The sequence below is a fragment of the Shewanella sp. MF05956 genome (assembly GCF_059758055.1).
Map to the genome: position 1 here is coordinate 57,672 of NZ_JCAYNV010000004.1, position 57,671 is coordinate 115,342.

Annotated in this window: 55 protein-coding genes and 1 pseudogene (2 of these 56 cut by a window edge); 35 read left to right on the forward strand and 21 right to left on the reverse strand. The window is 40.1% G+C overall.

Features of this window, described 5'->3' with window-relative positions; all coding sequences use genetic code 11:
- Positions 1-692 carry the 5' portion of a polysaccharide lyase 6 family protein gene (locus AC19MX_RS05615; RefSeq protein WP_498296921.1) on the reverse strand. 1,597 nt of this gene lie to the left of the window's left edge, so 692 of the gene's 2,289 nt are visible here — the first part of the coding sequence; the start codon lies at positions 690-692; the stop codon falls past the left edge of the window.
- 571 nt (positions 693-1,263) lie between these two features.
- Here AC19MX_RS05615 and AC19MX_RS05620 point away from each other — a divergent pair.
- Positions 1,264-2,004 (forward strand): FadR/GntR family transcriptional regulator, encoded by a 741-nt coding sequence (locus tag AC19MX_RS05620; RefSeq protein WP_432399441.1) that lies wholly within the window; start codon positions 1,264-1,266, stop codon positions 2,002-2,004.
- Positions 2,005-2,440: 436 nt separating this feature from the next.
- On the opposite strand, the gene AC19MX_RS05625 is transcribed toward AC19MX_RS05620, so the two are convergent.
- Entirely contained in the window at positions 2,441-3,586 is a 1,146-nt protein-coding gene (locus tag AC19MX_RS05625; protein WP_498296923.1) for a methyltransferase, read from the reverse strand.
- A gap of 196 nt (positions 3,587-3,782) precedes the next feature.
- On the opposite strand from AC19MX_RS05625, the gene AC19MX_RS05630 reads away from it, so the two are divergent.
- The gene (locus AC19MX_RS05630) at positions 3,783-4,193 is read left to right on the forward strand and encodes a hypothetical protein (protein WP_432399510.1); all 411 of its coding nucleotides are present in this window, start codon (positions 3,783-3,785) and stop codon (positions 4,191-4,193) included.
- A 12-nt stretch (positions 4,194-4,205) separates the two neighbouring features.
- Here AC19MX_RS05630 and AC19MX_RS05635 read toward each other — a convergent pair whose 3' ends face one another.
- A complete protein-coding gene (locus tag AC19MX_RS05635; protein WP_498296925.1) occupies positions 4,206-4,676 on the reverse strand; it encodes a type II secretion system protein in 471 nt (156 codons plus the stop codon).
- A 204-nt stretch (positions 4,677-4,880) separates the two neighbouring features.
- Between AC19MX_RS05635 and AC19MX_RS05640 the strand changes: the two genes are divergently transcribed.
- Entirely contained in the window at positions 4,881-6,638 is a 1,758-nt protein-coding gene (locus AC19MX_RS05640) for an ABC transporter transmembrane domain-containing protein (protein WP_498297249.1), read from the forward strand.
- Positions 6,639-6,712: 74 nt separating this feature from the next.
- Here the strand turns inward: AC19MX_RS05640 and AC19MX_RS05645 are convergent, their stop codons facing one another.
- Positions 6,713-8,311, reverse strand: coding sequence for an AMP-binding protein (locus AC19MX_RS05645; RefSeq protein WP_498296927.1), 1,599 nt, complete (start codon positions 8,309-8,311; stop codon positions 6,713-6,715).
- Positions 8,312-8,774: 463 nt separating this feature from the next.
- On the opposite strand from AC19MX_RS05645, the gene AC19MX_RS05650 reads away from it, so the two are divergent.
- Entirely contained in the window at positions 8,775-11,342 is a 2,568-nt protein-coding gene (locus tag AC19MX_RS05650; RefSeq protein WP_498296929.1) for a TonB-dependent receptor plug domain-containing protein, read from the forward strand.
- A 94-nt stretch (positions 11,343-11,436) separates the two neighbouring features.
- Here AC19MX_RS05650 and AC19MX_RS05655 read toward each other — a convergent pair whose 3' ends face one another.
- A complete protein-coding gene (locus tag AC19MX_RS05655; RefSeq protein ID WP_498296931.1) occupies positions 11,437-11,958 on the reverse strand; it encodes a thioredoxin family protein in 522 nt (173 codons plus the stop codon).
- Positions 11,959-12,067: 109 nt separating this feature from the next.
- Here AC19MX_RS05655 and AC19MX_RS05660 point away from each other — a divergent pair, with 109 nt between their 5' ends.
- Complete coding sequence (locus AC19MX_RS05660; protein WP_498296933.1) at positions 12,068-12,685, forward strand: LysE family translocator; 618 nt, start codon at positions 12,068-12,070, stop codon at positions 12,683-12,685.
- A 42-nt stretch (positions 12,686-12,727) separates the two neighbouring features.
- Here AC19MX_RS05660 and AC19MX_RS05665 read toward each other — a convergent pair whose 3' ends face one another.
- The gene (locus AC19MX_RS05665) at positions 12,728-13,045 is read right to left on the reverse strand and encodes a DUF3144 domain-containing protein (protein WP_498296934.1); all 318 of its coding nucleotides are present in this window, start codon (positions 13,043-13,045) and stop codon (positions 12,728-12,730) included.
- Between the two features lie 255 nt (positions 13,046-13,300).
- On the opposite strand from AC19MX_RS05665, the gene ung reads away from it, so the two are divergent.
- Positions 13,301-13,960, forward strand: coding sequence for a uracil-DNA glycosylase (gene ung, locus AC19MX_RS05670; RefSeq protein WP_498297251.1), 660 nt, complete (start codon positions 13,301-13,303; stop codon positions 13,958-13,960).
- A 124-nt stretch (positions 13,961-14,084) separates the two neighbouring features.
- Here ung and ispB read toward each other — a convergent pair whose 3' ends face one another.
- Positions 14,085-15,056: an octaprenyl diphosphate synthase gene (ispB, locus tag AC19MX_RS05675; RefSeq protein WP_498296936.1), complete on the reverse strand. Its 972-nt coding sequence runs from the start codon at positions 15,054-15,056 to the stop codon at positions 14,085-14,087.
- Positions 15,057-15,507: 451 nt separating this feature from the next.
- Here ispB and rplU point away from each other — a divergent pair, with 451 nt between their 5' ends.
- From rplU to AC19MX_RS05710, 7 genes are all read left to right on the forward strand, one after another.
- Complete coding sequence (gene rplU, locus AC19MX_RS05680) at positions 15,508-15,819, forward strand: 50S ribosomal protein L21 (RefSeq protein ID WP_432399430.1); 312 nt, start codon at positions 15,508-15,510, stop codon at positions 15,817-15,819.
- Between the two features lie 16 nt (positions 15,820-15,835).
- Entirely contained in the window at positions 15,836-16,090 is a 255-nt protein-coding gene (gene rpmA / locus AC19MX_RS05685) for a 50S ribosomal protein L27 (protein WP_160054094.1), read from the forward strand.
- 201 nt (positions 16,091-16,291) lie between these two features.
- Positions 16,292-17,458, forward strand: a complete 1,167-nt coding sequence (gene cgtA / locus AC19MX_RS05690) for an Obg family GTPase CgtA (protein ID WP_432399429.1) — start codon at positions 16,292-16,294, stop codon at positions 17,456-17,458.
- A gap of 20 nt (positions 17,459-17,478) precedes the next feature.
- Positions 17,479-18,237, forward strand: a complete 759-nt coding sequence (locus AC19MX_RS05695; RefSeq protein ID WP_432399428.1) for a threonine/serine exporter family protein — start codon at positions 17,479-17,481, stop codon at positions 18,235-18,237.
- The gene (locus AC19MX_RS05700) at positions 18,237-18,707 is read left to right on the forward strand and encodes a threonine/serine exporter family protein (RefSeq protein WP_432399427.1); all 471 of its coding nucleotides are present in this window, start codon (positions 18,237-18,239) and stop codon (positions 18,705-18,707) included. The genes AC19MX_RS05695 and AC19MX_RS05700 overlap by 1 nt, the downstream gene beginning before the upstream one ends.
- A 179-nt stretch (positions 18,708-18,886) precedes the next feature.
- Positions 18,887-19,369 (forward strand): type 3 dihydrofolate reductase, encoded by a 483-nt coding sequence (gene folA, locus AC19MX_RS05705; RefSeq protein ID WP_498296939.1) that lies wholly within the window; start codon positions 18,887-18,889, stop codon positions 19,367-19,369.
- A gap of 97 nt (positions 19,370-19,466) precedes the next feature.
- Positions 19,467-19,871, forward strand: coding sequence for a DUF3718 domain-containing protein (locus AC19MX_RS05710; RefSeq protein WP_498296941.1), 405 nt, complete (start codon positions 19,467-19,469; stop codon positions 19,869-19,871).
- 366 nt (positions 19,872-20,237) lie between these two features.
- Here the strand turns inward: AC19MX_RS05710 and AC19MX_RS05715 are convergent, their stop codons facing one another.
- The 7 genes from AC19MX_RS05715 to lptD all read right to left on the reverse strand — a co-directional run bounded on the left by AC19MX_RS05715 (position 20,238) and on the right by lptD (position 29,360).
- Positions 20,238-22,259, reverse strand: coding sequence for a methyl-accepting chemotaxis protein (locus AC19MX_RS05715; protein WP_498296943.1), 2,022 nt, complete (start codon positions 22,257-22,259; stop codon positions 20,238-20,240).
- Between the two features lie 285 nt (positions 22,260-22,544).
- Positions 22,545-23,363, reverse strand: coding sequence for a symmetrical bis(5'-nucleosyl)-tetraphosphatase (locus tag AC19MX_RS05720; protein WP_498296945.1), 819 nt, complete (start codon positions 23,361-23,363; stop codon positions 22,545-22,547).
- A 3-nt stretch (positions 23,364-23,366) separates the two neighbouring features.
- Positions 23,367-23,747 (reverse strand): Co2+/Mg2+ efflux facilitator ApaG/CorD, encoded by a 381-nt coding sequence (gene apaG, locus AC19MX_RS05725; protein WP_432399422.1) that lies wholly within the window; start codon positions 23,745-23,747, stop codon positions 23,367-23,369.
- 55 nt (positions 23,748-23,802) lie between these two features.
- Complete coding sequence (gene rsmA, locus AC19MX_RS05730) at positions 23,803-24,609, reverse strand: 16S rRNA (adenine(1518)-N(6)/adenine(1519)-N(6))-dimethyltransferase RsmA (RefSeq protein WP_432399421.1); 807 nt, start codon at positions 24,607-24,609, stop codon at positions 23,803-23,805.
- A gap of 9 nt (positions 24,610-24,618) precedes the next feature.
- Positions 24,619-25,602: a 4-hydroxythreonine-4-phosphate dehydrogenase PdxA gene (pdxA, locus tag AC19MX_RS05735; RefSeq protein ID WP_432399420.1), complete on the reverse strand. Its 984-nt coding sequence runs from the start codon at positions 25,600-25,602 to the stop codon at positions 24,619-24,621.
- Positions 25,603-25,611: 9 nt separating this feature from the next.
- Positions 25,612-26,916 carry a peptidylprolyl isomerase SurA gene (gene surA, locus AC19MX_RS05740; protein ID WP_498296947.1) on the reverse strand — a complete coding sequence of 435 codons (1,305 nt, stop codon included), beginning with the start codon at positions 26,914-26,916 and terminating at the stop codon, positions 25,612-25,614.
- Between the two features lie 143 nt (positions 26,917-27,059).
- A complete protein-coding gene (gene lptD, locus AC19MX_RS05745) occupies positions 27,060-29,360 on the reverse strand; it encodes an LPS assembly protein LptD (protein ID WP_498296949.1) in 2,301 nt (766 codons plus the stop codon).
- Positions 29,361-29,503: 143 nt separating this feature from the next.
- Here lptD and AC19MX_RS05750 point away from each other — a divergent pair, with 143 nt between their 5' ends.
- The 4 genes from AC19MX_RS05750 to AC19MX_RS05765 all read left to right on the forward strand — a co-directional run bounded on the left by AC19MX_RS05750 (position 29,504) and on the right by AC19MX_RS05765 (position 33,044).
- Positions 29,504-30,544: an aminoglycoside phosphotransferase family protein gene (locus AC19MX_RS05750; protein ID WP_498296950.1), complete on the forward strand. Its 1,041-nt coding sequence runs from the start codon at positions 29,504-29,506 to the stop codon at positions 30,542-30,544.
- On the forward strand, positions 30,541-31,221 hold the full coding sequence (gene murU / locus AC19MX_RS05755; RefSeq protein WP_498296952.1) for an N-acetylmuramate alpha-1-phosphate uridylyltransferase MurU: 681 nt from the start codon (positions 30,541-30,543) through the stop codon (positions 31,219-31,221). Before AC19MX_RS05750 ends, murU begins: the two co-directional genes overlap by 4 nt.
- 67 nt (positions 31,222-31,288) lie before the next feature.
- Positions 31,289-32,062: a co-chaperone DjlA gene (gene djlA, locus AC19MX_RS05760; RefSeq protein WP_432399414.1), complete on the forward strand. Its 774-nt coding sequence runs from the start codon at positions 31,289-31,291 to the stop codon at positions 32,060-32,062.
- A gap of 28 nt (positions 32,063-32,090) precedes the next feature.
- The gene (locus AC19MX_RS05765; RefSeq protein ID WP_498296954.1) at positions 32,091-33,044 is read left to right on the forward strand and encodes a D-2-hydroxyacid dehydrogenase; all 954 of its coding nucleotides are present in this window, start codon (positions 32,091-32,093) and stop codon (positions 33,042-33,044) included.
- Positions 33,045-33,215: 171 nt separating this feature from the next.
- Here AC19MX_RS05765 and purT read toward each other — a convergent pair whose 3' ends face one another.
- The 3 genes from purT to AC19MX_RS05780 form a co-directional block, all read right to left on the reverse strand.
- Positions 33,216-34,406 carry a formate-dependent phosphoribosylglycinamide formyltransferase gene (gene purT, locus AC19MX_RS05770; protein ID WP_498296956.1) on the reverse strand — a complete coding sequence of 397 codons (1,191 nt, stop codon included), beginning with the start codon at positions 34,404-34,406 and terminating at the stop codon, positions 33,216-33,218.
- A gap of 257 nt (positions 34,407-34,663) precedes the next feature.
- Entirely contained in the window at positions 34,664-35,296 is a 633-nt protein-coding gene (locus tag AC19MX_RS05775) for a peroxiredoxin-like family protein (protein WP_498296958.1), read from the reverse strand.
- Between the two features lie 177 nt (positions 35,297-35,473).
- On the reverse strand, positions 35,474-36,775 hold the full coding sequence (locus tag AC19MX_RS05780) for a DEAD/DEAH box helicase (protein ID WP_432399410.1): 1,302 nt from the start codon (positions 36,773-36,775) through the stop codon (positions 35,474-35,476).
- Between the two features lie 863 nt (positions 36,776-37,638).
- On the opposite strand from AC19MX_RS05780, the gene focA reads away from it, so the two are divergent.
- Complete coding sequence (gene focA / locus AC19MX_RS05785) at positions 37,639-39,264, forward strand: formate transporter FocA (protein ID WP_498296959.1); 1,626 nt, start codon at positions 37,639-37,641, stop codon at positions 39,262-39,264.
- Positions 39,265-39,682: 418 nt separating this feature from the next.
- Positions 39,683-40,513, forward strand: coding sequence for a hypothetical protein (locus AC19MX_RS05790; protein WP_498296961.1), 831 nt, complete (start codon positions 39,683-39,685; stop codon positions 40,511-40,513).
- A gap of 140 nt (positions 40,514-40,653) precedes the next feature.
- On the opposite strand, the gene AC19MX_RS05795 is transcribed toward AC19MX_RS05790, so the two are convergent.
- The gene (locus AC19MX_RS05795; RefSeq protein ID WP_498296962.1) at positions 40,654-42,441 is read right to left on the reverse strand and encodes an aminopeptidase P family protein; all 1,788 of its coding nucleotides are present in this window, start codon (positions 42,439-42,441) and stop codon (positions 40,654-40,656) included.
- Positions 42,442-42,672: 231 nt separating this feature from the next.
- On the opposite strand from AC19MX_RS05795, the gene AC19MX_RS05800 reads away from it, so the two are divergent.
- Positions 42,673-43,887 carry a M24 family metallopeptidase gene (locus tag AC19MX_RS05800; protein WP_498296964.1) on the forward strand — a complete coding sequence of 405 codons (1,215 nt, stop codon included), beginning with the start codon at positions 42,673-42,675 and terminating at the stop codon, positions 43,885-43,887.
- A gap of 73 nt (positions 43,888-43,960) precedes the next feature.
- Here AC19MX_RS05800 and AC19MX_RS05805 read toward each other — a convergent pair whose 3' ends face one another.
- From AC19MX_RS05805 to bamJ, 3 genes and pseudogenes are all read right to left on the reverse strand, one after another.
- Positions 43,961-44,989: a DUF4062 domain-containing protein gene (locus tag AC19MX_RS05805; protein WP_498296966.1), complete on the reverse strand. Its 1,029-nt coding sequence runs from the start codon at positions 44,987-44,989 to the stop codon at positions 43,961-43,963.
- 180 nt (positions 44,990-45,169) lie between these two features.
- A pseudogene (locus AC19MX_RS05810) lies at positions 45,170-45,412 on the reverse strand (FKBP-type peptidyl-prolyl cis-trans isomerase); the annotation flags it as partial.
- Between the two features lie 29 nt (positions 45,413-45,441).
- Positions 45,442-45,912, reverse strand: a complete 471-nt coding sequence (gene bamJ / locus AC19MX_RS05815; protein ID WP_498296968.1) for a BamJ family beta-barrel-assembly machinery protein — start codon at positions 45,910-45,912, stop codon at positions 45,442-45,444.
- 262 nt (positions 45,913-46,174) lie between these two features.
- Between bamJ and AC19MX_RS05820 the strand changes: the two genes are divergently transcribed.
- The 15 genes from AC19MX_RS05820 to AC19MX_RS05890 all read left to right on the forward strand — a co-directional run.
- Complete coding sequence (locus AC19MX_RS05820; protein WP_498296970.1) at positions 46,175-46,693, forward strand: glycoside hydrolase family protein; 519 nt, start codon at positions 46,175-46,177, stop codon at positions 46,691-46,693.
- A gap of 26 nt (positions 46,694-46,719) precedes the next feature.
- Positions 46,720-46,905: a hypothetical protein gene (locus tag AC19MX_RS05825; RefSeq protein ID WP_498296972.1), complete on the forward strand. Its 186-nt coding sequence runs from the start codon at positions 46,720-46,722 to the stop codon at positions 46,903-46,905.
- Between the two features lie 117 nt (positions 46,906-47,022).
- Positions 47,023-48,288, forward strand: coding sequence for a hypothetical protein (locus tag AC19MX_RS05830; RefSeq protein ID WP_498296974.1), 1,266 nt, complete (start codon positions 47,023-47,025; stop codon positions 48,286-48,288).
- A gap of 98 nt (positions 48,289-48,386) precedes the next feature.
- Positions 48,387-48,662 carry a hypothetical protein gene (locus tag AC19MX_RS05835; RefSeq protein WP_498296976.1) on the forward strand — a complete coding sequence of 92 codons (276 nt, stop codon included), beginning with the start codon at positions 48,387-48,389 and terminating at the stop codon, positions 48,660-48,662.
- 18 nt (positions 48,663-48,680) lie between these two features.
- Positions 48,681-48,902: a hypothetical protein gene (locus AC19MX_RS05840; RefSeq protein WP_498296978.1), complete on the forward strand. Its 222-nt coding sequence runs from the start codon at positions 48,681-48,683 to the stop codon at positions 48,900-48,902.
- A complete protein-coding gene (locus AC19MX_RS05845) occupies positions 48,877-50,664 on the forward strand; it encodes a hypothetical protein (RefSeq protein WP_498296980.1) in 1,788 nt (595 codons plus the stop codon). The genes AC19MX_RS05840 and AC19MX_RS05845 overlap by 26 nt, the downstream gene beginning before the upstream one ends.
- A 131-nt stretch (positions 50,665-50,795) precedes the next feature.
- Positions 50,796-51,773: a hypothetical protein gene (locus AC19MX_RS05850; RefSeq protein WP_498296981.1), complete on the forward strand. Its 978-nt coding sequence runs from the start codon at positions 50,796-50,798 to the stop codon at positions 51,771-51,773.
- 707 nt (positions 51,774-52,480) lie between these two features.
- Positions 52,481-52,966 carry a hypothetical protein gene (locus AC19MX_RS05855; protein ID WP_498296983.1) on the forward strand — a complete coding sequence of 162 codons (486 nt, stop codon included), beginning with the start codon at positions 52,481-52,483 and terminating at the stop codon, positions 52,964-52,966.
- 9 nt (positions 52,967-52,975) lie between these two features.
- A complete protein-coding gene (locus tag AC19MX_RS05860; protein ID WP_498296985.1) occupies positions 52,976-53,233 on the forward strand; it encodes a hypothetical protein in 258 nt (85 codons plus the stop codon).
- Positions 53,234-54,384: 1,151 nt separating this feature from the next.
- Positions 54,385-54,864, forward strand: a complete 480-nt coding sequence (locus AC19MX_RS05865) for a GIY-YIG nuclease family protein (RefSeq protein WP_498296986.1) — start codon at positions 54,385-54,387, stop codon at positions 54,862-54,864.
- A gap of 565 nt (positions 54,865-55,429) precedes the next feature.
- The gene (locus tag AC19MX_RS05870) at positions 55,430-55,780 is read left to right on the forward strand and encodes a hypothetical protein (protein ID WP_498296988.1); all 351 of its coding nucleotides are present in this window, start codon (positions 55,430-55,432) and stop codon (positions 55,778-55,780) included.
- A 109-nt stretch (positions 55,781-55,889) separates the two neighbouring features.
- On the forward strand, positions 55,890-56,423 hold the full coding sequence (locus AC19MX_RS05875; protein WP_498296990.1) for a GIY-YIG nuclease family protein: 534 nt from the start codon (positions 55,890-55,892) through the stop codon (positions 56,421-56,423).
- 47 nt (positions 56,424-56,470) lie between these two features.
- Positions 56,471-56,920 (forward strand): hypothetical protein, encoded by a 450-nt coding sequence (locus tag AC19MX_RS05880; protein WP_498296992.1) that lies wholly within the window; start codon positions 56,471-56,473, stop codon positions 56,918-56,920.
- Positions 56,921-57,237: 317 nt separating this feature from the next.
- A complete protein-coding gene (locus AC19MX_RS05885) occupies positions 57,238-57,369 on the forward strand; it encodes a hypothetical protein (protein ID WP_498296994.1) in 132 nt (43 codons plus the stop codon).
- A 213-nt stretch (positions 57,370-57,582) separates the two neighbouring features.
- Positions 57,583-57,671, forward strand: the 5' end (the start) of a protein-coding gene (locus AC19MX_RS05890; RefSeq protein ID WP_498296996.1) for a hypothetical protein. The gene runs 199 nt beyond the window's last position; 89 of the gene's 288 nt are visible here — the first part of the coding sequence; it begins with the start codon at positions 57,583-57,585; its stop codon lies off the right edge, out of view.

Sequence of the window (57,671 nt, forward strand, 5' to 3'; positions counted from 1 at the left end):
AATGAATTGGTCAGTGAGTGATGGCTAGTGCCAATTCTAATGGTTTCACCGCCGTTAGAGCCCAAAATAGGTCGTGGGCCAAAATAGTTGTGATCGATTCGATGATGATTTTGTTGATTTTGCTCACCTTCAAGGCGAACTGCTAATGTGACTCCAGCATTACGTTTACCAACAAAATGACTATGATCGAGGCGATTGTGCTGGCCGTACATGCCAATCCAATTATCTGACATTTGACGGTCTGGGTTGTTGTAATTGTCGATAACGACTTCGGTGATACGCGAATGATTGGCAAGCTCGGTATCGCTCTTCTTAAAGGCAATAACTTCATTAGTTGGAGTGAAGCCATCTTTAAATACTAGGCCCGAAACCTGCAGATATTCGCCAGCGAGTTGAAGGTTAGATTGGCCAGACAAGATAACGCTGCCTTTGGTTTGGGCAGTTAATGTCACAGGGTGTTTAGCAGTGCCTTTAGCTGTAAATACGATTTCAAAGTCTTGCCAGGTGCCATTTTGTAAAATGATGCTATCGCCTGGTTGCAGCTGCTTTAATACTTGCTGATATTGCGCTTGCGATGTCACCAAGTGTTCTTGTGCATTCACCTGAGCCGTCAAGGGTATAAGCAGTGATAACACCAATAGTTGTCTGAGTAACCCATACGTAAATGGTGTGTGGGAGTTGAATGGGTTCATGTTGTCTCTCTAGTCGAGCCTAATTAATTTTCTACCAATGAATCTATGTAAATAGGTAGAGCTGATAACCTTCACTATGAAAAACACGTTTAGCGTTTGAGTGTCACAATTTGTCATTGTGTTAGCGTGTCTGCATCAAAGGGGGTTTAAGGAATGATTTAAGGCTTAAAGGTGATGAAATGAGGTACACAACATGATTGCATTAGGTTGTTTGTTCGCTTCGAGCCTGTTTGCAATACTATTTATTTTGTTAAATTTCACGTTAATCTCCCCAGATTTGTGTATTCGTTCTGTCAGCGGAACATGCCGCTATTAAGGCATGTTGAACATAACTTTGCGCCTGAATAGAAACTAACCAACAATTAACATTGTGTCAACCAATTTGCTTTACCAATTGACGTGTTTTTATTGCTAATTGTTATTACCAATGCTTTTAAAGCCCGGACAATGTGCTATTATTTTTATTATGTGAGTGGCATGTCATGTTATTAGTTGTTTGCTGTCACGGTTTTAACCGATAATATGTCAGTATTAAACCACTAAATTGGTTTTACTTTTCGAAGGAAGGTATATGAAAAACCGTCGTTTATTTTGGCGAATAGTCGATACGATTGAAGCCTCCATCGCCTGTGGCGAGTATCCGGTAGGCAGTCGTTTACCCCCAGAGCGAGAGCTTGCAGAGAAGTTTGAAGTCAGCAGGCCGACCATTCGTGAAGCGATTATTGCGTTAGAAGTACGTGAAAAAGTGGAAGTGAAAACCGGCTCTGGTGTTTATGTTGTCAATAATCAAAAGCAAAGCGTTAGTGTAAACAGTGTAAACGCTTTTGAGTTGACTCAAGCTCGTGCGCTTGTAGAAGGTGAAATCGCCGCATTAGCCGCTAAGACCATCACAGCAGAAGAGCTTGAAAAGCTCCACGGTACCTTAGTGATGATGAAAGACATGCAAAATGTCGAAGAAGCAGATGAACTGTTTCATCAAATTATCGCGTACTCCACTCGCAATGGTGCGCTAATTAATTTGTTTGAAAATATGTGGTCATTGCGTTCATCAAGTAACGAAATCATTGAAGATTATAATATTGTCTGCAGTACCGATAATAATAAAACCTTGGCCGAGCATACGGCGATTTATGAAGCGTTATCTGCCCATGATGCTGCTGAAGCACGACTCGCAATGCATAAGCATTTTAATAGATTAATCAATGTTTTATTTGATAAATTAGAACAGCAAGCTTTGGAAGAAGTGCGCCGTAAAAATAGTGCGAACCGGGATTTATACTCGATTGAGAATTTAGTTAAAATCAAAGGCTAAATGGCTTTACAATATTACATTGATGATCAAACGCGCTAGCATTTTTGTTAGCGCGTTTTTTTATGTTCCATCATAAAAAAAGACCCCAAAGATAACTAAGGGGCCGACTAGTGGTATGAGACAGAGGAGCTCAACCTTAAAATAAGCGACGTCCATGTCGAGTGTTGTCATATGTTGATGGGGTAAACCTAAACGTAAACCTGAATTTGGGCCACTATCGACTACATAATTTGGTTAAAGCTAAGTTGGTAATACGATTTTAGTCTTTGGTTATGATTCGTGTCAACCAATTTAGTTTATTGGTAAGTCCAATTGAGTTGTCGCAATTATAATTGGGGAGTGTAAATGGACGTAATGCAGTAATGAAAATGAATTGTTGGCGGTAAATCATCCGATACCCAAGCTCTCGAGCCTAGGTATCGGTTATCTTGTCGGATTATTTTTTAGCTTGTAATATGACGAATTTCCCGTTGGCGGCAATTGTTGTGCAGTTATTAAAAATACGTTTTATTTTAACGTGATAGGCTAAGTGCCGGTTGCCGACAACATGTAAAATACCGCCTGTTTTTAAGCGCTTGTACGCATCAACAAACATTTGCCATGCAATATGATCGGTAATGGCTTCACCCTGATGAAAAGGGGGATTACACAGTACCAAATCTGGGCTGATCTGTTCGGGTAAATTAGTTAAGCAATCATCCCAATAAAAATGTCCGTGTGGCGCGTTATCAGAAGACTCTAATGCATTGTGCTGCCAATTATGCTTTGCCGATGCGATGGCCATATCAGAGTCGTCAACAAAGTGAATTTGCGCTTGTGGGTAACATTGTTTTGCATGAAGCCCCAAAATGCCATTACCACACCCTAAATCAACAACATGTGTAAAGTCTCCCTTAGGCATGTTATCGAGCATTATTCTCGCGCCTATATCTAATTTATTTGCTGCAAACACATTTGCTAAGTTGCTGATCGTCAGTCCTAACTCGTTCACCTTCCAATTAACTGGTGCTGCGATAGTACGGGCATTACCATCACTGATACAGCTAATCACTCGGGTGTTTTTCCAGGCTAAGCTGGCACTTGATTGACCTAAATTTTTGTCAATAAGGCTGAGTAAGGCTGCATTTATCGACTTGGCTTTAGCTGAAATTAATACCGCTGTTCCCGCAGGGAGAATGGTTGATAATCGGGCAAGCTGTTGGCCAAAATAATGGAGGTTTTTAGGTAACTTCATTAACACCAGTTGAGTATTGCGCGGCAGAGACTCACGGCTATTAATGATTTGCAAAGACTCAGGCGTTAAATGATTGTGCTGTAAATTATACTGGCAACCGAGCAAACTGGTTTTTGCATCGGTTTCGAGGGTGATTGGCCACTGATTGTTAACGGCGGTTAACGCACAGGTTAATGCGCCAAAACTGTCATTCAGTATGGCTGTTGGCACTACAGGCTGCTGACTATCGATTAAGTGTTTAATCAAATGTTCATCAGCGGCGTCCCATGCTTGTAAGTTTGAGGCTTGTTGAGTGGGGTAACGATAGAGCTCAAGTTCAATGCCTGCGCAAGCAAATTGGGTGGTCATGGGTGTATTACCTAAATAAAAAATTGTGATGAATTGCCAAGGAGGTGTTTATTGCGCTCAATGCGGCTCAATAAACACTTGGTCATTATCTCAGATATCGCCTAGCAGCGCGAGAAATTGCGATGTCGACAAAGATTGCTATTCGCTAAGCGGTTGAGTAAATTGTCATTATCATAAAGTATTTCAAGGGATAATGATGAAAGGTGCTGGTGGAACAAGCGGCGGTATAGGGCAATTTTTTATTGGCTTAGCCATGATGTGTGGCGGTTTTTACATGTTACTCAATGCCATCAAAGTGACCAGTTCATTTGGCTTTGGCAGTCATTTGTATCAATTTGGTGGTTTTGGATTAACGAGTGGCATGGTCATGATCCCATTTATGTTTGGGGTCGGGTTAATGTTTTATAACGGTAAAAACCCTCTGGGTTGGCTGCTTACCTTTGGGTCGTTAGTCGCTCTTATATTTGGCGTGATCAGTGCGATTAACTTTCGGTTTTCGTACATGAGCGCATTCGATTTAATTGTCATTTTAGTATTGAGTATTGGTGGCTTAGGGTTATTTTTGCGTTCATTAAAAAACATTGAAGCTCGTTATCCTGACGCTTAACGATAGTCGCAGTTAGCAACCGCTGGTTTCAACATTAATGATTGGCCGTGCAGTGGTTGATGTCGCTTGCCTATAGCGTAAATAACATTGGGCAACGCCAGCATCTTCTGCAATATCCCCATGCCAATAAATCCAAGCGCCAGAGTAAACACTTGCGCGTTTTTGCCAGTCGTCTGCAGGGATATTCATCAATAAATCTATACCCGCAGCAGTGCCGTTGGGGTAACCATAAGCTAACACCACGTCTACACCATCAATGTTGAGCGTGGTTGATGCAAGCCTTTCAACTCCCGCGATAGCGGCTTTAGAGTAGGTTAATGTGGCGGCAGATTGCATTGCTGCTTCCATTCCCACCATGGTGGCGACAATGGCTTCTTTACGTAAACTGATGAATTTACTGCTCGCAACGATGGCAAGTATTGCCAAAATGACAATCACAATAACGAGTTCGATTAAGGTGAACCCTTTAGGTTTGTTTAACATGTTTTGCATAGCCTATTTATTATTATTTGTTTTTTGTACCTATAGATTTTGGTTTGCCTAGTTTATTGGGTGTATAAGGCATCTACAATCTCACATTTTGTTGTTACTATCATTTTATCTTAGTTTTATTTGTTGGTTAATACTGTGACGAACTCACCGACACCGCCATCTGATGTTACTGCTACTTCAGACTCGGCCTCAATTGTGACTACACCATACCGCGTCTTGCCCTGGATTTTGCATTTTTTATCTCCTTATAAATTAAAGGTCGTTGCTGCCATCATCTTTTTGTTCATCGGTTCGCTTGCGTGGTTATCACTTGGGCAGGGCGTAAAAATGATGGTTGATGAAGGGTTTATTGCCGACAATGCCGCCAGATTAAATGAGATCATGTTGATTATTGTTGGGATTACCGCAATTAGTGGTACGGCAGTTTTTTGTCGATTTTATTTAATGACATGGCTGGGCGAGCGGGCAAGCGCAGACATCCGCTTGCAGGTTTATCAGCATCTGTTGTCGTTATCGCCAGGCTTTTTTGCTACTCAACGTACCGGTGAAGTCATTTCTCGATTTACTGCTGACAGTACGTTAATTCAAAGTGTGGTGGGGTCGAGCTTATCAATGGCATTGAGATCGGGCGTAACAGTATTAGGCGGTATTGTTATGATGGGCTTTACCAGTGTAAAGCTGACTTTGCTGGTGCTGTTAGCGGTACCTTTAGTGCTGGGGCCTGTGAGTTATTTTGGCCGTAAAGTGAGAGTGTTGTCGCGTAAAAGCCAAGATCGTGTCGGTGATTTAGGCGCATATATTGATGAAACCTTACATGAAATCCATACCGTTCAGGCTTATACCCATGAAGCAAAAGATCGCCAACTATTTTCCGATCGCGTAGAGGCGGTAATGGATGTGGCAAAAGGGCGTATTAAGTATCGTGCTTTATTGATTTCTACTGTGATGTTTTTAAGTATTGGTGCCATTGCATTTGTGACCTGGGTCGGCGCAAAAGATGTGATGAGCGGTAACATTAGTGCCGGAGAGCTATCAGCATTTATGTTTTATGCCGTCATGGTGGCCGGCGCAGTCGCGACAATTAGCGAAGTATTTAGTGAAATTCAACGCGCATCTGGTGCGGCAGAACGCTTAATGGAACTGGTTTATACCCCCGTTGATATTCCGCAGCAAGCTGTACCCAATCAATTGAGTTTGCCGGTAAAAGGGTTGCTGCATTTCAATAATGTGGTGTTCGCATACCCCTCTGACAGCGGCCAAGATGTCATCCGGCAATTGTCGTTAACCATTCAGCCTGGAGAGCGTGTCGCGCTTGTTGGACCCAGTGGTGCAGGTAAAAGTACTCTGTTTGAGTTAATGATGCGTTTTTACCAACCCAAAGCCGGGCAAATCTTATTAGATGATGTTGATATTGCAGCCTTGTCTTTAACTGATTTACGTCAGCAGTATGCATTAGTCCCGCAAGAGTCGGTCATTTTTGCAATGAATGTGCTTGAAAATGTGCGTTACGGTCGTTTATCTGCAACTGACGATGAGGTCATTCAGGCATGTACTGCGGCTAAAGCAGATGAGTTTATCCGCGAATTTACTGATGGCTACGCAACGTATCTTGGTGAGCGCGGCGTGAGATTATCGGGTGGCCAAAAGCAACGAATTGCTATTGCCAGAGCCATTTTAGCCGACAGACCATTGTTGTTACTTGATGAGGCGACCAGTGCCTTAGATGCGGTGAGTGAAGTTAAAGTGAAGCAAGCCCTTGATTCATTAATGGCAAAACGCACCACGGTGATTATTGCTCACCGATTAGCGACGGTGATTAATGTTGATCGTATTTTTGTGATGGATAAAGGTCAGTTAGTTGCGAGCGGCACCCATAATGAATTGATGACTAGCAATGCGTTATATCGGGAATTTGCCAGTCTGCAATTGCTGATGGACAGCGAACCCGCTTAGTGAGTATGGTTTTTAATAAAAAAAGATGCCTCGGCATCTTTTTTATTGTGCGAACAATTAAAGATATTGTGAGCTTATTTGCGAAGTTCCCGGCGTAAAATTTTACCTACGGTACTTTTTGGTAGTTGCTCTGTAAATTCAATAATCCGCGGTACCTTGTAGGCCGTTAATTGGCTGCGACAATAGTCATTAATAATTTGCTTCGTTACTTCTAGGTCGGCAGAAGGTTGTTTTAATACAATAACGGCTTTTACGGCTTCGCCAGTACGTTCATCATCGACACCCACAACCGCACACTCAAGCACGAGTTCATTGGTTGAAAGTACGTCTTCAACTTCATTTGGGTAAACATTAAAGCCTGAAACGATAATCATGTCTTTTTTACGATCGACAATGGTGTGGTAACCATCTTCGCTAGCAATGCCAATATCACCCGTTTTAAAGAAACCATCTCGGGTCATGACTTTGGCTGTTTCTTCAGGTTTGTTCCAATATCCTTGCATCACTTGCGGTCCACGAACAGCTAACTCACCGGCTTGGCCAGTGGCGACTTCATTGTCATCCATATCCAGCACTTTAACCTCGGTGCCCAATACCGGTTTACCAATTGTGCCAAGGCGTTGATAGCCTGGTGAGTTCAAACTGACAACCGGTGATGTTTCTGACAGACCATATCCTTCAGAAATCATGCAACCAGTGGTTTGTTGCCATAAATTTGCCGCGGCACTGGTTAAGGCGGTACCGCCTGAAATAGTGATGGTCATTTTACTGAAATCTAAGGCTTTAAATTCTGGTTGATGGCATAAGCCCACAAACAAAGTGTTTAACCCCGCAAACCCGGTAAAAGGGTAGGTTTTCATTGTATTGATTAACCCTGCGATATCGCGTGGGTTAGGGATCAACACCGAGCAACTACCCGATTCAAAATACAACACTAAATTCACCATAAACGCATAAATATGATAAATCGGTAGCGGCGCAACAAATACATCATGACCTTGATTCATAGTGCTTGCGACACGTGATTTTACTTGAGCAGAGTTGGCTAAAAGGTTGCCATGATTGAGCATCGCACCCTTTGATAAACCCGTTGTTCCACCAGTATATTGCAAGGCAATTAAGTCATCATGATTGGGCGTTACTGCTTGATATTGCTGTTTTGCCCCTTCTGCTAGCACGTCTAAAAACGTCATTGTCGCAAACGGCGCTTCTGGTTGCGGCTGTGCCTCAATCAAGTCCATTGCGTGAGTTGATATGACCAACTCAACCGGAGTGTTATTGACCACATTGGTTAATGTGGGTAATAAATCGGATAGCACGACTAAGGCTTTGGCTCCAGAGTCATTAAACTGGTGGGTTAGTTCCCGTTCGGTATACATAGGGTTGGTATTGACTAACACCATACCTGCGCGAATTATGCCATATGCGGCTATAACAAATTGAGTAATATTAGGCAGTTGAAGTGCAACCCTATCGCCTGGTTGTAAATTGGTGCAATGTTGTAGGTAAGCTGCAAAATGGCGTGAATCACGTTCTATTTCACTGAATGTGGTGTCTTTTCCTAAACAGGCATATGCCGTGTTATCAGCAAACTTGTGACAAGATTTCTCAATGAGATCGACGATAGATGTGTATTGCTGTAAATCGAGTGTTGAATCAGCATCATAAGCCATGCTTACCCCCAGTAAATTTTGAGTTGTTATTGTTTTTAAATCAAACGTCCGTTTAGATTATTCCTCTAAGCTACACGGGTCGCGTTTAATTGGCAAAGGTTGTATCAGGATTGCCATTTTTTGTTATCTCCCTTCGAACGCTGTCGAAAAAAGCGTTTATACCTGTGTAAATTTTTGTATACAATCGTGTTTTGTGGTTGTTTTGTCTGCAATGTGCATATTATTGAGAAAAATCATAATGTGATATATGTCACTTAAAATCATATGTTTACTGTTTTAAAAGCCGATTTATTATTTAGATTCTGCTTATTAATCTCAGAAAGTGTTAGCAATTGTGTTTTAGTTGTTATAAAAATGTAGCTGAAATAGGGAGTATTTCGCATTTTAGACAAACTGGTTTTAGGCATGAATCACCTACGACTTAGTTGAAACACAACAATAATAAGCAGTTGGGAAGATAATAATGATGCAATCAAAAAAAACTAAATTTGGCTTCAGCTCGTTAAGCTTGGCCATCTCTTTTGCTCTTGCCGGAACAGTTGTCAGCTCACAAGCTTTCGCTGCAGACGAAGAAGTGGCAAAAAAAGAAAACGTTGAAAAAATTGCTGTCGTGGGTTCTCGCGCAGCACCTCGCTCAATTGGCGACTCGCCTGTCCCTGTTGATATTATTAGCAGTGATGATCTCAAGAAAAATGGTTCAACTGACATGATTGATATGTTGGTAACCTCGGTACCTTCATTTAACTCACGTGCGCAACCCATTAGTGATGCTGCAACGCTTGTTCGTCCTGTTAACCTTCGTGGCCTGCCATCAGACAGCACACTTATTTTAGTTAATGGTAAACGTCGTCACCGTGCTTCAGTTATTGCATTCCAGGGTGGTGGCATTAACGATGGTGCTCAAGGTCCTGATATTTCAGTTATCCCTGGTGTTGCGCTAAAGCAAGTAGAAGTGCTGCGTGATGGCGCAGCCGCTCAGTATGGTTCTGATGCGATTGCTGGTGTGATGAACTTTGTTTTAAAAGATGCCTCTGAAGGTGGTTCAATCACTGTTAGCCAGGGCGAGTATTACGAAGGTGACGGCGCTGCAACGACCATTGACGGTAACATCGGTTTACCTTTAACAGACGATGGCTTTGTTAACATCAGTGCACAATATAAAACTGCAGATGCCACCAGTCGCAGTGTGCAACGTCCTGATGCTGCTGCCATTGCTGCTGGTGGCAATACCTCAATTCTTAATCCAGCGCAAACCTGGGGCAACCCAGAGATCAATGATGATTTTACCGTATTTGTAAACTCTGGTTTTGATATCAACGATAACACTCACTTGTATGCATTTGGTAACGTGTCATCACGTGAAGCAACAGGTGGTTTCTATTATCGTAACCCGCAAGATCGTGATTTAGTTTATTCAAAAGTGAATCCTGATACAGGTGAAAAGGAATTGTTGGTTGGTGCTATAAATGGTGATCAGTCAACTTGTAGTGCTGTACCCGCTAACGTTCCAAACGTGCTAAATACACCTGAATATTTAGCAATGGTTGCCGATCCTAACTGTTTCTCAATGAACCAAATCCGTCCAGGCGGGTATACCCCTCAATTTACCGGTAAAATTGAAGATATGTCTTTCTTTGCGGGTATTAAAGGGACGTCTGGCGAATGGAATTATGATGTCAGTGCTGGCACCGGTAGTAATAAATCCACTTTTGGTTTAAAAAATTCACTTAACCCATCTATGGGTTTAGAGACACCAACTGACTTTGATACTGGCTCATACGAGCAAATTGAAACCACCTTTAACGCTGATATGAATCGTTTTGTGACCATTGGTGGTTTAGAAGATATTAGCTTTGCTACTGGTTTTGAATGGCGCGAAGAGTCATTTGAGATTGGTCAAGGTGAAGAGGCATCGTGGATTGCCGGCCCTTATGCAGACCAAGGCTTTAACATCGGTTCGCACGGTTTTAAAGGTTTTGGACCAGAATCGGCAGGTAAGAACAAGCGTAACAACATCGGTGTTTATACCGACGTTGAAGCGTACCTAACAGATGACTTCTTGCTTGGTCTTGCACTACGTTATGAGAACTTCTCTACCTTTGGCGACACGTTAAACTATAAGTTAACTGCTCAGTATATCGCTACTGATGAGTTGTCGTTCCGTGCATCTCACAGTACTGGTTTCCGTGCTCCAACGGTGGGTCAAGAAAACGTAGTAAATACCCAAACATCAATTGTTAATGGCGAATTAATTCAGACCTTTATTGCACCGCCTACAAATCCACTAGCCGCATTTTATGGTGGTGAAACGTTAAAGCCGGAAGAGTCTGTCAGTTATGCAGTTGGTTTTGTGTATGAATATGAAAATTTATTCTTAACCGTTGATTACTACAATATTGAAGTGACAGGTCGTATTGCACAATCGAGTCAGATTGATGTGGAAGCTAGTGATTACGATGCGTTAAGAGCGGCTGGGGTTGAGTTCCCGGAGCTAATTTCAGCAGTAACCTACTATTCCAATGACTTTGATACCACCACTCAAGGTGTTGATATTGTAGGCTCTTACAGTATGGACATGTTTTCTGGTGATGCTAAGTTTAGCCTAGCGTATGGCTGGACAGACACCTCAGTTGATAAGTTTGACGAAGCCACAACAGACTTAGGTAAAGTGCGCCGTTTAGAAGATGGTATTCCTGCACACCGTGCTACATTAACGTGGGGCCAGAGCTGGGATGATCTAAGTACGTCTGTTCGTGCGAACTACTTTGGTGAGTACTACGCGACACATGCTGATGATACGTCTGATTGGGGGTCTGAAACCGCTGATGCCGCTGTGACAATTGATGTTGAAGTGAGCTACGCTGTGATGGATAACCTGACTGTTTCAGTCGGCGCGAACAACATATTCGACCAAGAAGCGCAAAAGCTTAAAGATGGCACATTAGGCGCATTAGGTGCGGTGTACTACGAAAGTGGTCCATTTGATTACAACGGTGGCTACTACTACGGCCGTGTAAACTATCGCTTCTAAGCACTGATACAACGCTAATAACACTCACAATAGTGAGCGCTATGAATAAAAAAGACTGCTTCGGCAGTCTTTTTTTATGGTGTTTAGTGGGCGTTTAATGTGCGACTAAAGATAAAGCTTTAGCTATATCGTCGATAATTAACACTTTAGGTAGCTCAATACCGTCCGGATAGGCAGCGCCATATATTTTATTAAATGGTGTACCCGCAACACCTTGTTGCCCCATGTATTGCTCGATAACCGCATCAGCTTCTGTCCAGTTACCTTGCATAAGCACAATGTGTGGTTGGTTTAATTGATTAACCACTTGTTCTCGATGTAACACATTTGCTTTGTTTGTTTGGCAGGGGACGCACCAATCAGCAGTAATATCAACAAACACAGTGTTACCTTGAGACACATACTCTGCGATTTTATCTGGTTCTAGCGGTTGCCAACGCAAAGCCTGGTAAGCTAAATAATCTTCACCTTTATTGACAAATGCAATGACCCCTGCAAAACATATTCCCATAAATACCAACATCATAATCACAAGTGTTGGGATTGCTTTACCATTGATTTTAGCCCAAATGAGCCCCGCCACGGCAGTAAAAATGACTGCCAGTAATATCATCATTAAAATCGTCATAGGGCCTGTTATTTGTTTATGTAAATGTAAAGTAAGGTAACATTAGCAGGGCACGCTTAACTGGTAGTTAAAATAGTGAATAGAAAATAGAGGTGTTATGACGTTTAGTACTTGGCTGGGGTTGTTAGCCATTTGTTGTTTAGGGGCGATGTCGCCAGGACCGAGTTTAGCCATGGTTGTTCGGCACACATTAAGCGGTGGTCGTTTACATGGCGTAGTTTGCGCATGGGCTCATTCGATTGGAATCGGTATTTATGCGTTAGTGACGTTGCTGGGATTAGCTGTAGTGCTTAAGGCTTCGCCAATAATTTTTAACGCGATAGCCATAATCGGGGCGCTTTATTTAGCCTGGATAGGCATACAATCATTGCAGTCAAAGGGCGGTATGCAACAAAAGTTAGCGGCTGGAAAACCGAGTAGCTTATGGGAAGCTGCACGCGATGGTTTAGCCATTTCATTATTCAACCCTAAGATTTTATTGTTTTTTTTGGCATTGTTCAGTCAGTTTGTTCTTGCGGCTCAAACACCCGTTGGTCAAGGCTTGATTGTGCTGACTCCGCTAGTCATTGATGGGCTGTGGTATACCATTATCGCGTTTGTATTATCGCATTCTGCCGTATTACCGAAGTTGCGTGAAAAGTCGCAATTGATTGATAGGTTGTCTGGTGTAGTATTAATTTTATTGGCAATTAGAGTGATTTATTCACTTGTTTAACTGATTAAGCCATCGAGTATGATGGCTTAATCATATTAACGTTTAATCTGCTTTAAACATTTTGACTGCATCATCAACCGGTTGCTGTGCAGGAACTGGTGGGTTAGCAATATGGTCGTCTAGGTTTTCGTTTAACATAGCCTTGAATTCGTTTGAAAACCACTCTAAAGCATTGTCTTTTTCAGCAGCTAAATTAGTAGATTTAATGGCGGCTTCGAAAGCGTTAAAACGTGCAGAAGCAAATCTCATTGCGGTTCCAACTTTGCCAATATCATTTTCTTGTTGGCTTAATTGATTGGCTAGCGCGATAAATTGATCGGCAATTTGGTACATGGTGAGTTCAGTTTTTTGTTCAGACATCAGATCCACTTTGTCGGTGAGTAAGTTTCAATCGAGTGTAACGATTTCTATATAAAATATCAGGTAAAAATTGTCTATTGAGATCTTTATCTACGATTTTATTGTTGTTATTCAGCAGTCATGTTTGCCTGAGAACGTTTTTCAGTGCAACTGTTATTAATGAGAATGATTGATTTTTAGGTGTTGGCTCTTGATTAATGGTTTGTCATGCCATCATATTTTTAGGTACGTATTTTGATAAAAGGAAACATCATGATGGCCAGCTGGGAAACATTTTTAGCGCAGCAATCGTCTCAATTATATTATCAGCAACTGCAACAATTTATTGCTAAGCAGCGATCGCAAGGAAAAGTGATATACCCGCCAGACGACGAAGTGTTTACAGCATTTGATTTAACGCCTCTAAATCAGGTTAGAGTAGTGGTATTAGGGCAAGATCCTTATCATGGCCCTAATCAAGCGCATGGGCTGTCTTTTTCAGTTAAAAAGGGGGTTAAGACGCCACCTTCGTTAGCCAATATGTACAAGGAGCTGAAAAATGATATTGAGGGCTTTAATGTCCCTGTGCATGGTGAGTTGTCTGCATGGGCTAAGCAGGGCGTATTACTATTAAATACTGTGCTCACTGTCGAGCAAGGTGCTGCTCATTCTCATGCAAAATCAGGATGGGAAATATTTACAGATAATGTATTAATCGAGCTGAACCAACAGAATGCTCCCATAATATTTGTTTTTTGGGGAAACCATGCCATTAAGAAAGGTCGCTTGATTACAGCATCACAACATAAGGTGTTAACCGGCCCGCACCCATCGCCCTTGTCTGCTTATCGTGGATTTTTTGGATGTCAGCACTTTTCGAAGATTAATCAAATGTTGGTCGCGCAAGGTGATAAACCAATCGATTGGCAAGTGTAAATGTTGAAAAAGCAGGGCGCATTTAGTTAATGATAAATGCGCCATTGTAGAAAACTATTTTAGATACTCGTTGTTACTGCTGTCGTTACTCTCTGTTGTTAATAACAGTGGTTAATGACTGTGATTAATTGTTGCGGTTCACAGAGAGGTGAGCCAGTGAAATTAAAGCTTGCTTATAGTCACTTTCAGGTAAAATACTTAAGGCATCAATTGCTTTTTGAGCTTCAACCTGAGCTTTCTCCTGGGTATACAATAATGCGCCAGACTCATGCAGCGCAGTTAAAATCTCATCAATGGCTTTAGTGCCATCGCTTTGTTCAATGGCTTCACGAATGAGCTTTTTAGCTGCATCTGAACCATTTTCCATGGCATAGATTAGCGGAAGCGTTGGTTTACCTTCAGCCAAGTCATCACCAATGTTTTTACCTAACTCATCGGCATTGGCGGTGTAATCGAGTAGGTCATCGGTTAGTTGGAATGCGGTGCCTAAAAATTTACCATAATCACCTAGGGCTTGTTCTTGCTCTGGGCTCACATTGGCTAATACACCGGCTAATTGGGTTGCGGCTTCGAATAACTTTGCCGTTTTGCAATAAATCACCCGCATGTAGTTTTCTTCGCTGGTATTGGCGTCGTTACAGTTCATTAACTGTAATACTTCGCCTTCAGCAAGCACATTCGTTGTATGCGCTAGGACTTTCAGCACTTTCATGCTGTCTAGTTCAGTCATCATTTGAAATGAGCGGGTGTAGAGAAAGTCGCCAACCAATACGCTAGCACTATTGCCGAACAGTGCATTTGCCGTTTCACGACCACGACGCAGTGTAGACTCATCAACAACGTCGTCGTGCAGTAACGATGCGGTGTGGATAAACTCGATAATGGCAGCCAGCTTGAGGTGTTGCTCACCTTTATAATCAACCGCTTTAGCCGCTAATATTGATAATAACGGACGTAAACGCTTACCACCGCCATTGATAATGTAATAACCAAGCTGGTTAATTAGGGCTACATCAGATTCAAGTTGTTTGTATATCAGCTGATTGACTGCTTGCATATCAGTGTCAGCCAGTTGACGAATGGCGTTTAAATCCATAATAGTCTCTGGTTGTTGGGCGACAGGGTTCGCACCCTTTAATTAGTCATATCGAATTTGAGCGCATATCTTACAGGATATCAACGCTGTTTTTCAAAGTAAGTATTGTATCAAATATGTGTTACATAATGCTGTTCTAGTATAACTTTACTTGTTTACTGCCCATTTAGTTCAAAAAGACGCTATTTAATGACAGCATGTCAGTGTTTTATCGCTTAATAGAGAACATTGTTCTCGAAGGATAATATGTTAGCTAATTTTTATCACTCGCACATTAGCTAATGATGAATAGTGTGCAGTTATGTGCCCTTTTTTATTTGAATGTGAATTAGGGCTTGCCTGATGATAATTCTTCGCGTAGAATCCGCGCCCATTGTCATTAAAAGTTTTTTAGCACCTAGTCTCGTCAATTATATGAGTTAGTGTGTTAGTCATTTGGAGTGAAATAGCTATGTACGCTGTTTTTCAAAGTGGCGGAAAGCAACACCGTGTTGCTGAAGGTCATACAGTTCGTTTAGAGAAATTAGAAGTTGCTACTGGTGAAACCATTGAATTCGATCAAGTTTTATTGATCGCTGATGGCGAAACAGTGCATGTTGGTGCTCCTTTAGTTGCTGGCGGTAAAGTCGTAGCTGAAGTAGTTGGCCACGGTCGCGGCGAAAAGGTAACTATCGTTAAGTTCCGTCGTCGTAAGCATCACGACAAGAAGATGGGCCACCGTCAGTGGTTCACTGAAGTTAAAATCACTGCGATTAACGCATAATTTAGGAGTCTAACTCATGGCACATAAAAAAGCTGGCGGTTCTACTCGTAACGGCCGCGATTCAGAAAGTAAACGTCTTGGTGTTAAGCGCTTTGGCGGTGAATCAGTTCTAGCTGGTAACATTATCGTTCGTCAACGTGGTACTAAATTCCACGCTGGTATTAATGTAGGTGTTGGTCGTGACCACACACTATTTGCATTAACAGACGGTAAAGTAAAGTTTGAAGTTAAAGGTCCTAATAACCGTAAGTTTATTAGCATCGAAGCTTAATTCTCTACTAAGCTAGATCTCGAAAGCCCTGCCTATGGTGGGGCTTTTGTGTTTTTTATATCATTAAACTTCGTTTGATAGTTTAATGATTTTGTTTATATGCAGTAGGCGATATCGTGATGAATGCTATCTTCAGCGCTTTCCTGCAAATCCCAGTGATTTGGGGTTATAATTACAGATTAAGTGGCGTCAGGAGTCAGTATGAAGTTTGTTGATGAAGCGAATATTCGCGTAGAAGCGGGTGACGGCGGAAGCGGTTGCGTCAGTTTTAGACGCGAAAAGTATGTTCCAGATGGTGGTCCAGATGGCGGTGACGGTGGTGATGGCGGTAGTGTATTCCTACAAGCTAACGAAAACCTAAACACGCTAATCGATTACCGTTTTACTCGTTTCCATATGGCTGAACGAGGAACTAATGGTCGTGGTCGTGATTGTACTGGTCATGGCGGCACTGATTTGGTTCTTCAAGTACCTGTTGGTACACGCGCTATCGATCAAGAAACCGAAGAATCACTGGGTGATTTAACTGCACATGGACAAAAGCTACTTGTTGCTAAAGGTGGTTTCCACGGTTTAGGCAATGCCCGCTTTAAAAGCAGTACCAACCGTGCGCCACGTCAAAAGACATTGGGTACGCCTGGTGAAGTACGTTCAATCAAACTTGAATTATTATTGCTTGCGGATGTGGGTTTGTTAGGTATGCCAAATGCCGGCAAGTCTACTTTTATTCGCTCAGTTTCTCGTGCTACACCTAAAGTTGCCGATTATCCCTTTACCACGTTAGTGCCAAATTTGGGTGTTGTTAATCCACGCCCTGGTCAAAGCTTCGTGATTGCCGATATTCCTGGTCTTATTGAAGGTGCTGCAGAAGGTGCTGGTTTAGGTATTCGTTTCTTAAAGCATCTTGAACGCTGTCGTATGTTGTTACACATCATCGATATTAAACCTATTGATGGTAGCGATCCTGTGCACTCAGCACGTGCAATTGTTGGCGAACTTGAAAAATACTCGCCAAAATTAGCGGCGAAGCCACGTTGGTTAGTCTTTAACAAAACTGACTTGTTACTTGAAGAAGAGTTACAAGAGAAAATGGATGCGATTGTCAAAGAGTTAGATTGGCAAGGCGATGTATACACTATGTCTGCTTATAATCGTACCGGTACAGAAGCATTGAGCATCAAGATGCTTGATTACATTCGAAGTATCCCAGTGGTTAAAGAAGAAATTACTGCTGATGCTGATGTTGAGTTCAAGTGGGATAATTATCATCAGGGTACTGAAGAATCCGTCAACGAAGATTATGATGATGATTTTGATGATGATTTCGATGATGATGATTATGATGTCGAAGTTATTTACCAACGTTAATTTGCTCATTTGAGGATATCGTGTACGCAGATAGCCAAAATGATATAACCCGTCTTGTAGTGCGCTGCGCGCAATTGCTATTGGCCTATGGTGCTGAGTCTGATCTTGTTGAAGAGATCAGTCAGCGTCTCGGTAAAGCACTTGGGCTTGCCAGTATTGAGCTGTCTATTTCGTCTAATGCATTAGTGCTCACGAGCCTAGTGCATGGGCGTTGTATTACTACAACTCGGCGCATTCGAGCCCACGGCATTAATATGATGGTCATTTGCGAGCTTCAGCGCATATGCATCTTAGCTGAAAAAGGCATTTATGGTGCAAACGAAGTTAGACGTCGTTTAGCGCATATCAAACCTAAGTCTTACCCCGCAATAGCTGTTGTCCCCATGATCGGTTTATCTTGCGCCAGTTTTTGTCATTTGTTTGATGGTGACCTGATCGCGTGCATCATTACTTTTTTTGCCTCTTCTATCGGCATGATGGTGCGGTTATTTTTTGCATCGAAGCACTTCAATCTTTTAGTTAACTTTTCAATTACAGCTTTTGTGATTACTGGCATTGCCCAAATTGGTTATCTTTGGCCGATTACAACCACTCCGCAAGCGACGATGGCTGCCAGCGTATTGATGTTAGTGCCCGGTTTTCCATTGATAAATGCGATTTCCGATATGGTGAAAGGCCACATGAATGTGGGCATTTCTCGTTGGGGTCATGCTACCTTGCTCACTCTCGCGTCGGTGATTGGCATTACTATTGCGATGCAGATGGGCGGAATTTTCTAATGCTATCTTTGTTAAGCATCTTGTTACATGACGCTTTTTTCTCTGCAATACCTGCTGTGGGTTTTGCGATGGTGTTTAATGTACCTAAACGTTACTTGATTTACTGTGCGATTGCTGGGGCCATAGGTCATAGTTTTAGAACGCTACTATTGCAGTTCTCTATGCCGATAGAATGGGCAACGTTTGTTGCTGCAGCTGTTGTTGGGGTTATCACCATCCAGTTTGCTAAACGCCATTTAGCGCCACCGTTAATGTACGCGGTTGCGGCCATTATTCCTATGGTGCCCGGTACCTATGCTTTTAATACAGTAATCGCGCTCATTCAGTTAACCGCACAAAGCCAAGTGAGCCCAGAGTTAACTGCCCAAGTCATCCTAAATGGTTTAAAAACCGTCTTTATTCTAGGTGCGTTAGCCGTTGGATTAGCGTTACCAAGTTTGTTGTATTATCGCACTCGACCCATTATTTAATGTTATTGATGTTATAAACAGCTTCTAATCATACTAAATCAAACATTGAAATCGAGACTCAAATTTAGGTGTAAAGTTGATGTCTGAATTTCTGCTAAGTACGATTCAATATCGTGGTTTTTCAACTAAGCATCTGGCTAAAATAAGTCTAAGCCATTATAGAAAAGGATTCTTTTACAATGCGTATCGCAATGATTGCCGCTATGGCAAATAATAGAGTGATTGGTAAAGACAATAAAATGCCTTGGCATTTACCTGAAGATTTACGCCATTTTAAAGCGATGACATTATCAAAGCCTATCATTATGGGCCGTAAAACATATGAGTCTATTGGCCGCCCATTACCAGGGCGTCATAACATTGTGATTAGTCGTAATAATCAGCTCGTTATAGACGGTGTCACTTGCGTCGTAAATTTTGAGCAAGCCTTGGCTGCCGCAGGTGATTGTGAAGAAGTGGTGGTTATTGGTGGTGGTCAACTTTACGAACAATTAATACCCCAAGCTGACGTATTATATCTGACTATGATTGATTTAGCCGTCGAGGGTGACACGCATTTTCCTGCTTGGGATGATGGTTCGTGGCATATAGAAAACTCAGAAACTTTAACAAACGACAAAGGATTGCAATATAGCTTTAACACTTTAGTGAAAAAGTGTTAAATTAATCACGTTTATACCCTGAAATTAAGATACATCAGCGAGCTTTACTGTCGACTGTATGTATAGCTATATAACTATAATGATAAAGGAGTGTCGGATGCGTCTATTGCCTGTGGCTATTGCAGCCCTGATTGCAGCATCTTTTGTGTCAACCCCTGCTGTTGCCAATACGGAACAATTAGTAGCAAACATTTGTGATTATGTTAAATCAGACGACAAAAATCGTTTACGTAAAAAAATGAAAGAAACTCGTGTCAAATTACGTAACGTGTATTCAAGCATTTCTTGTGATGGCAGCAGTTTATTGCGTACTGCCTACAGTTCAAATGCGAATGATGTCGGTGAGTTTATCGCAAAACGTATGCCATCGTCTGATCTAGCAGCCCCTGAACCAGATGGCAAAACCATCTTAGATTGGGCTTCGGCTAATGGTCATGATGGTGGCCCTATCACTACAGCGATTAAAGATCGTGTTGGTGGTGGTGCGGGTGATGAAGACTAAATAACCTGATATCAGGTTAAATAACCTCAACTCGGGATAATAAATGCCTTTCAAACAGTCCTTTGCCCCGCTAACTGCGTTGAATCGACTTACAATAGGCTAGCTATTGACGCTTCCATTCGCCTTGTTTGCAGAACAAATGACAAGCTTGAAAGTGAGATGGGTTAACATGTTGATTTTAAATAGCATAAGTTCATCCCTTATACCGAGTTCAGGTTAAATACGTAACGTAATACGTTCCAATAAAAAATACCGATAAGAAATTATCGGTATTTTTTTATGTTTTTGCGGGCGAGAACGAAATAAAATTAGGCACAAAAAAGGCCCCTGGGGGCCTTTTATCCATATGTGACAATATGCTAGTCGTTATACTTTAAACTCTCGTACAGAGGCTTGTAACTCTTCTGCAAGCATTGCCACCTGATGACTTGATTGCGCTGTTTGATCTGCACCAGTGGCCGTTTCTTCAGATATAGATGCAATGTGTTCTAGTTTTTCTGATACTTGCTGGCTAACAATATTTTGCTCTTGTGCAGCATGGGCAATATGATTACCCGAATCATAAGCTCTATGAACCGATTTACTGATGGTTTCCAGGGCAATGTTAGCTTGTTCATTTTTCTCTACACAGCTGTTTGCTTGTGCGCGTCCAAGCTCCATCACCGCAACAGCTTCTTGGGTGCCGACTTGAAGGACTTCAATCATCTGCTGAATTTCACTGGTAGAATGTTGGGTGCGAGACGCAAGATTACGAACCTCGTCAGCCACCACAGCAAAACCGCGACCTTGTTCGCCCGCTCTGGCGGCTTCGATGGCCGCGTTTAAAGCCAGTAGGTTAGTTTGATCTGCAATGCCTCTGATGACATCTAAAATTGAACCAATTGAGGCACTGTCTGAGTGAACTTTGTTAATCACGATGCCTGCTTTAGCCACTTCTTCAGCCAATGCGAGGATGGTGTTTTTGCTTTCTTCGGCAAGCGAGCGCATGTGCTGGGCTTCTTGATCTGCTTGCTTGATTTCATTTAAAGCTTGATCGGCACTCATCGAGACCTGTTGTGCGCTAGAGCTTAGCTCTGTAGTAGCGGTCGCAACTTGATCAACCTGACTTTTTTGCTCTTGAATACCAATCGTGGTTTGCGAGGTAATGGCTGAAGTTTGCTCTGCTGCTGCCGCAAGCTGATTAGCGCGGTCAACAATACCTACAATTAAGCTTCTTAAGCTGTCGACTAAGCGGTTACAGTTTTTAGCCAGTTCGGCAAACTCATCATGGCCTGAATCATCTAACTTGTGAGTTAAGTCGCCAGACGCTAATACGTTTAAGGCCTGGTTAACTTTTTCTAAAGACTTGGTTAATGGGGTAATAACGGCAATACTGACCACAATGGCCACTACAATCGCAAACAGCACTACACCAAGCGTTTTATAAAAAGCTGAATCAATAATACTCAGTGCATCATTACTGATATCACTGGCAAAGTTATCAATCGATTTGGCTAATACAGTCATCATCGCATTGACATTTTTGGCGGCGATTTGTGTGTCATTTAACTGCTTTGTCGCGGAAAACTCGTGATTGAGCTGTTGCTGCTTTAGTGCAATGATTGAGTCATTACCATTAAGTAATTTAAAGACTTTTGCGCTTTCGACAGACAAGTCTTCTAAAATTGAGCTGCTGATAACACCAGTACCTTGGCGGTTAATGTAGTCGATTTTAGTTGTTGCTTCGCTGACCATATAATCAAGTTCTTTAATGATAAGGTCATATTTGCTTTGCTCAGTTGTGGCAACTAAATCATAAATAGTCGTAATAATATTAATTAATGTGCCATCAACTAAACTTGCTGACGCAGCTAAACTGCGCTCAGTTTCATCTTCACTGGTTTCTAAATCAATCACGTCGAGTAGAATGGACGATGAGTCATCGGCGGCATTCTCTAAAGCACTGCGCATTGTTAATAACTTTTCTTGCAAGCTAAGTGCGCTTTCCCTTTCGTTAAGCATGGTGTTTGCGCTAGCTTCGTACAGGTTATAGCTTTTATTCAATTCGTTTAATGGCTGTGCAAGTTGAGATTGTTGGCTGACTAAATTACCTAAACGAGTCATATCGCTTTTAAAGCGGTTGTCGAGGTCGGTAAGCTTTTTCTCGATATCCGGAATTTTAGATGAGTGATTACTGTAGTAAGCCAGCACTGCTTCAATCTGTTGAGTGCTAAGGTTTTCACTTAAAATACTGGTCGCTTCTAACGCAGGTAAGCTGACCGTTTTAAGGATGGTTGTGCCGTCTTTGATACTGTTGTTACTGAGTAGAGTCACAACCCCTAGGACCACAAGTAACAGTGTTACAACGGTAAAACCGCCTATAACCCTGGTTGCTACATTAATTTTCATACAATACTCCGACTATTATTATTTGATCCTGGTTTTTATTATTAAGTGATTTTGATATTGAGTGGATTAACAAACACATGTTTCTCAGGCAAATTTTGTCAATGCTCAAATTTAATATCGGTCACTTTTCTGTGTAACAGTCTTTTAAGAGACTTTGTTGATTTACACGAATGGTATGTATTAAAACTTCACTTTTAGTTATAGGGTAGTTTGAGCTTTTACAGCATGCGCAGATAATCAATACGATTGTTATTGTTATCGGCAAATTGCTACTTTAGTTTAACGTTAAATTAACCTGTTTTGGGTAATTTTTTCATTCTTTTCAAGATGCCATAACGTGAGGTGTTCGCCCCAGCAACAGCCTGTGTCTAATGCCATAAAATGTGGCTGAGGAGTTTGACCCATCAAGGCGGCCCAATGACCAAACACGATAGTATTTTGCGGCGCACAGCGTGATGGAAATTCAAACCAGGGTGCGAGCTCAGCTGATGTTTGCTGTTGTGGTGGTGTTTTACACTTAAACTCAAGGCGGCCATCAGAATGCAAAAAACGCATTCGGGTCAATGCATTGATACAATAACGTAAACGATCAATACCGTGTAACTCACTTGACCACTGTTCTGAATCTTCATTGTACATTTGTGCGATTAACGCCGTTAAATAATCATCTTGTTGTAGCGCAACGCTGACTTGCTTTGCTTCTTGTATCAGGGTGTCGATATCCCATTGTGGTGGGACGCCTGCATGCGTCATGATGATATTGTGTTCGGGCAATGTGCGAACCAACGGTTGTTGTCTTAGCCAATCGGTTAGTTGATTAATATCGGGTGCGTTAAGCAACTCACTAAGATGATCTTGCGGGTGAGGGCGTTTTAATTTGCCATGAAGTGCCAGTAAATGCAGATCATGATTGCCGAGTACCACTTTTGCGGAATTTTGCAGTGACTTAAAAAACCTTAATGTTGCCAAGGATTCAGTTCCTCGTGCGACTAAATCACCGACCGCCCACAACTCATCTTTAGATGGGGTAAAGTCTACTTTTTGTAACAGTAAGGTTAGCTCTGCAAAGCACCCTTGAATATCACCAACAAAATAGTGTGCCATGATTTACTGCAAAATACCTGGAACGGCTAATCTAAACGCGGGAATAGCCGCTAAAAAACGTTTGCCTTGAGCATCTTCCATGCCATAAGACCCATGCATAAAGCCTACAGGTGTCTCCATGACTGTGCCACTCGAATACTGATATGCGGTATTAGGTGAAATCGTTGGGGTTTCACCCACCACGCCAGGGCCTTTCACTTCACTTTCTTTGCCATTAGCGTCGGTAATAATCCAATGACGATCTTTGAGTGTGACCTTGCTATCACCTAAATTGATGATGGTAATGGTATAACTAAAAAGGAATTTGTTGTCGGCAACATCAGATTGTTGTTCTAGATATTGGGTGTCGACTTTTATTTTTATCGGTGATTCGCCTTGGCTCATTCTACATCCTGTCTTTAAAACAAAAGGGCATGCTCGTATTGGCATGCCCTTATTATTACTTTTTGTTGTCACACAGTAAATTAGCCATCTCGACATACTGCGGAACACTGATTTGTTCTGGCCGCATACTGGAGTCAATGTTTAATGACGCAAAGTCATCATCAGACAACAAGGCTTTTAGATTATTGCGCAATGTTTTGCGGCGCATACTAAACGCTGTAGAACATAAGTGACGTAGTACATTCACATCTTTACATGGCCAAGGTTTAACTTCGTATGGCAATAAACGCACTACTGCTGAGTCAACTTTAGGTGCCGGTGTAAAGCAGTGTGGTGGCACTTCAAGTACCGGAACTACCTGACAGAAGTACTGTGCCATAACAGTTAAACGACCGTAGGCTTTAGTGCCGGGGCTGGCTGATAAACGCAACACCACTTCTTTTTGTAGCATGAAGTGCATGGTTTCAATTTGTTCCGCAAACTCAAACAAATGGAACATCAATGGCGTTGAAATGTTATAAGGCAAATTACCAAATACTTTCATCTTTTTGCCAGGCTGTTGTAATTTCGAAAAATCAAACTGCAGCGCGTCACCTTGATGAATGGTTAGCTTGTCTTTAAGTATGGGATGCTTTTGTAAACGTTCTACTAAATCACGGTCTAATTCAACAACGGTTAGGTTATCGATGGTGTCTGCAACCGGTTCGGTTAATGCACCAAGACCAGGACCAATTTCAATCATCACATGATCGTTGTCAGGTGCAATAGCACCAACGATACTGCTGATCACACCTTGATCGGTAAGAAAGTTTTGTCCAAAACGTTTTCTGGCCGTGTGGCCTAAATGTACTTTATTGCTCATTAAAATGGGTTACTTACTTTTTGAGGCCAATTCGATGGCTTTGTTTAATGCACAGGTAAAACTGCCGCTATCCGCTTTTCCGGTACCCGCTAGTTCAAGCGCTGTACCATGGTCGACTGAGGTGCGAATATAAGGTAAACCTAGAGTGATATTGACCGACTTGCCAAATCCTAAAGATTTAAGCACAGGTAATCCTTGGTCATGATACATGGCGAGTACCACGTCAGCTTGTTCAAGATACTTTGGCTGGAATAGAGTATCTGCTGGCAACGGGCCAACAATATCCATACCTTGCGCACGTAACTCGTTTAGCGCGGGGATCATGGTATCAATTTCTTCACGACCTAAATGGCCGTCTTCTCCTGCATGCGGGTTTAAACCACAGACATAAATTTTGGGTGAGCCTAAACCAAATTTACTCACCAGTTCGCGGTGCAAAATGCTAATGATGTGGTGCAATCTGTCACGTGTTATCGCTTTAGCCACATACGCTAATGGGATGTGCGTAGTCATTAAGGCAACTTGTAACCCCGGCGTAGCTAACATCATAACCACATCTGCACAGTTGGCTTGCAACGCAAAAAACTCGGTATGGCCACTAAATGGGATGCCGGCTTGATTGATAATGCCTTTGTGCACGGGACCCGTAACGACAGCATCAAATTCATTAGACATGTTTTTTTCGCCAGCGTAACGCAAGGTATCAACAACATAAGCGCTGTTGGCTTCGTTTAATACCCCACATTCACAAGGCTCAGCTAATGCAAAAGGCACTATGGTTAAGGTGCCTGCTGCTTGAGGTTTTGGCGGTTGTGACGGTTGATAAGGTATGAGTTGCAAAGGGAGTCCAAGTAATTTGGCTCTGCTCATCAATAAATCTGGATCGGCACAAACAACTAACTCAGCAGGCCAAGCCTGCTGAGCGAGTTTGATGACTAAGTCGGGGCCAATGCTTGCTGGTTCACCGGGAGTAATAGCAATACGTTTAGTCATTGATCTTGCTTAACCTCGTTTTGTTTCAGGCTCAATAATTTCAATATAAGCTTCAGAGCGCATTTCATCTAACCAGTTTTGTAATTCTTCGTTAAATTTACGACGGAAAATTAACTGATGTGCTCGGTTACTGTTAAATTGATCCGTTGCATCAGTTGTGCGACGAGATTCAAGTTGCACAATATGCCAGCCGTGTGTAGTACGGAATGGCTCACTGATTTGACCTTCGCTTAAACTGGCTAATGTTTGAGAGAATTCAGGCACGTACATACCTGGATCTGCCCAACCTAATTCACCGCCTTTTGCCCCTGAACCTGGATCTTCAGAATACTGTTTAGCTAACTTAGCAAAGTCGGCTTCACCACTACGCACTTGCACTAAAAAGTTGTCTAGCATCGCTTTAGCACGGTCTTCCGATAAAATCGGTGATGGCTTTAGTAGAATGTGGCGTGATTTAACTTCAGACACTTCTTGAGTTTGCAGTCCGCGTGTGTCGATGACTTTAATAATGTGGAAACCAGAACCCGATTTGATTGGACCAATAATATCGCCTTTCTTAGCGCTATTGACCACTTCAGCAAACAAGGTTGGCATTTCATTGATGTTCATGAAATCCCAAATACCGCCTTCAAGGGCTTTAGGGCCTGAAGATGATGCAATAGCAGTGCTGCGGAAATCATCACCTTCATTTAGGCGTTTTAGGACGATTTCAGCACGGCGACTTGAACTTTCTAGTTGCTCACTGCTTGGGTTACTTGGCACTTCAATTAAGATGTGACCGATTTGAAATTCAACATCTTTTAAGCCTTGTTCTTCAATGAGTTTGACTAGGCCACTGATTTCTTGAGGCGATACTTGAATACGACGTTGCACTTGAATACGTTGAATTTCACCTAAAGTGACTTCTTGACGCAACTGTTCACGATATTGGCTAAAGCTAGTGCCTTCGCTTTCAATGGATTGTTGCATCTGCGCCACAGACATTTTTTGTTCTTTGGCGATATTTTCGATGGTTTGGTCTAATTGGAGATCACCAATTTGTAAACCAATACGCTCAGCCATTTGCATTTGCAAGTGGGTTAAAATGAGACGTTCAATAACCTGAGTACGCAATGCTTCATCTGATGGTAGGGTTTGATTCGCTGCTTTTGCGTTAGCTCGAACAGTGGTAATCATATTCTTGATTTCACTTTCGAGAACAATACCATCATTAATTTGAACTGATACGCGGTCTAATGTTACTGGTGCTGCAACACTGGTTTGGCTCATTGCCAGTGCGAGTAATGCAAAAATCATTTTTTTACTGTGTTTCATCCACAAAATCCTTGGCACATTCGATTCAATAAAACTGGCAATACATCGCCAAAATAAGGTTACTACTTCATACTCAACAGCATGTTTGTTGTTATTGGACTATGAGTTTATCGCTAGGTTCAGCAATCTATCACAAAAGATTACTAATTCCTCAAGTAAAGTGGCTTACGGTAGTTAAATAAGCCTTCGTTTAGCATGTCTGCGACGCCTAACGGACCAGCCCCCCCTAAGCCTTTAATGACAAAGTTTAGGTATACGCCACTTTCAAACTCTTCGCGTCCGTCAATGGTTTCTGATAAGTCATCATCGTAATTAGTGTTGATACGATAATGGTAACTTAAGCGAACAGCCCAGCAACATGATTCGTATTGTACACCAGTGTAGGTTTCAATATTACGAGATTCGTTGAGGTCGTAATAGTAGTTACCCACAAAATATAAGCTGTCTGTTAATGGCCAAGAAGTACGAACACCCGCCTGTGAAATATCCACCTGGTCATTGGTGTTGGTATTTAATAGGTCTGGCACAAAGCGGTAGCTTAACTGCAATAGTTTATCTTCACTTGGTCGATAATCTAAGGTGACCTCATTCTTTTTGTTATCGCCGGTTTCAGTATCATGCTGCACTGAACCGCTAATAAACCAATCATTATACAGTTGCGCATCTAATTCAGCGGCTAAAACAGATGTTGAGGGCGAGGTTTCTTCATAAGTATTATCCAGACTGACTTTAGATGATTCCAAATACATAATCTGGCCTACACTGAACTTCAATTTTTCGCGGTTACTTTGGTCAAACAAGCGTGTGGTAAAACCAAGTGTGAATTGGTTAGCGTCGGCAACGCGGTCTAAACCTGAGTATTGACGATCACGGAACAAACCATAGTAATCTTCTTGTAGTTCTGCGGTGTCGTAAATACCAATATTTGATTGATCTTCATAACCCACATAAAGATATTGGATTTGCGGTTCCAGCGTTTGACGGTATTGCTCATCAAACCATTGCGTGGCACGTTCAAAATTAACCTGGCCATGCAAGCGTGCCTGTGGAATGGTGCGGCTTACCGAATCATCTAAGGTTGAATCCTGGTCGAGGTTTTGCTGCCAATATTGGGTTTGCAGCATTTTTACTTCGCTGGTAAATGAACCCGCAGGCCCCTGAATTGGCCAAATTAAACTCGGTACTAGGTGCAAACGCGTGGCGGTATTATATTCGCTTTGCTGATGGCTAAAGTTGGTGAGTTCGGAATTAAACTTAAAATCGATAGCATCAAATATGTCGGCAGTACGATAGTTAAAGTTGAGCTGTGGCATCACTTGATAAGGTTTTTCATCTTCGCCAAGCACTTTAATGTCTTGTACTCGCATGTTGAAATCCCAATTGCGTTCAAAATAACTGGCTTCGCCAATACGCGATATTTGGTTGTCGGTTGACTGATTAACATCTGAGTTTAAATCGTTAAAGTAATTGTTATCTGATACATCGGTATAGTCTGATCTGACGCGCCAATTTTTGTTTATCGCGCCTTGATGACTCCAATGATACAAATAACGATCTTCATTTGAGGCTAATTTGTCATCGCTGCCTAAATACTCAACATTAAATTGTCCGTTTTGTTGCTCACCGGCAAGATAACGAAATTCAGTTTTGGTAAACAATCCACGTGATGACATCAAGTCTGGGGTAAAGGTTAAGTCGTATTCTGGTGCAATGTTCCAGTAATAAGGTGTGCTAATTTCGACACCGTTAGTGGTACTGGTGCTAAAGCTTGGAAATAAAAAGCCGGTTTTACGTTTATCAGATACAGGCACAGTCATATAAGGAATATACAGTACCGGCACATCGGCAATTCTTAACTTGGCATTCCAAATTTCACCCCATTCCTCTTTACTGTCAATTTTGATCATGTCTGCTTCAAGTAGCCACGATTCATCGCCAGGTGGGCAAGTGGTAAAGTTAGTTTTGGTTAGTAATAAATTGTTATCTGAAGTGATTTGTAACTTACTTGCCTCGCCGTGCACTTGCTGACCATGAAGCCAGTATTGTGCTTTTTGCAGCGTTGCGCTGTTCGTGCTCATTTGGGCTTCTAACGAATCAGCGGTAACGGTAAATAATTCATCTTTAAAGATTAAGTTACCGTTGGCGTTTAAGCGTTGATTTTTTTGGTCCAAAATAGCACTGTCGGCGGCAATATGACGTTGCCCCTGACTGAAGCTCACATCGCCAGTAAATTGCGCTTGGTTATTAAATGCTGCAGTAGAATAGTCGCTAATAATAACGATTTGATCGTCATCAATACCGGTTAACGCCGCTCTGTCTTCAAATGAACGAGAAACCGGAGGCGCAACAAAGCATTGCGTTATCGGCTCTTCAGTCGTTTCAGCTTCTTCAGCTAAAACAATATTGGGGAGTAGGCATAGTGCCAGAAAGTAACGGATCTGCATTGTTGTCAATAATTTATGAATTCTAATGTCGGAAAGTTTTGGAGAGAAAAAGATACTCAGCTAAATAAAACATTCCATTCTTTAGCTGTTTCCAAATGTTATGCTGGCTATAATAAAGCAATTTTTCGTGAAGAGCCATTGAGATGAGTTTAACTGACCCAAGATTTGTCGCCTTAAGCCACTGGTTAAACCAATATTTTGCCGACCAAGTTACTGCTAGCTTAATTTGCGGTGATGCCAGTTTTCGTCGTTATTTTCGCATTGAGCATTTAGGCAAACATTATATTGTCGCGGATTCGCCAATCGATTTAGTGCCCATAGCCCCCTTCGTCGCGATGGCAAAAGCGTATCAAACAGCAGGGTTATCGGTGCCTCAAGTGTTGGCAACCTGCAATGAACAAGGGTTTGTGTTACAAACTGACGTTGGTGAACAGCAGTTGTTATCTGTGCTTAATCCACACAATGTGGCCGACTATTACCAGCAAGCGCTCAATTTGTTGCCGACCATTGCCAGTGTGACTCACACAGTGCTTGGCCCCTTAACGGATTATAATGCAGAGTTTGTTCAACGCGAGTTGATGATATTTGTTGATTGGTTAGTTAATACGCACATAGATTACACATTAACAGACAATGAACAGCAAATGATTGCCAATACCTTTAAAGCATTGACACAAAGTGCGATGTCGCAACCTAAGGTGGGCATGCATCGCGACTATCACAGCCGTAATTTATTGCTCAATGAAAATGCACTTGCGGTGATTGATTTTCAAGATGCGGTACTTGGACCTATTACTTACGATGCGGTGTCATTATTGCGTGATTGCTATGTACGTTGGCCTGCAAAACAAGTGGATGAATTAATGCAGTACCATTTTCAGTTGATTAAGTCGCATCAACTTATCGACGATACAGTCGACTTTGCAACTTATCAGCAATGGTTTGATTTAATGGGAATACAACGTCACATAAAAGCGGCCGGCATTTTTGCACGCTTGTATCATCGTGATGGCAAACCCGGTTACTTGGCTGATATTCCGTTAACCTTGCAATATATTGTCGATATTGGTTCGCAATACCCAACAATTGCAGAATTTAGTGCCTGGGTGAATAGTGTTATCGTGCCAAGATTGTCGCAGTGTTCAGCGATTAACCTTGAAAATCAAGTTGAGCATAACGCATGAAAGCGATGATTTTGGCTGCGGGACGAGGCGAACGATTACGCCCATTAACAGATACATTGCCAAAACCCTTGGTGAGTGTGGCGGGCAAGCCCTTAATTGAGTATCACCTTGAAAAGCTTGCACTGTTAGGTGTGAAACAGGTGGTGATAAACCATGCCTGGTTAGGCCATAAGTTGCCAGAAATGCTTGGTGATGGCCAGCGCTGGGGTTTAGAGATTAGATATAGTGCTGAAACCGAAGCATTAGAAACAGCAGGCGGGATTAAACAGGCGCTTACCTTGCTCGGAAACGATCCATTTTTAGTGATTAATGGTGATGTGTTTATTGATCGCTTACCGGATTTTAGTACGGCATATGAGCAAGTCTCGCAAGGACATGTGGCAGCATTTTTGTGGCTAGTTGATAACCCGGAACATCATCCACAAGGCGACTTTGCGATTGAAGCAGATGCCAAGCTCAGCTTAACTGAAACAGGAAAACTGACTTTTTCAGGATTAGGCATTTATCATCCGCAGTTTTTTGAGGCTTTACCTGCGGGTAAACAGGCATTAGGCCCATTGCTTAAACAGGCGATTGCTCAGCAAACGATTGCAGGTGAATATTTTGATAGCTATTGGTGCGATGTCGGCACGTTAGCAAGGCTTGAGCAGCTGCAAAACAGATTACAGACTCAATAGAAGAGTGACTGATAACGTCAAAATACATGGCGTGTAGATTTAACCATTAAATACAGCGGAAGGTAAAATGCGCATTTGGGGTAAAGTTTTTGGGTTTATTATCGGCTTTATGTTCGGCCGTTTTTTTGGTGCATTTTTAGGACTGTGGCTTGGGCATGCATACGATAAACGCCAAGGTTTGTCGTCATTAATGCGCAAAGGCAGCGAACGTCAGGCGATGTTTTTTAATGCGACATTTGCGGTAATGGGGCATGTGGCCAAAGCGTCTGGTCGCGTGACCGAAAATGATATTCGTATTGCGACCATGCTTATGGACCAGCTAAAATTATCTGGTCAATCGCGTATTGATGCCCAAGAAGCGTTTAGGCAAGGGCGACAAGCTGACTTTGATTTACCTAAGCAGTTAGAACAATTTCGTCATGTGATTCAGGGGCGCGCCGAATTAGCGCAAATGTTTTTGGAGATCCAAATCCAAACGGCATTGTCTGACGGTGAATTGCACACAAACGAGAAACAAATTCTATCGGTTATCGCCAATAAGTTGGGGATGGCATCGCAACTAGATGCGATGCTGGCTCGTTGGCAAGCTGAGTTTAGCCATCATCAATCGCCACAGGGCAATAAAATGCCACTGACCGACGCTTATGTCATGTTAGGTATATCTGAGTCGGCAAGCGACCAAGAGATTAAACGCTCTTATCGTAAATTAATGAATGAGCATCACCCAGATAAGCTTGTGGCCAAAGGCTTACCTGAAGAAATGATGGCCTTAGCCAAAACCAAAGCGCAAGATATTCAAGCCGCTTATGAGCGCATTAAAACATCGCGTTCAATGCGTTAATATTTTACCTAAAGGATTGAGGTTGTTTATGAAAATAGTGGTACTCGACGGTTATACGCTTAATCCTGGTGATCTAGATTGGCAAGCATTACACACTTTGGGTGAGTGTGACATTTACGATCATACCCTAGCTGATGAGGTTGTTAACCGCTGTCAGGGTGCACAGATTGTATTAACCAACAAAACCGTACTTAATGCGCAAACGCTCAGCCAATTAGGGCAACTGCGTTATATTGGTGTATTGGCAACAGGCACGAATGTTGTTGATATTCATAGTGCAAGTCAGCATCAAATTACCGTAACCAATATTCCCGCCTACGGCCCTGATGCCGTAGCACAAATGGTGTTTGCCCATATTCTGCATCATCACCAACAAGTGGCATTACATGACCAAGCTGTAAAAGCGGGGCAGTGGAGTGCCAGTCGAGATTTTTGTTTTACCTTAAGTCCATTAACCTCATTGAAAGGGTTAACGTTAGGCGTGGTCGGTTATGGCGATATTGGCCAACAAGTGGCTAACTTAGGTGTCGCTTTTGGAATGAAGGTGTTGATCACCAGTGCCAAGCCTAAAACGGGCCTACCTGAGACGATTCAATGGTGTGAACGCGATACCTTACTTGCACAAGCTGACATTATTTCGCTTCATTGCCCGCTCAGCTCTGCCACCCAATACATGATAAACAGAGATAGTTTAGGGCTACTTAAGCCGGGGTGCTTGTTAGTCAATACCGCCCGCGGCGATTTAATTAATGAAACCGATTTAGCGCATTGGCTTAATCAAAATAACGGCTTTGCCGCGGTTGATGTGTTATCCACTGAGCCGCCAAGCCCAGAGAATCCGTTGTTAAGTGCTGCCAATATTACCATTACGCCGCACATCGCCTGGGCAACCTTGCAAGCAAGGCAAAACCTGCTCAATATTGCGGTTAATAATGTGAAGCAGTTTCAGCAGGGAAAAGTGGTTAATTGCGTAAACGGTTAAAAGAAGTTTGATGAAAAACTTACTAGAAAGCCGCAATGATTTGCGGCTTTCTTTTGGGTTTAGCTCGAGGCTCTCTTCCCGCTAAAGGCTATTCTCCTGCTAAAAGCTTCCAACCTTGCTCAGAACTATCTTCCCAGCTCAAGGCTTTTGATTCGCTCAACGCTGTGCAAATTAAAACAATACCTTGATGTGGCTGGCGACTGTTTTGGCTTTCTCTATGGCGCTTTCTACCGAGGTGTCACGCGCTAATGCAACGCCTAGGCGGCGACGGCCATCGATATCCGGTTTACCAAATAAACGTAATTGAGTATCGGCAGGCGCTAACGCTTGTGCCATGCCTTGATAGCGAATATTGGTCGAGGTTCCTTCGGCTAAAATCACCGCCGAGGCGCTTGGGCCATGCTGAACGATATTGCTGATAGGCAGGCCTAATATGGCGCGGACGTGCAAAGCAAATTCGGACAAGTCTTGGCTAATGAGCGTCACTAAACCGGTATCATGAGGTCTTGGCGATACTTCTGAAAAATACACCTCATCACCTTTTACAAACAACTCAACGCCAAATAAACCATAGCCGCCTAATGCTTCAACCACTTTTTTACTGACGGCTTGAGCTTTTTGCAAAACAACATCCGCCATCACCTGCGGCTGCCATGATTCACGGTAGTCACCATCTTCTTGTCTGTGGCCAATCGGATCGCAAAAATGAATGCCATTGACTGCGCTAATGGTGAGTAAGGTGATTTCATAATCAAAGGGAATAAAGGCTTCTACAATCACTCGTCCTTGACCTGCTCGGCCACCTTCTTGTGCATAAGCCCAGGCTTTGGCGATAGTGTCGCTAGACTTAATCACACTTTGGCCTTTGCCCGATGAGCTCATGACCGGCTTTACAACACAGGGAATGCCTATCTTTGCTATCGCTTGTTCAAACTCAGCCTGGGTATCGCAAAAGAAATACTTTGATGTAGGCAGTGCTAGGGTTTCAGCGGCTAATCGGCGAATACCTTCACGGTCCATGGTTAATTTGGCTGCATTTGCTGTTGGCACCACATGCAAGCCTTGTTGTTCTAGCTCAACCAGTGTTTGGGTTGCGATAGCTTCAATCTCAGGAATAACCAAATCTGGCTTTTCTAAATCGATAATGGCTTTGAGCGCCTGAGCATCAAGCATATTTATGACATGAAAACGATGTGCAATTTGCATTGCTGGGGCGTTTGGATAGCGATCGACACCAATTACTTCAATACCGTAAAGTTGCAATTCAATCGCGACTTCTTTGCCAAGCTCACCGCAACCTAACAGCATGGCTTTAATGGTACCTGGGGTATTTGCTGTACCGAATGTAGTAGGAATGGACATGATCATTTACAGCCTTTGTAGAGTGATATTTTTATATGGCGAACAGTGTAACGAGATGCACGATTAAAAATCCAATACAAAAATCAAAAAATCGCTATTTTATTACTCTTTTGGTCACATTTTGTGATGGAAGATTGTGTTTTATAGGGATAAGTGGCTTGAAAAAACTCGGTGCGAGTGAGTTAACAAAGGGAGATAATAATAAGCCAGCAATGCTAGTGCTGGCTTATTATTGAGACTAAATTATTGCGTGCAGCTTATTTAGCCAAAAGACCCGCAGCGGCCAAAATAAGCTCAGGAGCTGGGCGCACTTTGTAGTTTGGGTTAACATATTGAAAATGAATTAAGCCATTCTTATCCGCCAGATAAACTGCAGGTACAGGAAGCACCAGGCGTTTTTCACCCTCAGGTGTGGTGAATAAATCGTTGGTCACCGCAAGGCTCGCAGTATACTTTTTGGTAATATCGGCACTGGTGTAATAGGCTAACCCAAAGGCTTGTGATGCCGCCATAGACGTGTCTGATAACAATAAGTAATCGAGTTTTTGATCGGTTAATGACGCGCGCATTTTTTCAGGGGTGTCGGGCGAAATCCCCACTAACTGAAATCCCATTTCAATCAGTTTAGGTTCAATGGCTTTTAATTGGCCCATTTGTGAATTACAAAATGGACACCAACCTCCACGATAAAAGAAGAATATAGTCGGCTTTTGTGCCACCAGCTTATTGAGTTCAACCGCTTTACCATCAACATCTTGTAGCGTTATGGCTGGGATCTGGTGGCCATTGAGAAGTGGCATCACATTGTTTTCGTCACTGGCAATCGGTTTCGCGATACTGGAAAAACTGGTTAACACTAATGTTGAAGCAATTAGCAGGGTTTTTAACATGATAAGTCCTTGTGTGGTGTTGTCCTGAAGTACTCAAAATCACAGCAGTACATATAAGTTACAAAAGCAGACCCGCAAATAACAGTAATAATTTCATTCAAAAGCAAAAAAGACGCCGAAGCGTCTTTTTGTTTGCCGACCCTTAACAGCGGGTTGGTCAAATATATTGAGTCGAGGTTACTTAATCTTTTTGTATTTTACAGCGCTGCTGGTTTTGCCCACTTTAACACGACGACCGTCCATGTTTTTCTCAGCAATCATCTGTGCGCCAACGTTGTCGCTACGTTGTTGCTTTTTGGCAAAGCTACGACGCTTTTCAATTTGCTTAAGCAACATTTCACGGCTGCCCACTTCATATCCTGGCACTGTCACGCGGCGAATAGATTGACCGATTAATTTTTCAATATCAGCTAACGTGCGTTCTTCTTCACGGCTGACAAACGAGATAGCCACACCGGTTTTACCTGCACGGCCAGTACGGCCAATACGGTGAACATAATCTTCGGCCAAGAAAGGTAAGTCATAGTTAACCACGTATTCAAGGTTTTGAATATCAAGACCACGAGCAGCAACTTCAGTGGCAACCAATACACGAATTTTACCTTCAACAAACTCACGTAATGCACGGCGACGGCTACCTTGGGCTTTTTCGCCGTGCACTACACCAGACGGAATACCGTCTAGGTTTAATTCTTTTACTAACTTGTCTGCGGCGTCACGCGTGGCAGTAAAGACTAATACTTGGCGCCAGTTTTTAGTGCCAATCAGCTCAGACAATAATTCACGCTTACGACGTTGCTCAACCGGATAAATTACCTGGCTAACCGTTGCTGCAGTGGTGTTTTGTTTATCAACGGTAATCACTTTAGGCTTATCTAGCATGTCGTTCGCAAGCTTTTTCACTTCAGTTGAGAAGGTGGCCGAGAACAACATATTTTGGCGTTTTTTGTTTACCGCTTGCAGAATTTTTTTAATATCGGCGCTAAAGCCCATATCTAACATACGGTCTGCTTCATCAAGCACTAAAAAGTCAACATTCGACAGACTTAAGTTACAGGCTGTGATGTGCTCAAGTAATCTGCCTGGTGTCGCAACAATCACGTCAGCGCCACGTTTAAGCTTTTGTGCTTGCGTGTCGACTTTAACGCCACCATAAATAGTCAATACGGTTAAATTTAGGTGTTTACTGTAGGCGCTAATATTGTCAGCTACCTGAGCGGCAAGCTCGCGAGTGGGCGTCAGAATTAACGTACGCGTATTCGACGGCATTGTCTCTCTTGGGTTTTCGCACATTCTTTGCAATATGGGTAATGCAAACGCTGCGGTTTTACCGGTACCTGTTTGCGCGCTGGCTAATACATCTTCACCACGACGAATAGCCGGGATCGCTTGTTGTTGAACTGGCGTCATAGATTGATAACCGCACTCAGCGATCGCGCGTAATATTTCTGGGGCGAAGCTAAAAGATTCGAATTTCATGGTGCGGTTCCTGTATGTACATCAAAACAAAGCGATTTAGTTGTATTAAGCGTATCTGCTACACAAGTTCAATCTAGATAATTTGGGCCGTTAGCCTTACTAAATGGCTAAATTCATGCTTAACAGTGTTGTTAACTTCTTAGGATAGTTGAAAAACGTTAAGCTTGAGTGGGATACCCAATTTGGGCGCCATCGATAAGCGGCCGCGGAGTATAACAAACTTTTGTTTAAATCCTGAACTTTATCTGTGTTTAAGCTTAAGATTTTTTGTTTGTTATCGTGCTAAACAAACGGCTCAAGTATTTGGTTGTGTTCCTATTGTGCAGCGCGCATTTATTCAGGTTATTTACTCGCACCTTCTGCCATTTTTTGTCTGGTATCACGTGCTGATGAAATCGTTTTTACTAGCCAACTGCGTTTGTTAGCCCCATCTCGTTTTAACGATACCCATGAAAACTTATCGGGTTAACTTTGTTGATATTTTTTACCTGAAAAATTGATACTCGGTATCAAGTTTACTTTTTGGCGTGCAGCCTGAGTTTCTATGGTGCTTTGATTTCAAACTTGCGCAGTTTACGGCATCAATATTGACCGACTTTGTTCAATCGAGCTCAGCTTATATTGGCTGCTTGGTCGTTAACAACACCCACCAAACCCTCATCACATCAGGTGTAAATGCTCTTTTTCTAATATTTATGAGTATCAATATTATTGATAGCTAACCTAAAAAAGACTCAATATTATTTTAAATTTTCTGAGGTATTCTTGATGTGTACTTAAAACAAATTCAAGGAGTTACCCATGTATATTGCCTATGTTAATTCATCTCTCAATGGAATCCGTATTACCTTGCGGAAGACATTATGATAGGGCTTCATTCCCAAGAGGTTGCTCATCAGCAACGTCATGGTCGGCAGATAAATCATCTTGCTGTGGTTGAAAAGCCTGCACCAATGAGCCCTTTTGAAAAAGCGGCAGATTACGGACACGCTAAAGTGATTAAAGACGTTGCACAATCATTTGGTTTGTCGGTATTTGCAGGGGCATTCATCGCACTCGCATTTGTGTTTTATCTCACTGTCACTACTGGTTCGGCTCAAAGTTCTTGGGGCTTAGTTCGATTCAGTGGCGGAGTCGCGTTTAGTTTAGGGTTAATTCTTGTGGTGGTGCTTGGCGGCGAACTCTTTACCAGTACGGTATTAAGCGCCATAGCCTGGGCGCAAAAAAGAGTGACGACTAAGCAGTTGCTCAATTGCTGGATGCGGGTTTATCTCGGCAATTTATGTGGCGCCATGTTGATACTGCTATTGGTGATGATGTCGAAAATGTATGGCTTAGATGGTAATGAGTGGGGCCTAAATGCACTGCATGTTGCTCAACATAAAATTCATCATGATTGGAGCCAGGCTTTTGCTTTAGGTACCTTGTGTAACTTACTTGTTTGCTTGGGTGTTTGGATGACCTTTAGCAGCAAAGATGCGCTGGCTAAATCGTTATTGCTGATATTGCCGGTGGCGATGTTTGTCTCTAGTGGCTTTGAGCACAGTATTGCCAACTTGTTTATGGTGCCACTGGGTATTGCCATTCAACACTTTGCTGGCAATGAATATTTCATCGCTTTAGGTGTTGCCCCACAACTATTTGCAGACTTAACCATCAGTAACTTTGTGCTTCATAACCTGATCCCTGTGACATTAGGCAACATTTTGGGTGGCGCGGTATTTGTCGGTCTAGGTTATTACTGGATAGATAATAAAGGCGTTAAAGCTCTTAACAATGCGCCATCGTTACACATTAGCCCTTTTAGCGACACTCATGTTGACACTCATCAACATATTCACACATCCGAACTCCAGCAAAATTTGTCGGTGTCAGAATCGATTCAACAAAACGACGTTTCTGCACACATTCAACATCAACCTAATAAAGAGTATTTAGCCATGAAAAATAAAATCCAAAAACTTATCGTGAGTGAACTAATGGACAGCAAACCCACTACGCTTTCAATCGATATGACTCTTTATCAGGCGCTTATATTACTCGCGAATGATAATGTGCGTAGCGCTCCAGTAGTAGACAGTGAGCAGCAACTATTAGGTTTTGTGTCTGAGCAAGATCTTATGCGATCACTGTGGTCTGAAGAGTTTTCTGCAACATTACCTATTTCAGTCAAAGACATTATGCAAACCAAGATGCTGACTGTTTCACCTACTGAAAATGTCGCGCAATTATTAGAGTTTATGGTGGTAGACAAGAAGAAACTATTCCCAGTAACCGATTCTGGTATGTACATCAGTGGTGGATATCAGAGTTATGAAGAGCGTTTACGTGATGCTTCAGCGGCAGTGCCGAGTGTGTATCCCGTGGTTGAAAATGGCCGATTATGTGGCGTCATTCGTCGTGAAGCACTGTTAACCATGTTTGCTAAATATTATTGTCCAAAGTATGACGGCAAAAGTCATCCTGTAGAGCAGCAAGCAGTCGCGTAATGTGCTATTAAACATACGCTGAGCTTAATAAACCTCAACTCGGATTTTTCTGAGTTGAGGTTTATTGTTATCGCACGACAAATATTTGTTAACTATGATCTGTTACAGGGCATTGCTTTGCATTAATAGGTGCTCTATAAGATTAAGCGTGCATTGTCTGTGCATTCCTTCACAGCTTCCGTTATCATTGATTGATATTTATACAGCGCCAGCCTATGCTTAAAAATATATGCTCAAGGTGTCTGATTTTTATTAACTTATTTTGATTTTTTTAGGTTCAATGAACTGACATCCTTTCGATTTTTCACCTTCCACGAGTTAATCTATGAATGTTGTTTTGCGATTTAACATAGTATTAAGCTTGCTATTATTAGCGGGCATCGTGGTGAGTCCAACCTGCCAATCTAATGATCGATTTATGATCAATCGTTCTGAATCCGAATTGGATAGTCGATATCAGTACACTTATGAATTGCTAGCCTTGGTAATACAAGCCACTACTGCCGATTTTGGTGAGGGCAGCTTGCTGGTGACCGATATGCACATGAGTCGAAATCGTATTTTTAGGTCATTAAAAGAAGGTGACGGCATTAATGTGATTGCTGAAGCATCCAAACAGAACTGGAATGAAGAACTTATTCCGATAAAAATCCCTATTCGGAAAGGTATTCAAGGTTTCAGGGTGTTTATTATTAAGCAAGAAAATGCCTCTCTGCTGGCTAATATCACCACCTTAGCTCAGCTAACTTCTCTTAAAACAGGCTCTGGCAGTCAATGGTCTACTAAAGTGGCTATGCAACAAGCAGGCTTTGAGGTAGTTGAAAGTACGCTTTACGAAAATTTGTTTAACATGCTATCTAAAGGACGTTTTGTTACATTTGGACGTGGCGTTAATGAGGTTTTTCAGGAAGTTTCACAGTTTAGCCAGCAGTATCCCGAGTTGATTGTCGATGAACACCTTATGCTGCATATCCCATTAGTGACTTACTACTACGTTTCGCCCAATCAACCACGACTCGCGAAACGAATTGAAGTTGGCTTGCAACGAATCATCGAAAATGGTCAATTTGATCAATTCTTTTATCAACGTCATTGTGAGTATTTACTTAAGGCCAAATTGAATAATAGGGTGATTTTTAAAATCGAGAATCCCTATATTGCAGAAACTGAAATCATCTCTTTAGTAGGTAAACACTTTTTACTTAACCCCAAAGATGATTTTGATACCTTGTGCCAACAATATCGTTAAATCCGATTTGTAATCGGTAGCCCATTTCCCTCTGTAAACTGATTTGTGCTCAAATAAAAATTAAACAATAGAGTTTACAAAAAAAGGCTTAGTGTGATCTTCTCACCTAAGCCTTTTTTACGTCTATTGAATGCTAGCGCTTAAATAGCCACTGTCACTTTATTTAACCAGGCTAGCTCGTCGCCTTGCATTAATGGTGCAAGGGTTTGACGCACTTTTTGTTGGTATTGATTAAACCAATTCACTTCAAAATCAGTTAATAATGATTTGTCGATTAAGCGGGCATCCATTGGGATGTGAGTTAATGCATCAAACTCATACATTTCACGTTCAGCGCCTTGCAGTGCCTGGCAATGCTGCACAGTGACTAAGTTTTCGATACGAATACCAAAACCGTCGGCGCGATAATAACCTGGCTCATTCGACAACACCATGCCAGGCAATAAGGCGACGCCATTGACGTTTTTACCAATACGCTGCGGGCCTTCATGTACACTCAAAAAGTGGCCAACGCCATGACCGGTTCCGTGGTCATAATCAAAACCGTGTTGCCATAAATATTGACGAGCAAATGCATCGAGCTGCACACCAGAAGTGCCCTTAGGAAAGCGCGCAGTATCTAACGCAATATGACCTTTTAATACTAGCGTCACCATTTTTTTCTGCTCGTCAGTCACTTTGCCAATGGCGATAGTGCGGGTCACATCGGTCGTACCATCGATATACTGTGCGCCAGAGTCAACCAAATAAATACTGTCCATGGTCATGGTGCTTGGGGTGCCATTATTGTGGTTGTAATGACACATGGCTGCGTTGGCACCCGTAGCCGAAATAGTGTCAAAACTTGGTTCGCGGTACAGTGGGTCTTGTAATCTAAAACTCTCTAATTTGTCTGCCAATTGCGCTTCATCGTGCATGATTTTCTGCTCAACTTGGTTGTCTAACCAGGCTAAAAAGCGGCTCACGGCAACACCATCACGGATATGACAGGCGCGCATACCCGCAAGTTCAGCGTTATTTTTTTGCGCCTTCGGTAAGGCGACAGGATCGGTACCAACAATCAGCTTAGCACCACTTTTTTGTGCCAGTAATTGTGAGTATGCATTGGCTGAATGCGGGTCGGCTAATAACTTAACGCCTTCCATTTTAGCTAAAACAGTGGCAAGTTCAGCTTCATCTTTAAAGCTCACGCCAGCGCCTACATGCTCAGTTACGTTTTGCGGTACTTTGGTTAAATCGGTAAAAAAGGTCATATCGCCATTGGCCGATAATAAACCGCAGCCCAGTATGACGGGGAAGCGTGGCACGTCATTACCGCGAATATTCAACAACCAGCAACACGAATCTAATGCCGCGATAAGTGCCACGTCAGCACCTTGCTTTTTAACTAAGGCCCCAATTTGTTGGCGTTTCTCAACGCTATTGCGCCCAGCACCCTCATGGCTAAATAAGGTCATCGTGGATGCCGACAATGCAGGGCGGTCTAACCAACTCACATCAATCGGATTGTCATTTACTTCAACCAGATTAATTTGGGCTTTATCAAACAGCGCCTTAGCCTGTTGATACCAGGCAAGAGTGTGCAAGCGGCTGTCGATACCGACGCTAGCGCCAGCGGGTAATGTATCAATTAGCCAGTCAATTTGCGGGTCGTCATACAGGCTTAAATATTCAAATAAACTGCCATCGACTTGTTGGCGAACCTGCACAGTGTAACGCCCGTCGGTAAAAATAGCCGCGCGATCTTTTAATACAATCGCCATACCAGCAGAACCGGTAAAGCCAGTAGCCCAATGTAAACGCTCATTACGCGCAGGCACGTATTCACCTAAGTATTCATCGGCACGGGGAATGATAAAGGCATCGATATGGTTCACTTCAAGTTGTTGGCGAATGGCATTGAGGCGCGTAGCAATAATATTGGACATGGTTTCTCCGTTGGAGGCGACTGATGGACTCAGCTCTGTAAATGAAGTGCAATTATCGCAAGGGCACCACAAGCCTTGCAAGCGAAGTCGCTAAGATAAGGCAAGCTAAAATTGTAAACTTATATTGTAAACAGATATTGTATGCATGGTAACAATGACAAACAGACGGTATTCTAGCCCAGAGTAAATGCTTTATTTAAACGTAATAATAACAATAATAAAGGAAATGTTATGACAATCGGTGTTGGTGGCGTAAGCCCACAGCAAGCGTTAGCTAAATTAACCCACATGGCTGACGGCGTGGCAGCAATAAGCGATGATGAATTTCATCTGCGTATTTTGCGCGCACAACAGTTAATGGCGCAACATGGTTTAGATGCCATTTATGTTAATGCGGGCACGAACTTGTACTATTTTAGTGGCACGCGTTGGTTTTCAAGTGAGCGCATGGTGGGCGCGATTATTCCTGCCGTGGGTCATATTGAGTATATTGCCCCAGCATTTGAACTTGATACCTTGCAAGGGTATATGGCCATTAAAGGCCAAGTAAACACCTGGCACGAAGACCAAAGCCCTTATCAATTATTTGCCGATGTGCTCAACAATATGGGGTTAACCCAAGCCAAAATCGGCATTGATGAATCGACGCCCTTTTTTATTAGCGACGGCATCACTCAAGCTGCACCTCAACATCGGTTTGTGAGTGCAACAACCGTAACCGCGGGTTGTCGTATGATTAAGTCAGTTGCCGAAATCGCCTTAATGCAACGCGCTAAAGACATGACGCTTGAGGTGCATAAAGCGGCAGCGAGTATATTACGTGAAGGCATCACTACAGCAGAGGTTGAAGATTTTATCGATCAGGCTCATTACGCTGTTGGCGCAGCGAAAGGCTCGTATTTTTGTATTGTACTGTTTGGCGAAGATACCGCCTATCCGCATGGGGTTAAGTCGCCAAAATCATTAACACTTAACGACACGGTGTTGATTGATACTGGCTGTCAGTTACACGGTTATAACTCAGATATTACCCGTACCTACGTATTTGGTGAACCTAATGAGCGTCAACGCCAGTTATGGCAATTAGAGCAAAATGCACAAATTGCAGCATTTGATGCCGCGCAAATAGGCACGCCATGTTGTGATGTTGATGTTGCAGCGCGCAAGGTATTAGAAGCTGCAGGCTTTGGCCCAGGTTACCAGGTGCCAGGCTTACCGCATCGCACAGGTCATGGTATAGGGTTAGACATTCATGAATGGCCGTATTTAGTCGGTAATGACTCAACGTTACTTGCCAGTGGTATGTGTTTTAGTAATGAGCCTATGTTATGCGTTCCGGGTGAGTTTGGTATTCGTCATGAAGATCATTTCTACATGACGGCTCAAGGGCCTAAATGGTTTACCCAACCAGCCAAATCGATTGATGATCCATTTTACTTAGGTTAAAGCTGATTACTTGAAACGCACATGCGTTAAAAACCAAAGCCTCCGCGATTGGAGGCTTTGGTTTTAAATAAAACTAAAATGGTACAATGAATTCTTCTAAAATTTCATTTTGGATTTTAGGTTCAACACGTTGTAGTGCTTCGAAAGCAGTTTGAATTTTGTTAATAATTAATATTTGATTTTGTTTTTCGCTACTAGGGTTTAAGTCGATATAAATATTATTATTGTCATGTAAATAGTTACTTTTCACACCTCTTATGGTTTCAGTGACAATTTTAAAATCACCTGTTGCAACTAAAAACTCGTACCAAAAATGGTAGTCATTAAGGTTAGGGAGACTTTTAAGATTTAACATTGATAGATATTCTGACTCTAACAATGTTTCTAATAATTTAGGTAAGCTTTTTGCCTTGGACAGTATATCAATTTTGCTAATTTGATCTTCTGCATGATCCGCATTAGTGGTTCTTAATAAAACTTTAATTAGCTCTGCTGATTTTTCAGTTGCAAGTTTTAAATCATCGATTAATCTATTAGTTACTTTAGCATTATCATTTCGAGCACGTTCGGCAAGCAACTCAAACACCATACCTGCCCATTGTTTTTTCAAGTAAGTTTCCATGTCAGAAAAATTATTGAAAGGTACAATTGCATTGTTCAGACTATTTTTTCTGACTTCGTCAATAAAACCAAAAATTTTGATGTTATCTATGCTGGGGTATGTAATTTTTTCAAAAAAATCTGGGTTACTTTGTTTGTTAGAAATGAAGGTGTGATGATCTGAATGGACTGCACTTTCAACCAAAGCAAAAATTGGTGTTTTATTTTTAACTGCTTCTCGGTATTCATTGTTGGTTATGGAACCTTCTTTGTCCTTATGTTCGCCACCATAGCGCCCACCGATGATCAAAATGAACAGCTGACAGGTCGCAACTTCATCTAAGCAAGCATCATGCGTATGTGAATCTACGCTATAGTAAACATCACCTTCATCAGACATTACAGGTTCATAACCTATCGTTTTAACGAAGTATTTTAAATTTTCTCTTATGTGCTTTAGATCGTAACAGGTGGAGCTTATAAAGACTCTTGGAATGGCCAATGTGTAATCCTTTACTAATGAGTACTAAAATATCTAAGATAGTCGGTTTATATTTAACCTCTTGGCAATTACTGTCAACAACTGTTTGATGATGAAAGGTTATGTTGCTTTAGATAAACCAAAAAGCCTCCGTGATGGAGGCTTTTTACATTGATAACTGTTTATTTTTCTGTGCTGAGGTTAATTAATCTCAAACAACTCAACATCAAAAATCAATACCGAACCACCCACGATTTTACCGGTTGAGCGGTTACCGTAAGCAAGTTGGCTTGGGATATAAAAGCGGAATTTATCGCCTACAGTCATTAATTGCACGCCTTCAGTCCACCCTTTAATGACTTGATTTAAGCCAAAGCTGATGGTTTCGCCACGTTCAACCGAGCTGTCAAATACGCTGCCATCCACGAGTGTGCGGCTGTAATAACAACTACAGTTAAGGCGCAACTACTTTTCTAGTCAATATCAAACAGTTCTACATCGAAGATCAGCACTGAACCGCCTTCAATTTTACCCGTTGAACGGTTGCCATAAGCTAGTTGGCTTGGAATATAAAAGCGAAACTTATCACCTATAGTCATTAACTGTAAGCCTTCTGTCCATCCTTTAATCACTTGATTTAAACTAAAAGTAATCACTTCTTTACGATCTACTGAACTATCAAACACGCTTCCATCAAGTAATGTTCCATGATAATAAACGGTGACTTTGCTGTTAGCTTTAGGATGTTCGGTGTTGTCCCCTTTAGTGAGGATTTCATATTGTAGCCCAGACAAGGTTTGCACTACGCCTTCGCGCTTGACGTTTTCAGCTAAAAATAGCTTACCTTTTTCAATATTTTCTTTTGCTGCTTTTGAGTTATTCATTTGGCTGAAAAAGTAAAATATCACGCCAGCAATGACCACAACGGCAAAAATCATACGCATTAAAAAACACCTATTGTTTTAAACACTCAGCCTTGATTATAAATGAAAACATACAAAAAACACCTACTAAATACAATGTATTCATTAACACTAAAGTAGGAACAAATGGAACTCGATTACTTGAACAAAAACTTAGTCCTGAAGCTAAAAGAGAAAGCAGGACGGAAAAGTAAACTAACAGTAGAACAAAAAGCAGAAGCGCAAGGATTGCGCGATTTAGGTTACACGCTTGTTTCGATAGGCGAGCACTTAGGTGTAAGTCATGCGTGTATTTCAAGGAACACAAAGTAGGGACGCTATGATTAAAACAAATACAACTAACTCTGAACTTATAGAGCGTATAAAAGTAAATGAAGGGACTTTAGAGTATCAAACATTTTTAGGTTACTTCGTTGACAGTAAGTTCAACAAATACAAATGCACAGAGGGCTTTTGGACAATAGGTTATGGGCATCGTTGCAGTGAAACACAACAACCTATTACTAAACAAGAAGCTGAATCGTTATTGATAGATGATGTTAAGAAAGCAGAACAACAAGCCCTTTCTGTTCACAAAAGCTTATACCAAGAAGTTAATGATGTTTTAACTGAAATGGTTTTTCAACTAGGTAAAAGTGGTGTTTTGAAATTTAAACGTTTCTTAGCTGCTCTTGAAGTATATGATTTCAGTAAAGCAGCATATGAACTAATGGATTCAAAATACTTTAAACAAACACCTAACAGAGTGCAGCGACACATAAAAGTTCTAAATGAACTCCAACACCTAATAAATACTAAGTAGTCAACGCCATTACTTAGGTAAAGATTATGTTTGCTATACTTACAAAAGCTTTTATCACATTAGGCACTAAACTTCTGGTGTCATTAGCTAGTGAAAAAATGATTGAATGGGCTTTCTTCAAAATATGTGATGCTGTGGTTAAATCCACTGCTACTACACACGATGACGAATGGCTTGCTAAGATCAAAGAAATCTACAACGAAAAGCAGTAAACGAAAAGCCTACTTAAATGTGGGCTTTTTTTTGACTTTTTTTTATATAAAAAAACAACGTAACAAAACCAAAATATCTTGTTATAAAAGCTATAAAGTAACCATGAGGTAATAAAATTGAACACAAATACACAAAAAAACCTTATACGCGCAAGTTCTGAACATAATATTGTGGTTGTAGATGAACTAACGTCAGTGTCATCATACAATACATTGAACGGTTTAGTAAAACTGATTGCACAACCTGTTGTTTACGTAACTAAGTCTATTGAAAAACGCAATAATTTCGCATCAGCTAATAATTTCACTATTATAAAACACTTTACAGAAAGTAGTTTATCTTCTACTGATATCAAAACTACTGATATCCCAAATGCATTAGATAATATAAAGATTCAACGTTACATCAAATCTGAAAAACCAAACATCGCAATCAATGAACATACACTACTTCATATTGGTGTAAGTAACTTTAGTGGCTATGTGTTTTTAGTAGATTGTATGGAGTATAGTTCAGTTGCACAAAAAGCAAAAAAAGTAACAGTATACAATAAAACATTTGTTACTAAAGAAGCTGTTACTATGTTTCAATCTATTCAAAAGTTATTAGATGCTAATACAGAAACTAAGTTAGTTGCAACAACTACAAGTAATACTTTGCATATTGCAATGAAACATTCAAAAACAAAATACTTTACTTGTAAGTCAAATGCTAACAATGCAAATAACATAAAAAATAAAAACGACTTACTATTAGTAACAGTAAAATCTACAAGTTCTTTTTATAAAACAGATAGCATTACAAAAAGACAACAGATTGCTAATACTGCATTAGAATACGACTTTGAAGTTGTTGCTGATAATACTGATTGCAAATATAACTTTGTAACTTATAAGCATAGTTTAGAATCAAATAAAGTTTTTATAGTAAGTATGCCGTCAATATATGAAGTTGCGAATGCTATGGTAACTTTAGGAGTTTATGAAAAGTTAGCTATAGATATTTTAGTTAAACAACGTATACATGAAATTTATAATTACACTAATACTAATACTAATACAGTAGTTGTTATTGCAGGTAAGATTGATGTTAGTTTATTGGATTTAGATTTCAACTACAAACACTATAACGTAAGAAACAAAGATGTAAGTGTTATAAATGATGTTGATACTAAGTTATTTGTAGGTGAGTTGTTATTAGCTGATTACTTTATTGCTTATTGTAAAGCTAGTCAGTTATTAGAGAAACATTTAGAAAGCAATGATTCTAGTTTTTTTATAAAAGTAAAAGATTTGGAAGCAGAGACTGATTTACATGAGCTTGTTGCAGATATACTCAAGTTGACTAAAAAACATGTAAATGGTTATTACTTTTATGTATAAAAAGTAATATAAAAAACTTCATAACAAAAGTAAATATTGTTGTTATAGTAAAGTAACAAATAAACAAATAAAAAAGTTTCTTACTGAACGGGATTACTATGTCTGAACTAAATTCAATTGAAAACAAAGCAACTTACCCAGCTGAATGGGCGTTACAAGAAAAAACAGTATCTACTATTGATATGAGTAAGTATCAACCCAAATCAACATTACTAGGCGCACCTCGCAAAATTACAGATGCAGTTGCGTTAGAAGCTTATGAGTTATTGTTGCTTGGTTATAGACGAAGTGATGTAGCTGCTGAGTTGGGTGTATCACCTATAACACTAGATAATGCTGTGAAACGTATAAAAGATAATTTACCAAAACGCTAAACTAACAAAGGAAAACAAATGGAACTAACCGCCGAGCAAGTAAAAGAAATGATGAAAGAAATATTTGCAAATGTTTTTGTAGATACACTTCCAGAAGCATCAGCAGAAACCATAAAACATGTAAGCAATATTGAAGCATTGTCTGAAGCTTTTGGTATGTGTGTTTTTGAAATAGCTGAAACATACACATTCGCTAGTGAAGAAGAAAAGCAGAATGTTATTTTTCACCTGCAACAATAAACAGCCACAAAAAAGCCCAGCGGATACTGGGCTTTTTAACCACAAAGGGTATGGATACAAATCAATTATAGCATTACAAAATTTACATTTACAACAAGGAGGTTGTATGATTTACAACACTATTTATGACATAGAAAACAAGCTTACTTTACAACTTACAGATTATTCACTGAACATTACACATGATTTAGTAAAACCCGATGATGCTTATATTGAGCAAGCTAGAGATATAAAAGCAAAGTTAGATAAGTATCCTTTAGTGCTACTAACTGAAAACGCTGGTTCTGGTAAATCTAGAACAATAGGTGAATTTAGTAAACTAATACGCAGTGATGTATATAACGAAGAACAATGTGAAAGAATTGTGTTTGCAACTAATACTAGAGCAAATAGAAATGCTTTTGCATCAGCTAATGGTTTTATTGTTATCAAAGGTGTTACAGAGATGATTGAAGAAGTAGCTGGTAAAGCTGCTGCTTATGAAGCTGGATTGATATATAACGAATTTGATGAAGAAGAAACCGTGAATATTGTAAAAGAGCTTTTAGATAGGAAAATTATCACAAAGCAACAAGCATCGGATATCCGAGATAAAATTGATTATAACAAGCGCCTTATAAAGAATAATAATTTCATTGCAATGACTGTCGCTAAAATTAGAGTTGGTGAGTTTATAAAGCATTTCAATAGCTATTATATATTCTTAGATGAAATGGATTACAGCAAGTTATTACATGTTGATGGTGTAGCTACGATTTATGGAAGTGAATTTGATAGTATTGAGTTACGTGAAAAAGGCTTAATGCCTAAAATTGAATACAACCCAAATAACTTCTTTGCTGCTTTAGCACAAGACACTAAAGTTGTTTTGTTATCAGCTGAAAAATCATTGAACAAAGCATTTGAAAGTATACATGCACTAAAAACACGTTACGTTCAAGCAGGCAGACCTATTACTTTAGTTGATCCAAACTTATCAGTAATTTATGTAAATGGAACAGGTAATTCAGCACCACAAAGTAAAAAGCCACCTAACTATGCTAGATTGAACATAGCAAAAGTATGTAGAAAGTATAACTATGAAGTCATATGTGACGGTATTGATTATGCTGAAATGACTCCAATTGGTGATTATACTTTTGAAGGTGCAAAAGGTCATAATGATATGATGGATAAGAACTTAGTTACTATTATAGGTTTACCACATCCATTTGAAATACTACCAATGATGATGGCTTTAGGTGTAGATGTAGACACTGCGGTTAGTATTATTGTTAGTGATAGAGCAAACCAAGCAATAGGTAGAAATACAGGTTATCGTTCTAGAGGTGGTAAACATATTCTAGTTTTGCCCAAAAAACTAGGACAGCATAAAGTTGCAGGTGAACGATTAGTTACTTTAGACACTATTACTCCTTATGTATTTGACGCATCGAATAGAAAAGAAGTTCTTGCAATGGCAGATTGTGATGCTAAAGCAATAGCTAGTGAGCTGTATTCAACTGATGAATTTGTTATTGATCAAACAGCTGAAGGTGTGATTACAAAATATTTTATGTTGCTAACAGTAGCTGGTGAAACTGAATTAGTTGTTAGAGCTAAAATGCTAAAAGAAACACTAAAGCATGAACTAGTTGAAAGTGGTATTGCTAAATCACGTATTAGGAATGGGTCGCTTATATCTAGAATAGTTACTGAACTAAAAGAAAGAGGTGTTGGTGTTGGACGTGACAACAAAGGCACTTATTATTTGTTCAAGTAGCTAAAAGTGGTAAAATGTTAGGTTTGTATATAATAACTATAAGCGAATCTAACATTTCACCACTAATACTAAAAGCACTTACATAGATACAACTTCTTACCAAATCCCGATTTTTTATAAGGAAATGAAAAATGGAACTAACATCATTAGAACAATACAAAACAATACCTGAGCTATACAAAAAACATCAAATTTCAACAATAGATATGTTGAATGGTAAACGTGAAAAACTAACTGAATTCAGCATGTCGTTGTGGTTTGGTAAACTACCTAAGTTATCAAAACCTGAACTAAAAGAATGGATGAACCGTAATGTAAACCGAAATTGGGATAATACATATGACATGACACCAAATGACACGTGGGTTTTCTCAAAACCACATAGCCCTAATATTTGGGCAAATGGTCATAAAACATCACCTAATTGGTTAGGTGCAGCTGGTTTAGTAATTGATATAGATACTAAGCAAACTATACCAATGGCAGATGTAGTTGAGCGAGTTCGCGCTTCGAACTTAGCGTGTTTTGTAATGACCTCAGCAAACCACAATTTAGATAAAAAAGGTGTTACATGTGAAAGATACCATTTGTATTTTCCATATAATAAAACTAACACCGATGAAGATTATGAAAAGATAATGTTTTATGGATTACAAACATGGCATTTACTTGATGGTTTAGAAATAGACAATTGTAGTTACCACAAATCAAGATACTTTGCTGGATGTTACGATGTTGAATATATTGAAGGTTCAGCCATGAGCTTTGATTTTATATCAAGTCGTGGTGTTCGTTTATATGCTGATGAAAAAGCAGAACTCGCAAGAACTATAGCTAACGCCAGCAAATACCAACACATACAAACGACTGATGAAGATAGAACTCTATTAGCAAATCGACTAACGCTAATATCAGGTTTACACCACTCTGATTTATTGAAAGTAACTTCTGCATTGAAAGCATCTGGTTATAGTTACGGTGAAGCTGAATCTATTGTTGCACAAATGAAAGATGCATCAAGTGGATTTAGTTTCAAAAATAGTTGGAAAGAACAATTCACTAGTAACATTGGGTTTTTATATAATATTTGTAAATTATATGGAGTGTAAACACTAAAGGAGACGCACTACAACGCCCTCTAACGCCTTTTAGTAATACAAGCACTATATTGCTATTGTCTGTTACTTAAAGCGCGTTAGAGCGCGTTAGAGCGCTTTGCTATTAGTAAGTGGTTTAGTGGTTGCTTGTAGTTGCTTTAGTAAGTTAAGACAGCAACTACTACTTAAAACGCCTTTAAACGCACGACAACGCCCTCTAGCGCCTTTTAGTAATACAAGCACTATATTGCTATTGTCTTTTTAGTTTAAACGCTTAGAGCGCGTTAGAGCGCTTTGCTAGAAGTAGAAGTAGTTGCTTTAGTAGTGGTAAGTAGTTGCTTGTAGTTGCTTTAGTAGTTGCTTTAGTAGTGTTGTAAAATAAGTAGCTTTAAGTATTTGATTTTAAATAACAAGTGACGAAATGTTAGTTTTTCATATATATATATATAAACGAATCTAGCATTTTGCAATTACTTATTTAAATTCAACAGCTTATAAAGCACTAAAAAACACTTAGCTCTGTTTTGTAAAATACCAATACCAATACAAGCAATACAAGCACTAATACTAATACTAGTAAGTAAAACGCCTTTAAACGCACGACAACGCGCTCTAGCGCCTTTTAGTAATGCAAGCACTATATTGCTATTGTCTTTTACTTAAAACACACGAGAGCGCGTTAGAGCGCTTTGCAGCAATAACACAACAAGGAAAATAATATGACTAGAACATTTGCAGATATAATAAAAGCACAGAACTACCAAACAAACACGGATTCATATGAAGTCGATTTTGTATCACTTCACGAAACTTATAGAAAGTATAATATCAATATCGAAGCTATTACTAAACAACTAGAAGCTGAACGTTACTTACATAAAAGAAATAACACACTAGATTTATTTTATGAAAAGTATAACGTCAAAACATCATGCTATGGTCATGATGAATCAATAAAAGATATTTTGAATTATGGATGTGAAATAGTTTATACCCAATGCTTATATCATTTACGTAAAGACAGCATAAGTATACCGATTACAGTTTTTATTGGATTTGAATACACTGGTGATGATGATTTACATAACTCAGTAACTAAATGGATACACAATGGTGAAAACACAATAGAAGTATACGAAGCAATAAAAGATCTAGACTTATATACTCCAGAATTGAGTTTCACTCTAAGTATGATACAAAAATAAGGACAACAAATGAAACTTACACAACTAGGAAGTGATTACATAAAACAATTCAAACCTAAAACACAAGAACACTTGTTACACTTTGTTGATTATGGTGATGTATTGGTAAGTGATATAACAGTAAGTGCAAAGATTGCATTATTTGATTATTTTGATGCAAGAGCTTTGATGATTGAAAATAAAAGCTCTAGAAGTGCAGAAGTAGCTTTCAAAGTAGCAAAAGAAAAACGAAACGAAGAATTCATGAAATGCAATATATACCACTAGTGCAATACAGAAGCTACTACTAAAACGCCTTGTAACGCACGACAACGCCCTCTAACGCCTTTTAGTAATACAAGCACTATATTGCTATTGTCTTTTACTTAAAGCGCCTTAGAGCGCGTTAGAGCGCTTTGCTAGAAGTAGAAGTAGGTGCTTTAGTAGTTGCTTTAGTAGTGTTGCAAAATAAGTAGTTGTAAGTAACTGATTTTAAATAACAAGTGACGAAATGTTAGTTTTTCATATATATATATATAAACGAATCTAGCATTTTGCAATTACTTATTTAAATTCAATAACTTAAAAACGCTTAGCTCTAAAACCACTAAAGCACTACAAGCACTAAACCAATAATAGTAAGCACTGCAAAATAAGTTGTTGTAAGTATTTGATTTTAAATAACAAGTGACGAAATGTTAGTTTTTCATATATATATATATAAACGAATCTAGCATTTTGCAATTACTTATTTAAATTCAATAACTTAAAAACGCTTAGCTCTAAAACCACTAAAGCACTACAAGCACTAAACCAATAATAGTAAGCACTGCAAAATAAGTTGTTGTAAGTATTTGATTTTAAATAACAAGTGACGAAATGTTAGTTTTTCATATATATATATAAACGAATCTAGCATTTTGCAATTACTTATTTAAATTCAACAACTTAAAAACACTTAGTTCTAAAACCACTAAAGCACTACAAGCAATACAAGCAATACAAGCACTACAACCAAATACAAGCACTAATACTAATACTAGTAAGTGCTACTACTTAAAACGCCTTTAAACGCACGACAACGCCTTCTAACGCCTTTTAGTAATACAAGCACTATATTGCTATTGTCTTTTACTTAAAGCGCCTTAGAGCGCGTTAGAGCGCTTTGCTTTGTTTTATAATACCAATACAAGCACTAATACTAATACTAGTAAGTGCTACTACTTAAAACGCCTTGTAACGCACGACAACGCCTTCTAACGCCTTTTAGTAATACAAGCACTATATTGCTATTGTCTTTTACTTAAAGCGCGTTAGAGCGCTTTGTAATAATCCATTAATTCTATGACAAACATGTTTGCATACGTATTTCCAAAAAACACTAGCCACAAAAAAGCCCTCTGGCAGGAGGGCAGTTTATAACAGTAAGGAGAATTACTATGGATATTTATGAAAATGAAATACACGAAGCTATAACTACTAATACAGTAGTCGTATCATCACACAACAAACCAATAAAAGCTAACAAGTGGCAATTATATATGGTTGTAATAACACACCCTGAACATGGAAGTTTTACTAAAATCGGTATAAGTTACAATCCAGCTAAACGATTCAATAAAGATTTAGATTTAGCTGGTTGTCATGTATTATTCACTGATGTTTATTCATTGCCAGCTAACAGTAGAAAAGAAGCTGAGAAATATGAGAAATATGTTCAACTAATGCTTAGAGATTTTAGTATAAAATCACCATTTGAATTCGATGGGAAAACGGAATGTTATAGTGTTGAGACTTTAGAATATAGTATAAAAATAAAGGAACGCATATATGAAAGAATACAAACATTCACAAGCTTTGGAAGCACATACCCAACAAGTAACTCAATCCCGCATCAAAGTATCAAGGCATCTTACTAAGAAGCAAAAAGAATTTATAAAAGAACGTAGTGCATTTTTAACTGAACTAGTTAAAAAATATCCACCTACAACCTTTGATTTCACTAAACTAATTGATGAAGATGACGACATATGAACAAATACCAAAAGCCTAAACTAAAACGCTGTCAGAAATGTAATCAAGTAAGAGCAATAGAAGCTTTCAAACTAATAAAAGTAAACAACGAAAAGCGCCACGATAACTATTGCTGTTTCTGCTTATAATAAAAAACTAAATACTATTGTAACGCATTATGCGTTGAGTTCTGTTACTTAGATATTGTATTCACAAATATACTTGCCGGTCTATTTGTTGAATAAAGATAAGCTCACTAAAGTGAGCTTTCTTTTTGACTAAATTTTCTGGACTAAATAATATTGTAACGCATTATGCGTTGAGTGCTTTTACTTAGATATTGTATTCACAAATATACTGGGGAGTTTATTTGTTGAATAAAGATTTGGCTCAGCGTGATTAATCACGGTTGGGCCTTTTTTTTGGCTAAAATTTAGCTAAATAAATGTAAACACAACGCAAGAGATTTATATGAAATACACTGAGAACGCATCGAAAAAGAAATATGTGATAACCCATAATGGCGCTAATTTAGGTTTCACTTACACTGATATACAAAAACTAAAACTAATCATTGAAGAAATAGAAAATGTTGGTTCATTTAATATAAATGATGATTTGGAATTATGGGTTCAAATAACACAACCTAGACCAGTAATAAGCGCAGAGCTATTACATTTCTTTGCTGGTTTAAACCCAATGGATTTGAAACGTGGTATTGACAATCGCCAGAAGATACTTACTGAAAAATATAATGAATACTGTGAACACAATCAGTTCACAATAACACTAACATGTGGTTTCTCTCCTAATAGAACTTAAAAAATACTTACAATACAACTTACAGCTAAGTAATAACTTACAATACAACTTATAGGATACTTACAATACAACTTATAAGCAGTAAGCCCACTTAAACGTGGGTTTTTTTTTGGCTAAATATAATAACAATAATAAACAAAGAAGCATTATGCATTACGTATATCAAATCAAACCTACAAATGAACCTATAAACTTAGACGACTATTATATTGGAGTAACTAAAAACATAAAAAATCGATATGCACTACACTATTCAGCTTCTAATAACACAAACTCAAAACGCCACCACTTACCTTTATATGTAAATATGCGCAAATACGAATGTAACTTAGTAATATTGTTTCAAGGAACAAAAGAAGATTGTTTTGATTACGAACTAAAACTAAGACCTAGTAAGAACATAGGTTGGAATGTAAAGTGTGGTGGGAATTCTTCATTTCCAAAATCAACACAAACTTACAAACCACTACTAAACCCTAAGCGCCAACATGGAACATGGGTAACACCTAAAGGTGAATTTAGAAGTAGTATATATGCTGCTCTTGCAAATAACTGCGCAAATAGAACTGTTCAACTTAGATGCAAATCATCAAAAGAAAGGTGGAATATGTGGTCTTTTATCCCAAACTCAAATGTAAAATAATATGACTACACAACTTAGAGCTAAGGACATAAACACGGAAGTAATAGATGAAAATATATGGACATTGGACTGTCAAAACGGATTTTGACGTAAATGATATTTTAGCATTTGTATATGTAGCAACATGCAATGAAACTAAACAGCAATACATAGGCGTGAAAAAAGTATGGGTTGGTTTAAAAAAACCACCGTCAGAACATAAGAAAAAACCAAAAAAACCATTCAAACAAAGTAATTGGAAAAAATATACAACATCAAGTAAAACTGTAAATGATATGATATTAGAAGGCAAAACTTTTCAATTTGAAATAATAAAAACATTTGAACTGTGGGGTAAAGCTTTATACTTTGAAAATAAACTGCATTTTGATAATGACGTATTAGGTTCAGATATCTGGTTAAACAAGTGTATAGGTGGAACTACATTTACAAATTCGTGTTTCGTATCCGAAGATACCAGAGAAAGCTACAAAAGAAGATTTAGTAAAACTGTATAAGAGTTATTTGAAAACGTTGTAACACTAGCCCCTCTTTTGGGGCTTTTTTTATGTCTAAAATTTAGTATGAAGCCCTTTTTTCAAGTCCTGAATAAATACTATAGCAATAAAGCTAACTAAGGAGTCTATCATGTTTGAATCAATCGCGCTTTTTATCTTATTAACTATCATGTTTTCAGTAGCTACTTTTGTAGTCCTAAAGACATTATTTTGTTTAACTAAAATCGTTCTATTAACTATTAAAACAAAAATGCAAAACGATATCACTGAAAGTATCTCTACTAAATAGTGTTAATAATAACGCACAAAGAAACAATATGGATATCACAGAAGAAGAATGGGCTCTTTATGTATTAGATAGCAATTATTTTTTAGAGTTACTTGAAGATGATGTAGAACTACTTCAGCTAATACTTACACCAACTGAAACAAATGAACTAGAGGAATAAACATGACTACTTTTTACCAATGTCGGAGTTGTTGTAAAGTTACAGTAAACACACAACTATTACAGAACGCAAAGATTCAAGGTATTCACGATTGTATCACTAAGATGTGTGATTGCGGCCACAGATGTTTTATTACTTTTAGTTGATGCATTACTTTAGCTAATACTTACACCAAATAAAACAACCGAAACAAATAAAACAAAGGAATAAAAAATGATTATTAGAATAGCAAAAATCAAAATGTATGACACTTCAATCCCACTACCTAAGCACATTTTAGCTGAAATCAAATCAGTTACTGG

Excerpts from the sequence above, each read along its gene's own strand:
- AC19MX_RS05870 (WP_498296988.1), top strand. The coding sequence starts at position 55,430 with ATGAAATACACTGAGAACGCATCGAAAAAGAAATATGTGATAACCCAT.
- AC19MX_RS05650 (WP_498296929.1), top strand. The coding sequence starts at position 8,775 with ATGATGCAATCAAAAAAAACTAAATTTGGCTTCAGCTCGTTAAGCTTG.
- AC19MX_RS05665 (WP_498296934.1), bottom strand. The coding sequence starts at position 13,045 with ATGTCTGAACAAAAAACTGAACTCACCATGTACCAAATTGCCGATCAA.
- apaG (WP_432399422.1), bottom strand. The coding sequence starts at position 23,747 with ATGAGCCAAGGCGAATCACCGATAAAAATAAAAGTCGACACCCAATAT.
- AC19MX_RS05855 (WP_498296983.1), top strand. The coding sequence starts at position 52,481 with ATGACTAGAACATTTGCAGATATAATAAAAGCACAGAACTACCAAACA.
- AC19MX_RS05720 (WP_498296945.1), bottom strand. The coding sequence starts at position 23,363 with ATGGCACACTATTTTGTTGGTGATATTCAAGGGTGCTTTGCAGAGCTA.
- AC19MX_RS05645 (WP_498296927.1), bottom strand. The coding sequence starts at position 8,311 with ATGGCTTATGATGCTGATTCAACACTCGATTTACAGCAATACACATCT.
- AC19MX_RS05710 (WP_498296941.1), top strand. The coding sequence starts at position 19,467 with ATGCGTCTATTGCCTGTGGCTATTGCAGCCCTGATTGCAGCATCTTTT.
- AC19MX_RS05660 (WP_498296933.1), top strand. The coding sequence starts at position 12,068 with ATGACGTTTAGTACTTGGCTGGGGTTGTTAGCCATTTGTTGTTTAGGG.
- folA (WP_498296939.1), top strand. The coding sequence starts at position 18,887 with ATGCGTATCGCAATGATTGCCGCTATGGCAAATAATAGAGTGATTGGT.
- AC19MX_RS05800 (WP_498296964.1), top strand. The coding sequence starts at position 42,673 with ATGACAATCGGTGTTGGTGGCGTAAGCCCACAGCAAGCGTTAGCTAAA.
- focA (WP_498296959.1), top strand. The coding sequence starts at position 37,639 with ATGATAGGGCTTCATTCCCAAGAGGTTGCTCATCAGCAACGTCATGGT.
- AC19MX_RS05625 (WP_498296923.1), bottom strand. The coding sequence starts at position 3,586 with ATGACCACCCAATTTGCTTGCGCAGGCATTGAACTTGAGCTCTATCGT.
- purT (WP_498296956.1), bottom strand. The coding sequence starts at position 34,406 with ATGTCCATTCCTACTACATTCGGTACAGCAAATACCCCAGGTACCATT.
- AC19MX_RS05790 (WP_498296961.1), top strand. The coding sequence starts at position 39,683 with ATGATCAATCGTTCTGAATCCGAATTGGATAGTCGATATCAGTACACT.
- AC19MX_RS05795 (WP_498296962.1), bottom strand. The coding sequence starts at position 42,441 with ATGTCCAATATTATTGCTACGCGCCTCAATGCCATTCGCCAACAACTT.
- AC19MX_RS05700 (WP_432399427.1), top strand. The coding sequence starts at position 18,237 with ATGCTATCTTTGTTAAGCATCTTGTTACATGACGCTTTTTTCTCTGCA.
- ispB (WP_498296936.1), bottom strand. The coding sequence starts at position 15,056 with ATGGATTTAAACGCCATTCGTCAACTGGCTGACACTGATATGCAAGCA.
- AC19MX_RS05860 (WP_498296985.1), top strand. The coding sequence starts at position 52,976 with ATGAAACTTACACAACTAGGAAGTGATTACATAAAACAATTCAAACCT.
- AC19MX_RS05635 (WP_498296925.1), bottom strand. The coding sequence starts at position 4,676 with ATGTTAAACAAACCTAAAGGGTTCACCTTAATCGAACTCGTTATTGTG.
- AC19MX_RS05765 (WP_498296954.1), top strand. The coding sequence starts at position 32,091 with ATGAAAATAGTGGTACTCGACGGTTATACGCTTAATCCTGGTGATCTA.
- AC19MX_RS05885 (WP_498296994.1), top strand. The coding sequence starts at position 57,238 with ATGGATATCACAGAAGAAGAATGGGCTCTTTATGTATTAGATAGCAAT.
- AC19MX_RS05630 (WP_432399510.1), top strand. The coding sequence starts at position 3,783 with ATGAAAGGTGCTGGTGGAACAAGCGGCGGTATAGGGCAATTTTTTATT.
- AC19MX_RS05835 (WP_498296976.1), top strand. The coding sequence starts at position 48,387 with ATGTCTGAACTAAATTCAATTGAAAACAAAGCAACTTACCCAGCTGAA.
- murU (WP_498296952.1), top strand. The coding sequence starts at position 30,541 with ATGAAAGCGATGATTTTGGCTGCGGGACGAGGCGAACGATTACGCCCA.
- lptD (WP_498296949.1), bottom strand. The coding sequence starts at position 29,360 with ATGCAGATCCGTTACTTTCTGGCACTATGCCTACTCCCCAATATTGTT.
- AC19MX_RS05750 (WP_498296950.1), top strand. The coding sequence starts at position 29,504 with ATGAGTTTAACTGACCCAAGATTTGTCGCCTTAAGCCACTGGTTAAAC.
- AC19MX_RS05850 (WP_498296981.1), top strand. The coding sequence starts at position 50,796 with ATGGAACTAACATCATTAGAACAATACAAAACAATACCTGAGCTATAC.
- AC19MX_RS05820 (WP_498296970.1), top strand. The coding sequence starts at position 46,175 with ATGCGTGTATTTCAAGGAACACAAAGTAGGGACGCTATGATTAAAACA.
- AC19MX_RS05655 (WP_498296931.1), bottom strand. The coding sequence starts at position 11,958 with ATGATGATATTACTGGCAGTCATTTTTACTGCCGTGGCGGGGCTCATT.
- AC19MX_RS05620 (WP_432399441.1), top strand. The coding sequence starts at position 1,264 with ATGAAAAACCGTCGTTTATTTTGGCGAATAGTCGATACGATTGAAGCC.
- rsmA (WP_432399421.1), bottom strand. The coding sequence starts at position 24,609 with ATGAGCAATAAAGTACATTTAGGCCACACGGCCAGAAAACGTTTTGGA.
- AC19MX_RS05715 (WP_498296943.1), bottom strand. The coding sequence starts at position 22,259 with ATGAAAATTAATGTAGCAACCAGGGTTATAGGCGGTTTTACCGTTGTA.
- surA (WP_498296947.1), bottom strand. The coding sequence starts at position 26,916 with ATGAAACACAGTAAAAAAATGATTTTTGCATTACTCGCACTGGCAATG.
- djlA (WP_432399414.1), top strand. The coding sequence starts at position 31,289 with ATGCGCATTTGGGGTAAAGTTTTTGGGTTTATTATCGGCTTTATGTTC.
- AC19MX_RS05865 (WP_498296986.1), top strand. The coding sequence starts at position 54,385 with ATGGATATTTATGAAAATGAAATACACGAAGCTATAACTACTAATACA.
- AC19MX_RS05880 (WP_498296992.1), top strand. The coding sequence starts at position 56,471 with ATGAAAATATATGGACATTGGACTGTCAAAACGGATTTTGACGTAAAT.
- AC19MX_RS05840 (WP_498296978.1), top strand. The coding sequence starts at position 48,681 with ATGGAACTAACCGCCGAGCAAGTAAAAGAAATGATGAAAGAAATATTT.
- AC19MX_RS05825 (WP_498296972.1), top strand. The coding sequence starts at position 46,720 with ATGTTTGCTATACTTACAAAAGCTTTTATCACATTAGGCACTAAACTT.
- ung (WP_498297251.1), top strand. The coding sequence starts at position 13,301 with ATGGCCAGCTGGGAAACATTTTTAGCGCAGCAATCGTCTCAATTATAT.
- pdxA (WP_432399420.1), bottom strand. The coding sequence starts at position 25,602 with ATGACTAAACGTATTGCTATTACTCCCGGTGAACCAGCAAGCATTGGC.
- rplU (WP_432399430.1), top strand. The coding sequence starts at position 15,508 with ATGTACGCTGTTTTTCAAAGTGGCGGAAAGCAACACCGTGTTGCTGAA.
- AC19MX_RS05775 (WP_498296958.1), bottom strand. The coding sequence starts at position 35,296 with ATGTTAAAAACCCTGCTAATTGCTTCAACATTAGTGTTAACCAGTTTT.
- AC19MX_RS05845 (WP_498296980.1), top strand. The coding sequence starts at position 48,877 with ATGTTATTTTTCACCTGCAACAATAAACAGCCACAAAAAAGCCCAGCG.
- cgtA (WP_432399429.1), top strand. The coding sequence starts at position 16,292 with ATGAAGTTTGTTGATGAAGCGAATATTCGCGTAGAAGCGGGTGACGGC.
- AC19MX_RS05780 (WP_432399410.1), bottom strand. The coding sequence starts at position 36,775 with ATGAAATTCGAATCTTTTAGCTTCGCCCCAGAAATATTACGCGCGATC.
- bamJ (WP_498296968.1), bottom strand. The coding sequence starts at position 45,912 with ATGCGTATGATTTTTGCCGTTGTGGTCATTGCTGGCGTGATATTTTAC.
- rpmA (WP_160054094.1), top strand. The coding sequence starts at position 15,836 with ATGGCACATAAAAAAGCTGGCGGTTCTACTCGTAACGGCCGCGATTCA.